Source organism: Pseudomonas sp. C 49-2, from assembly GCF_003970195.1.
Classification (GTDB): Bacteria; Pseudomonadota; Gammaproteobacteria; order Pseudomonadales; family Pseudomonadaceae; genus Aquipseudomonas; species Aquipseudomonas canadensis.
Map to the genome: position 1 here is coordinate 114845 of NZ_RXYG01000003.1, position 57010 is coordinate 171854.

The 57010-nt window shown below is 60.9% G+C and carries 51 protein-coding genes and 1 pseudogene (2 of these 52 cut by a window edge); 31 read left to right on the top strand and 21 right to left on the bottom strand.

Features of this window, described 5'->3' with window-relative positions:
* The 4 genes from EJ576_RS06825 to rimO form a co-directional block, all read right to left on the bottom strand.
* A protein-coding gene (locus EJ576_RS06825) for a DUF1456 family protein (RefSeq protein WP_016977930.1) crosses the window boundary here: on the bottom strand, positions 1–92 show its 5' end (the start). It extends 370 nt beyond the left edge of the window; the window shows 92 of its 462 coding nt (coding positions 1–92); it begins with the start codon at positions 90–92; its stop codon lies beyond the left edge, outside the window.
* A 70-nt stretch (positions 93–162) separates the two neighbouring features.
* Positions 163–873 carry an rRNA pseudouridine synthase gene (locus EJ576_RS06830; RefSeq protein ID WP_126569923.1) on the bottom strand — a complete coding sequence of 237 codons (711 nt, stop codon included), beginning with the start codon at positions 871–873 and terminating at the stop codon, positions 163–165.
* A 27-nt stretch (positions 874–900) separates the two neighbouring features.
* Positions 901–1434: a GNAT family N-acetyltransferase gene (locus EJ576_RS06835; protein ID WP_240037304.1), complete on the bottom strand. Its 534-nt coding sequence runs from the start codon at positions 1432–1434 to the stop codon at positions 901–903.
* Positions 1435–1531: 97 nt separating this feature from the next.
* Complete coding sequence (gene rimO, locus EJ576_RS06840) at positions 1532–2872, bottom strand: 30S ribosomal protein S12 methylthiotransferase RimO (protein WP_003231334.1); 1341 nt, start codon at positions 2870–2872, stop codon at positions 1532–1534.
* Between the two features lie 288 nt (positions 2873–3160).
* On the opposite strand from rimO, the gene EJ576_RS06845 reads away from it, so the two are divergent.
* The 4 genes and pseudogenes from EJ576_RS06845 to EJ576_RS06860 all read left to right on the top strand — a co-directional run bounded on the left by EJ576_RS06845 (position 3161) and on the right by EJ576_RS06860 (position 7097).
* Positions 3161–5062, top strand: coding sequence for a potassium transporter Kup (locus EJ576_RS06845; RefSeq protein WP_028619099.1), 1902 nt, complete (start codon positions 3161–3163; stop codon positions 5060–5062).
* A 126-nt stretch (positions 5063–5188) separates the two neighbouring features.
* On the top strand, positions 5189–6295 hold the full coding sequence (locus EJ576_RS06850; protein WP_028619100.1) for an NADH:flavin oxidoreductase/NADH oxidase: 1107 nt from the start codon (positions 5189–5191) through the stop codon (positions 6293–6295).
* 125 nt (positions 6296–6420) lie between these two features.
* Positions 6421–6717: pseudogene (locus tag EJ576_RS06855) on the top strand (GNAT family N-acetyltransferase); the annotation flags it as partial.
* Between the two features lie 194 nt (positions 6718–6911).
* Positions 6912–7097: a hypothetical protein gene (locus EJ576_RS06860; RefSeq protein ID WP_028619101.1), complete on the top strand. Its 186-nt coding sequence runs from the start codon at positions 6912–6914 to the stop codon at positions 7095–7097.
* Positions 7098–7180: 83 nt separating this feature from the next.
* Here the strand turns inward: EJ576_RS06860 and EJ576_RS06865 are convergent, their stop codons facing one another.
* The 9 genes from EJ576_RS06865 to EJ576_RS06905 all read right to left on the bottom strand — a co-directional run bounded on the left by EJ576_RS06865 (position 7181) and on the right by EJ576_RS06905 (position 19208).
* Positions 7181–8806, bottom strand: a complete 1626-nt coding sequence (locus EJ576_RS06865; RefSeq protein ID WP_126569925.1) for a glucan biosynthesis protein D — start codon at positions 8804–8806, stop codon at positions 7181–7183.
* 348 nt (positions 8807–9154) lie between these two features.
* Positions 9155–11017 (bottom strand): FAD/NAD(P)-binding protein, encoded by a 1863-nt coding sequence (locus EJ576_RS06870; RefSeq protein WP_126569927.1) that lies wholly within the window; start codon positions 11015–11017, stop codon positions 9155–9157.
* A 63-nt stretch (positions 11018–11080) separates the two neighbouring features.
* Entirely contained in the window at positions 11081–12505 is a 1425-nt protein-coding gene (locus EJ576_RS06875) for a gamma-aminobutyraldehyde dehydrogenase (RefSeq protein WP_123474737.1), read from the bottom strand.
* Between the two features lie 21 nt (positions 12506–12526).
* Positions 12527–13351 carry an ABC transporter permease gene (locus EJ576_RS06880; RefSeq protein ID WP_122724084.1) on the bottom strand — a complete coding sequence of 275 codons (825 nt, stop codon included), beginning with the start codon at positions 13349–13351 and terminating at the stop codon, positions 12527–12529.
* Positions 13341–14270 carry an ABC transporter permease gene (locus EJ576_RS06885; RefSeq protein ID WP_028619105.1) on the bottom strand — a complete coding sequence of 310 codons (930 nt, stop codon included), beginning with the start codon at positions 14268–14270 and terminating at the stop codon, positions 13341–13343. The genes EJ576_RS06880 and EJ576_RS06885 overlap by 11 nt, the downstream gene beginning before the upstream one ends.
* 1 nt (position 14271) lies before the next feature.
* On the bottom strand, positions 14272–15306 hold the full coding sequence (locus EJ576_RS06890; RefSeq protein WP_126569929.1) for an ABC transporter ATP-binding protein: 1035 nt from the start codon (positions 15304–15306) through the stop codon (positions 14272–14274).
* A 175-nt stretch (positions 15307–15481) separates the two neighbouring features.
* Positions 15482–16633, bottom strand: coding sequence for a putative ABC transporter substrate-binding protein YdcS (ydcS, locus tag EJ576_RS06895; RefSeq protein WP_123474673.1), 1152 nt, complete (start codon positions 16631–16633; stop codon positions 15482–15484).
* Positions 16634–16705: 72 nt separating this feature from the next.
* Positions 16706–18163, bottom strand: a complete 1458-nt coding sequence (locus EJ576_RS06900; protein ID WP_028619108.1) for a gamma-aminobutyraldehyde dehydrogenase — start codon at positions 18161–18163, stop codon at positions 16706–16708.
* Positions 18164–18296: 133 nt separating this feature from the next.
* Positions 18297–19208: a LysR family transcriptional regulator gene (locus EJ576_RS06905; RefSeq protein ID WP_003209548.1), complete on the bottom strand. Its 912-nt coding sequence runs from the start codon at positions 19206–19208 to the stop codon at positions 18297–18299.
* Between the two features lie 168 nt (positions 19209–19376).
* Between EJ576_RS06905 and EJ576_RS06910 the strand changes: the two genes are divergently transcribed.
* The 17 genes from EJ576_RS06910 (at position 19377) to EJ576_RS06995 (ending at position 37100) form a co-directional block, all read left to right on the top strand.
* On the top strand, positions 19377–20087 hold the full coding sequence (locus EJ576_RS06910; protein ID WP_028619109.1) for a tellurite resistance TerB family protein: 711 nt from the start codon (positions 19377–19379) through the stop codon (positions 20085–20087).
* Positions 20088–20236: 149 nt separating this feature from the next.
* Positions 20237–21859: a methyl-accepting chemotaxis protein gene (locus EJ576_RS06915; RefSeq protein WP_028619110.1), complete on the top strand. Its 1623-nt coding sequence runs from the start codon at positions 20237–20239 to the stop codon at positions 21857–21859.
* Positions 21859–22371, top strand: a complete 513-nt coding sequence (locus EJ576_RS06920; protein WP_122724088.1) for a chemotaxis protein CheW — start codon at positions 21859–21861, stop codon at positions 22369–22371. Before EJ576_RS06915 ends, EJ576_RS06920 begins: the two co-directional genes overlap by 1 nt.
* Positions 22368–23627, top strand: a complete 1260-nt coding sequence (locus tag EJ576_RS06925; protein ID WP_123474671.1) for a protein-glutamate O-methyltransferase CheR — start codon at positions 22368–22370, stop codon at positions 23625–23627. Before EJ576_RS06920 ends, EJ576_RS06925 begins: the two co-directional genes overlap by 4 nt.
* Entirely contained in the window at positions 23624–24325 is a 702-nt protein-coding gene (locus tag EJ576_RS06930; protein WP_126569931.1) for a chemotaxis protein CheW, read from the top strand. Before EJ576_RS06925 ends, EJ576_RS06930 begins: the two co-directional genes overlap by 4 nt.
* Positions 24322–26589, top strand: coding sequence for a hybrid sensor histidine kinase/response regulator (locus EJ576_RS06935; RefSeq protein ID WP_126569934.1), 2268 nt, complete (start codon positions 24322–24324; stop codon positions 26587–26589). The genes EJ576_RS06930 and EJ576_RS06935 overlap by 4 nt, the downstream gene beginning before the upstream one ends.
* Complete coding sequence (locus tag EJ576_RS06940) at positions 26586–27596, top strand: chemotaxis response regulator protein-glutamate methylesterase (RefSeq protein ID WP_028619115.1); 1011 nt, start codon at positions 26586–26588, stop codon at positions 27594–27596. The genes EJ576_RS06935 and EJ576_RS06940 overlap by 4 nt, the downstream gene beginning before the upstream one ends.
* Before the next feature lie 51 nt (positions 27597–27647).
* On the top strand, positions 27648–28649 hold the full coding sequence (locus EJ576_RS06945; RefSeq protein WP_122724098.1) for a PleD family two-component system response regulator: 1002 nt from the start codon (positions 27648–27650) through the stop codon (positions 28647–28649).
* Between the two features lie 811 nt (positions 28650–29460).
* Positions 29461–30556, top strand: a protein-coding gene (gene prfB / locus EJ576_RS06955; protein WP_100215725.1) for a peptide chain release factor 2 whose coding sequence is annotated in 2 segments (ribosomal slippage) — positions 29461–29532 and positions 29534–30556 — 1095 coding nt in all. Because the reading frame shifts where the segments join, the coding sequence is not laid out codon by codon here.
* Positions 30557–30649: 93 nt separating this feature from the next.
* Positions 30650–32149: a lysine--tRNA ligase gene (gene lysS / locus EJ576_RS06960; protein ID WP_126569936.1), complete on the top strand. Its 1500-nt coding sequence runs from the start codon at positions 30650–30652 to the stop codon at positions 32147–32149.
* A gap of 106 nt (positions 32150–32255) precedes the next feature.
* On the top strand, positions 32256–32972 hold the full coding sequence (locus EJ576_RS06965) for a TetR/AcrR family transcriptional regulator (RefSeq protein WP_016979842.1): 717 nt from the start codon (positions 32256–32258) through the stop codon (positions 32970–32972).
* Positions 32973–32988: 16 nt separating this feature from the next.
* The gene (locus EJ576_RS06970; RefSeq protein ID WP_126569938.1) at positions 32989–33537 is read left to right on the top strand and encodes a hypothetical protein; all 549 of its coding nucleotides are present in this window, start codon (positions 32989–32991) and stop codon (positions 33535–33537) included.
* 21 nt (positions 33538–33558) lie between these two features.
* Positions 33559–34836 carry a flavohemoglobin expression-modulating QEGLA motif protein gene (locus EJ576_RS06975; protein ID WP_028619119.1) on the top strand — a complete coding sequence of 426 codons (1278 nt, stop codon included), beginning with the start codon at positions 33559–33561 and terminating at the stop codon, positions 34834–34836.
* Between the two features lie 156 nt (positions 34837–34992).
* The gene (locus tag EJ576_RS06980) at positions 34993–35898 is read left to right on the top strand and encodes an alpha/beta hydrolase (RefSeq protein ID WP_126569940.1); all 906 of its coding nucleotides are present in this window, start codon (positions 34993–34995) and stop codon (positions 35896–35898) included.
* A complete protein-coding gene (locus EJ576_RS06985; protein ID WP_122724603.1) occupies positions 35895–36221 on the top strand; it encodes a hypothetical protein in 327 nt (108 codons plus the stop codon). The genes EJ576_RS06980 and EJ576_RS06985 overlap by 4 nt, the downstream gene beginning before the upstream one ends.
* A gap of 167 nt (positions 36222–36388) precedes the next feature.
* Complete coding sequence (locus EJ576_RS06990) at positions 36389–36718, top strand: type III secretion protein (protein ID WP_126569941.1); 330 nt, start codon at positions 36389–36391, stop codon at positions 36716–36718.
* A 187-nt stretch (positions 36719–36905) separates the two neighbouring features.
* Positions 36906–37100 (top strand): hypothetical protein, encoded by a 195-nt coding sequence (locus EJ576_RS06995; RefSeq protein ID WP_123476586.1) that lies wholly within the window; start codon positions 36906–36908, stop codon positions 37098–37100.
* Positions 37101–37129: 29 nt separating this feature from the next.
* Here the strand turns inward: EJ576_RS06995 and EJ576_RS07000 are convergent, their stop codons facing one another.
* The 3 genes from EJ576_RS07000 to EJ576_RS07010 form a co-directional block, all read right to left on the bottom strand.
* Positions 37130–37915, bottom strand: a complete 786-nt coding sequence (locus EJ576_RS07000) for an OmpA family protein (protein WP_012722563.1) — start codon at positions 37913–37915, stop codon at positions 37130–37132.
* Between the two features lie 55 nt (positions 37916–37970).
* Complete coding sequence (locus EJ576_RS07005; protein ID WP_028619124.1) at positions 37971–38396, bottom strand: DUF4398 domain-containing protein; 426 nt, start codon at positions 38394–38396, stop codon at positions 37971–37973.
* A 273-nt stretch (positions 38397–38669) separates the two neighbouring features.
* Positions 38670–39014, bottom strand: coding sequence for a pilin assembly protein (locus EJ576_RS07010; protein ID WP_126569942.1), 345 nt, complete (start codon positions 39012–39014; stop codon positions 38670–38672).
* Between the two features lie 185 nt (positions 39015–39199).
* Here EJ576_RS07010 and ppc point away from each other — a divergent pair, with 185 nt between their 5' ends.
* The 7 genes from ppc (at position 39200) to EJ576_RS07045 (ending at position 46399) form a co-directional block, all read left to right on the top strand.
* Positions 39200–41827 (top strand): phosphoenolpyruvate carboxylase, encoded by a 2628-nt coding sequence (gene ppc, locus EJ576_RS07015; RefSeq protein WP_126569943.1) that lies wholly within the window; start codon positions 39200–39202, stop codon positions 41825–41827.
* 279 nt (positions 41828–42106) lie between these two features.
* A complete protein-coding gene (gene adk / locus EJ576_RS07020) occupies positions 42107–42754 on the top strand; it encodes an adenylate kinase (RefSeq protein WP_010212617.1) in 648 nt (215 codons plus the stop codon).
* Positions 42755–42844: 90 nt separating this feature from the next.
* Positions 42845–43531 carry a tRNA (adenosine(37)-N6)-threonylcarbamoyltransferase complex dimerization subunit type 1 TsaB gene (gene tsaB / locus EJ576_RS07025; RefSeq protein ID WP_126569944.1) on the top strand — a complete coding sequence of 229 codons (687 nt, stop codon included), beginning with the start codon at positions 42845–42847 and terminating at the stop codon, positions 43529–43531.
* 160 nt (positions 43532–43691) lie between these two features.
* A complete protein-coding gene (locus tag EJ576_RS07030; protein WP_047541343.1) occupies positions 43692–43982 on the top strand; it encodes a hypothetical protein in 291 nt (96 codons plus the stop codon).
* A complete protein-coding gene (locus EJ576_RS07035) occupies positions 43982–44842 on the top strand; it encodes a DUF72 domain-containing protein (protein WP_126569945.1) in 861 nt (286 codons plus the stop codon). Before EJ576_RS07030 ends, EJ576_RS07035 begins: the two co-directional genes overlap by 1 nt.
* 27 nt (positions 44843–44869) lie before the next feature.
* Positions 44870–45697 (top strand): oxaloacetate decarboxylase, encoded by an 828-nt coding sequence (locus EJ576_RS07040; RefSeq protein ID WP_122724610.1) that lies wholly within the window; start codon positions 44870–44872, stop codon positions 45695–45697.
* Positions 45698–45718: 21 nt separating this feature from the next.
* Positions 45719–46399 carry an extensin family protein gene (locus tag EJ576_RS07045; RefSeq protein WP_371923937.1) on the top strand — a complete coding sequence of 227 codons (681 nt, stop codon included), beginning with the start codon at positions 45719–45721 and terminating at the stop codon, positions 46397–46399.
* A gap of 3 nt (positions 46400–46402) precedes the next feature.
* Here the strand turns inward: EJ576_RS07045 and EJ576_RS07050 are convergent, their stop codons facing one another.
* The gene (locus EJ576_RS07050; RefSeq protein ID WP_126569947.1) at positions 46403–47026 is read right to left on the bottom strand and encodes an energy transducer TonB; all 624 of its coding nucleotides are present in this window, start codon (positions 47024–47026) and stop codon (positions 46403–46405) included.
* 96 nt (positions 47027–47122) lie between these two features.
* Between EJ576_RS07050 and EJ576_RS07055 the strand changes: the two genes are divergently transcribed.
* Complete coding sequence (locus EJ576_RS07055; RefSeq protein ID WP_123476554.1) at positions 47123–47905, top strand: class I SAM-dependent methyltransferase; 783 nt, start codon at positions 47123–47125, stop codon at positions 47903–47905.
* 3 nt (positions 47906–47908) lie between these two features.
* Here EJ576_RS07055 and EJ576_RS07060 read toward each other — a convergent pair whose 3' ends face one another.
* Entirely contained in the window at positions 47909–48544 is a 636-nt protein-coding gene (locus EJ576_RS07060; protein ID WP_126569948.1) for a TetR/AcrR family transcriptional regulator, read from the bottom strand.
* 93 nt (positions 48545–48637) lie between these two features.
* Here EJ576_RS07060 and EJ576_RS07065 point away from each other — a divergent pair, with 93 nt between their 5' ends.
* Both EJ576_RS07065 and EJ576_RS07070 read left to right on the top strand, forming a co-directional pair.
* The gene (locus tag EJ576_RS07065) at positions 48638–49738 is read left to right on the top strand and encodes an efflux RND transporter periplasmic adaptor subunit (RefSeq protein ID WP_126569949.1); all 1101 of its coding nucleotides are present in this window, start codon (positions 48638–48640) and stop codon (positions 49736–49738) included.
* Positions 49739–49744: 6 nt separating this feature from the next.
* On the top strand, positions 49745–52810 hold the full coding sequence (locus EJ576_RS07070) for an efflux RND transporter permease subunit (RefSeq protein ID WP_126569950.1): 3066 nt from the start codon (positions 49745–49747) through the stop codon (positions 52808–52810).
* A 566-nt stretch (positions 52811–53376) separates the two neighbouring features.
* On the opposite strand, the gene EJ576_RS07075 is transcribed toward EJ576_RS07070, so the two are convergent.
* The 3 genes in view from EJ576_RS07075 to plsB are tightly spaced (at most 51 nt apart) and all read right to left on the bottom strand, a layout consistent with a single transcriptional unit that may run on beyond the window.
* Entirely contained in the window at positions 53377–54066 is a 690-nt protein-coding gene (locus EJ576_RS07075; protein ID WP_028619137.1) for a DUF4197 domain-containing protein, read from the bottom strand.
* A gap of 40 nt (positions 54067–54106) precedes the next feature.
* Complete coding sequence (locus tag EJ576_RS07080; RefSeq protein WP_122724624.1) at positions 54107–54508, bottom strand: YbaY family lipoprotein; 402 nt, start codon at positions 54506–54508, stop codon at positions 54107–54109.
* 51 nt (positions 54509–54559) lie between these two features.
* Positions 54560–57010 carry the 3' portion of a glycerol-3-phosphate 1-O-acyltransferase PlsB gene (gene plsB / locus EJ576_RS07085; protein WP_122724626.1) on the bottom strand. Its footprint extends 69 nt past the window's final position, so the window shows 2451 of its 2520 coding nt (coding positions 70–2520); its start codon lies beyond the right edge, outside the window; its stop codon occupies positions 54560–54562.

A 57010-nucleotide genomic window follows, 5' to 3' on the forward strand; every position in this document is an offset into this window, starting at 1 on the left:
TCCATGCCGCCGAGCTTGATGATCTCGACCATCTTGTTGTCACTGATGTCGAGCATGTAGCGCACGCTGCGCAGTACGTCATTGTGAATCATGGTGGGCAATCCTGGTATTCAACTGAGGACACCGCGCAAAAGAGGCGGTGTCGGGAAAAAGGGCGGCGGCTTAGAACTTTTCTTTGCCGGACAGGTAACGCCATTGGCCAACCGGCACCTTGCCGATGGACACGCCGCCGATGCGGATACGACGAATGGCAATGACTTTGAGGCCAACCGCTTCACAGAACAGCGCGATCACGCCTGGCTGCGGGTTTTTCATCGCAAAACGCAGGCGGTTTTCGTTCTGCCAGCTGGCTTTGACCGCCGGCAGCTCTTTGCCTTTGTAGGTCAGGCCGTGGTTAAGGCGATTGAGGCCGTGGGCAACCATGTCGCCTTCGACTTCCACCACGTATTCCTGCTCGATCTTGGCAGCATCGGCGGTCAACTTGCGCAGAATCTTCCAGTCCTGGGTAAACACCAGCAGGCCGCTGGCCTTGGCTTGCAGGTCGGCGCTGGCGGTCAGGCGCAGGAAGTGGCCCTTGAGCGGGCGCTTGCCGAAGCGGTGTTCTTCCGAGAGGGTATCGGCGCTGATCGACACCATGGCCGTTTCGGCATCCACGCCGGCGGGGGCGTGCAGCAGGATGGTCACCGGCTCGGGCGCGGTGGCCTTGGCGTCCGGGTCGAGTTCGACCTTCTGGGTGGTGACCTTGAACTGCGGTTCGTCGATCACTTCACCGTCCACCGAGACCCAGCCGCCTTCGATAAACAGCTCAGCCTCCCGACGGGAGCAACCGACCAGTTCGATTAGGCGTTTGGAGAGGCGTATGGGGTCAGTCATGACAAGGGCCGTAGCAAAAGGGGGCGGCTATTGTACCTGTGTGGGCGCGGTTAATCCCGGCCCCATTTCAGTGCTGTGGCTTTTTGTGGGATCCGACAAGCCAGCTCCCACAGAAGAGCGCAAACGCATGTGCAGCAACGGATACGGTTGGCCCAGCCCATCGTGCTCCGTACGTCCGATCACCTCGAAGCCTTGCTTGAGGTAAAAGCCGAGTGCCTGGGGATTCTGCTCGTTCACTTCCAGCTCGTCGGCGTGCAAATGCTCGACCGCATAACGCAGCAGTTGCCGGCCAAGGCCCTGGCCCCGGTGCTGCGGGTCGATAAACAGCATCTCGACCTTGCCAGCGGCGACACCGGCAAACCCGGTGATGCGTTGGTGCGGGTCTTTGGTGCAAATCAGCATCACCGTGTCCAGGTAATGAGTCAGCACCAGGTTGCGCAGCCGTTCGATATAGCTGTCCGGCAAAAAATCGTGGGTGGCCCGCACCGAGGACTCCCAGATTTCAGTCAGTTTTTGATAATCGCTGGTTTTAGGTGTGTGGATAACCGAATGCCGACGCATGCCCGCTGCCCCTGCCGATGATTGGCGATGAGCAAACGATAGACCTAAAAAAGCCCCACATCTTGATCAAATGCAGGGCTTTTTGGTGTGTTGCCGATCAGTCGCGCTTTTCAGCCCACAGGTCGTATTCGTCGGCATCGGTCACGGTGCACCAGACCTTGTCGCCTGGCTTCAAACCGCTGGCATCGTCGATAAACACGTTACCGTCGATTTCCGGCGCATCGAAGAAGCAACGGCCGACCGCGCCTTGCTCGTCGACTTCGTCGATCAGCACTTCGATTTCCTTGCCGATGCGCAGTTGCAGGCGCGCCGAGCTGATGGCCTGCTGGTGCGCCATGAAACGCTCCCAGCGGTCTTGCTTGACGTCGTCCGGCACCACGGCCAGGTCCAGCAGGTTGGCTGGGGCACCTTCCACCGGCGAATACTGGAAGCAGCCGACGCGGTCCAGTTGGGCTTCGGTCAACCAGTCCAGCAGGTACTGGAAGTCTTCTTCGGTTTCGCCGGGGAAGCCGACGATGAAGGTCGAACGGATGATCAGCTCCGGGCAGATTTCACGCCAGTTCTTGATACGCGCCAGGGTCTTGTCTTCGAAGGCCGGGCGTTTCATGGCCTTGAGCACTTTCGGGCTGGCGTGCTGGAACGGGATGTCCAAGTACGGCAGGATCTTGCCGGCGGCCATCAGCGGGATCAGCTCGTCCACGTGCGGGTACGGGTAGACGTAGTGCAGGCGTACCCACACACCCAGGCTGCTCAAGGCTTCGCAGAGTTCGGTCATGCGGGTTTTCACCGGCGCGCCGTTCCAGAAACCCGTGCGGTATTTCACGTCGACGCCGTAGGCGCTGGTGTCCTGGGAGATCACCAGCAACTCTTTGACGCCGGACTTGACCAGGCGCTGGGCCTCGTCGAGTACGTCACCGACCGGGCGGCTGACCAACTTGCCGCGCATCGACGGGATGATGCAAAAGCTGCAGCTGTGGTTGCAGCCTTCGGAAATCTTCAGGTACGCGTAGTGGCGCGGGGTCAGCTTGATGCCTTGCGGTGGCACCAGGTCGATCAGCGGGTTGTGGTCCTGGCGCGGCGGTACCACTTCGTGCACGGCGTTGACCACCTGCTCGTATTGCTGCGGACCGGTCACCGCCAGCACGCTCGGGTGCACGTTGCGGATATTGCCTTCTTCCACGCCCATGCAGCCGGTCACGATGACCTTGCCGTTTTCCTTGATCGCTTCGCCGATCACTTCCAGGGATTCCGCCTTGGCCGAATCGATGAAGCCGCAGGTGTTGACCACCACCACGTCGGCGTCCTGATACGTGGACACAACGTCATAGCCTTCCATACGCAGTTGCGTGAGGATGCGCTCGGAGTCGACCAGAGCCTTCGGGCAACCCAGGGAAACAAAGCCAACCTTGGGGTTGGCTTTTGCGATGGTGGTGGACATGTCTAACCTCGGTATTGAATGACGCCGCCAGTCGGGCACGACAAGGCTGCGGACGGGCGCTTGGTGCGCCTCTGATCAAAAAGTGCGCAATTCTAGCGACGGGCAGCGCACTTGACCAGCTTTATGCAGGGAAATGCGACGAGTGCTGCGCTATGCTTCGCGCCGTTGCGCGAAGGTAAAGTCCTAAGGTCAACAAAACGTCTGTTACGAGAAGTAAAACAGCGCATGCTAGGGTCAGCTTAGACGCGTTGTTAATAAAGACCGCAGGTCAAAGGGCAGGAGTGGTTGATGGGTCACGCGAGTAGTCAGGCAGCAGGTGCCGAGCATTCAAACGCCAAGCCGATCGGCATGCTGGTGGCAGCGGTCGGGGTGGTTTACGGCGATATCGGGACCAGCCCGCTCTACACCCTTAAAGAGGTGTTCAACGGCGGTTATGGGGTTCAGGTCAATCATGACGGCGTGCTGGGGATCCTGGCGCTGATCTTCTGGTCGCTGATCTGGGTGGTGTCGATCAAGTACATGTTGTTCGTGCTGCGTGCCGACAACCAGGGCGAGGGCGGCATCATGGCGCTCACGGCACTGGCACGACGGGCGGCGGGGGAGCGCAAGAAGTTGCGTAGCTTCCTGGTGGTGTGTGGCCTTTGCGGCGCGGCGCTGTTCTACGGCGACAGCATGATCACCCCGGCGATTTCCGTGTTGTCTGCGGTCGAAGGCCTGGAACTGGCCTTCGACGGCCTTGAAAAATGGGTCGTGCCCATCGCCTTGGTGGTGCTGGTGGCGCTGTTCCTGATCCAGAAACATGGCACCGACCACATCGGCAAGCTTTTCGGGCCGGTGATGGTGACCTGGTTCCTGGTACTGGGCGGCCTGGGTGTGTATGGCATCACCCTGCACCCTGAAGTGCTCAGTGCGATGAACCCGATGTGGGCGGTGCGCTTCTTTGAGGCGCATCCCGGCATTGGCGTGGCCATCCTCGGCGCGGTGGTGCTGGCACTGACCGGCGCCGAAGCACTGTATGCCGACATGGGTCACTTCGGCCGCAAACCCATCGCCCGCGCCTGGTTCATGCTGGTGCTGCCGGCGCTGGTGCTCAATTATTTCGGCCAGGGCGCCATGCTGCTCGGTGACCCGGAAGCCGCGCGCAACCCGTTTTACCTGCTGGCGCCGAGCTGGGCGCTGATCCCGCTTGTGGTGTTGTCTACCCTGGCCACGGTGATTGCCTCCCAGGCAGTGATTTCCGGTGCGTTCTCGTTGACACGCCAGGCGATCCAGCTGGGCTACATCCCGCGCATGCACATTCAGCACACTTCAAGCGCCGAGCAGGGCCAGATCTACATCGGCGCGGTGAACTGGTCGCTGATGGTTGGCGTAATCCTGCTGGTGCTGGGCTTTGAGTCGTCCAACGCACTGGCATCGGCCTACGGCGTGGCGGTGACGGGCACCATGTTGATGACCACCATCCTGGTGTCGGCGGTGATGCTGCTGCTATGGAAATGGCCGCCGATTCTGGCTGTTCCTGTCCTGGTTTGCTGCCTGTTGGTGGACGGTCTTTACTTCGCCGCCAACGTGCCGAAGATCATCCAGGGCGGTGCCTTCCCGGTACTGGCGGGGATCGTGCTGTTCGTGCTGATGACCACGTGGAAGCGCGGCAAGCAATTGCTGGTGGAACGCCTCGACGAAGGTGGCCTGCCGCTGCCGATCTTCATCAGCAGTATCCGCGTTCAGCCGCCTCATCGCGTGCAGGGCACCGCCGTGTTCCTCACCGCGCGCCCGGACGCCGTGCCCCACGCGCTGTTGCACAACCTGCTACACAACCAGGTATTGCATGAGCAAGTGGTGTTGCTGACGGTGGTCTACGAGGACATTCCCCGCGTACCGGCCGCACGGCGGTTCGAGGTGGATGCCTACGGCGAAGGCTTTTTCCGAGTGATCCTGCACTTCGGTTTCACCGATGAGCCGGATGTGCCGGAGGCGCTGAAGTTGTGCCATCTGGATGACCTGGACTTCAGCCCGATGCGCACCACCTACTTCCTCAGCCGCGAAACGGTCATCGCCTCGCGGATCAAGGGCATGGCCCGTTGGCGCGAAGCTTTGTTCGCCTTTATGTTGAAGAACGCCAACGGCAACCTGCGCTTCTTCAAACTCCCGGTAAACCGGGTGATCGAACTGGGCACTCAGGTCGAAATGTAAGCTGTTGCAATACGGGGGCCGGCAATCGGTCCCCGCTTTTCCTTCTGAACCCTGTGCAATCCAGCGTTGTCGACTAGGCTCTAAGCACTGTTTGAATAGTGCCCACAGAACCAGAAGAGGTGCGCCATGAGTCAGCTGCTCGAACCCTATACCCTCCGTCAATTGACCCTGCTCAACCGCATCGCCGTGTCGCCCATGTGCCAATACTCAAGCGACGACGGCTTGGCCAATGACTGGCACCTGGTGCACCTTGGCAGCCGTGCCGTCGGTGGCGCCGGGCTGATTTTCACCGAAGCCACCGCTGTGACTGCCGATGGCCGCATCACCGCCCAGGACCTGGGCCTGTGGAACGACGCACAAATCGAACCGCTGCAACGTATTACTCGTTTTATCGCGGCCCAAGGCGCGGTGGCCGGCATTCAACTGGCCCACGCCGGGCGCAAGGCCAGCACTCACCGGCCTTGGATCGGCAAGCACGGCAGCGTCAAACCGGAGGATGGCGGCTGGACGCCGGTAGGGCCATCGCCGATTGCCTTCGACCCTCAGCACACCCAGCCCAAGCCGTTGGACGAAGGGCAGATCCAACAAGTGATCGCCGACTTCGTGGCCGCCGCCAAGCGTGCGTTGACCGCAGGCTTCGAAGTAGTGGAAATCCACGCGGCCCATGGTTACCTGTTGCATCAATTTCTCTCACCGATCAGCAACCAGCGTCAGGACCAGTACGGTGGCTCGTTCGAAAACCGCATCCGTCTGGTGCTGCAAGTGACCCAGGCCGTGCGTGATGTCTGGCCCCAGGAGTTGCCGCTGTTTGTGCGGGTGTCGGCCACCGATTGGGTGGAAGACGGCTGGAACCCCGATGAAACCGTGGAGCTGGCGCGTCGCCTGAAGGACCTGGGGGTGGACCTGATCGACGTTTCCTCCGGTGGCACCGCCGCCAACGCCGAGATCCCCACCGGCCCCGGTTACCAGACGCGCTTCGCCGAGCGCGTGCGCAAAGAGTCGGGCATGGCCACCGGCACCGTTGGCATGATCACCGAGCCGGCCCAGGCTGAGCACATCTTGCGCACCTGCCAGGCCGATATCATCTTCCTGGCCCGTGAGCTGTTGCGTGATCCGTATTGGCCGCTGCATGCCGACGATGACCTGGGCGGACGCAAGGCCATCTGGCCAGCTCAGTATCAGCGCGCCACGCACCGGGACCAGCCGATTCATGAGTCGGACCTGCGTGACTGAGCCTGGCTGAGCGGCCGACGAAACCCACCCTGACCCGGTGGGTTTTTTCTTGCTCGCGTTTGACGCAAGCCTGATCCTGGGTCGCCTAAAAGCAGGAGGCCATCATGCTGGTGGAACGTGCGTTAACTGACAATCGCACGCTCCATAACCAAACGCTGCGGATGCGCCAACTGACGTTCCTGCACGTCAGCCATGCGGCGCGCGGCTTGGGGCTGGGAGGGCGCTTGTTCGCGCTGGCCCGTGAGCACGGCCGCCAAACCGGAGCGGATGCGTTGTACATCTCGGCCACGGAATCGCGCAATACCGTGGACTTTTACCTACGCCAAGGCTGCCGGTTGCTGCAGCAACCTGATCCAGAACTGTTTGCACAAGAGCCCCATGACATTCATCTCTACCGACCGTTAGGTGAGAAAGGACTGTAGGTCTTTGTTACCGGAGCAAATATTTAAGTGATTACTCTAAAAAAGTCCCACGCTGAGCAATAAGGTTTCTACGCTTAGGGTAAGCCTGATTTCTGGCCCAGGAAGTCAGTTGGTTTGCCCACTGAGGCATTGCGCTTCGTGGTAGGCGGTTCGGGGCAACGGGAGTATTTGATGGATATCAGGAGAAGCAGTCCATGGCCAAGTCCTATGGTGTAGCGGGGGTGGTGGTGTCGTTTCTGGCCCGCAGGGTGTTTTTGCGTGGCCGAAGGCTGAGTTCGGATGAACTGGAATTACTGGCGCAGTACCGCGCCCTGACCGAGAACGATCAGGTGGCGATGCGCTATTTGATTGGGGCGATGAAGAGTGTGTCGCGGTTCTGAGCACCTGTAGGCGCTGGCTTGCCAGCGATGCAGGCACTGCGGTGTGCCTGCATCGCTGGTAATCCAGCTCCTACAGGGGGCGATCAGGTGTACTTACGCTGGTCCGGAGCCGGCGGGAAGTACTGGTACAACCAGGTTTCACTCAAGGTGCGGTCCTGGGTGCGGATGAACAGGCGCAGCTCCACCGGCTCCACGCTGTCGCTGGTCGGGTACCAGTCAAACAGGATGCGGTAGCCCTTGATGTTATCCAGTACCAGCACGCTGAAATCCTTGACCTGGCCGTGGGAGCAAGTCACCACTGGCTCGATCCCGGTGCCCTGTGGAAGGCGATCCAGGCCGCCGCCCTTGAAGTCCACGGCAAAACGGCGCGCCCACACGGGTGGGTAGTGCTCGCCCGGTGCCCAGCCCTCGGTAAAGCCACCCATGCCTGAACGGGTCGCGTCCACTTGGGCTAGCGGTGTGCTCACCGGTGGCAGGGCGCTCCAGTACAGCTTGTAGCCGTAGTTGAGCGAGTCGCCGGCCGCCACGGGTTTTTTCGGGGTCCAGAAGGCCACGATGTTATCCAGGGTCTCACCGGTTGTAGGAATTTCCAGCAAGTCGATAGAGCCCTCGCCCCACGCAGTGGTTGGTTCCACCCACAGGCTCGGGCGCTTGCTGTACCAGTCCACGGTGTCCTGATAGCTGGCGAACTCATGGTCGGTCTGCACCAAGCCGAAGCCTTTCGGGTCTTTATCGGCGAACGCGTTGAATTGCAGCTTGGCCGGGTTGTTCAGCGGGCGGCAGATCCACTCGCCGTTGCCGCGCCACATGGCCAGGCGGTCCGAATCATGGATCTGTGGGTGGATGGTGTCGCACATACGGCGTTCGTGGGTGCCGCAGCTGAACATGCTGGTCATCGGTGCGATGCCCAGTTGTTCGATAGTGGTACGCGCGTTGATGTGTGCGTCGATCGCCATCACCACCTGGTTGGCCTGGCAGTCGATATCGAAGCGGTAGGCACCGGTGGCGCTCGGGGAGTCGAGCAGGGCGTAGACCACGAAGCGGGTGGCGTTCTTGTCCGGGGTTTCAAACCAGAACTGCGTGAAGTCGGGGAACTCCTCGCGCTTTTTCGCGTAGGTGTCGATGGCCAGGCCACGGGCCGAGAGGCCGTACTGCCCGGTGCTGTCCACTGCGCGGAAGTAGCTGGCGCCGAGGAATGACAGTACGTCATGGCGGTCCAGCTCCGGCGCCTTGAACAGCTTGAAGCCGGAAAAACCCAGGTCACCGGTCAATTGCTTGGTATCGACCGTGGTCTTTTCATAGTTGAACAGCGATGGGCGGAAATGCACTTCGCGCGCTTCGCGGGTCTTGGGGTCGACACTATGCATGCGCACCGGCGTCTTGAAGCCCATGCCGACGTGGAAGAACTGCACGTCCAATTGACCATTCAATTCCTTCCACAGCGAATGGTTACCGTCGTAGCCGATGGCGTTGAAATTCTGCGGGGTCATGGTCCCCAGTGTCGGCGGCAGCACCTGTTTGGTGTCCTTGTAAGCGGTCCCGGCGAGTTGTTTGGCCTGGGCCTTGAGCGATTCGAAATCGAACGCCACGGCCTTGCCATCAGCGGCACGGTTCCCGGCCCAGGCCTGGGCGGCGAGCAGGCCGCTGGCCGACAAACCGGTGTAAGCCGCAATGGCCATGGACGCTTTGAGCAAATTCCTGCGGTGCATAGAGACAACCTGTCGTGAGCAAATCCCGCGCCGTTCCTGGCACGTAGCGGATCAGAAATTACGGTTCGGACATGCCTTCGGCCAAACGCAACGGACATTAAACAGACGCCGGATAGCTTAAGCGGTTCGATGACGTAGGAAAATTGATTGATAGCGGGATGATGGCGTTGCAAGTGCGACAAGACATTTCAAGGTCCGCCAGCCTGTAGTGAGCGGGCTTGCCCCGCGCTGGGCTGCGAAGCAGCCCTAACCGGACCGCCGCATGCCTTCAGGTATTTCGCGGCGCCGGGTTTTGGGGCCGCTTTGCAGCCCAGCGCGGGGCAAGCCCGCTCACTACAAGTCCTCAGTTCAGCTCACTTCAGCGACTGCGCGATACGCCTCATCAATCGCCGCATGCGCATACGCACTCCACGCCGCGTCCGAGTTGGCGATGCTCACATGCCCCACCGGCTTTTTCGCCAGGTTCATCCACGCCTCGCTCTGGTCCGCATCGTCGAACAAGCTGTTGGAGAAGCTCGCATAACCGTGTGACCAGCGGTTGACAGTGATCGCCAGAATGTCGGTCTCATGGTTAAACCCGCCCGGCCCGAGCATGCGTTGCAACTGGTCACGCAACTGCGCTTCCAGTTGCTCGAACGTCTGCCCATAGAGCTTGCCCCGCCCGGCGCGGGCCTGGTCGCGGGCGTTCATGCCGCTGTTGGGGCTGGTGGGTACATAGACCATGTGCAAGCCGATCGGCTGCGCCGGGTCGCGCGGGTGGTCGTAGCCGCCCATGCTTACCGGATAGTCCAGTTTGATGCGGCTGTAAGGTTGGGTCGCCGCGTAGATTTCATGCACGCCCAACTTCTGGAACGACTGCCAATTGCGGATCACCACCTTGGTGTACACCAGCGGGTACTTCACGTTCTGGCTGAGCGCTTGGGCCTGGGGCGCCGGCAAATCCTTCAACAGGTACGGGATCATCATGTTGTAGCAGGCCAGGATGCAGCGTTTGCCGCGCACCTGTGCGAGTTGTCCGCCACGGCTATAGCCGATATGCACGCTGTTGCCAACGTTACGCACGCTGACCGCCGTGCTGTTCAAGCGCAGCCGTACGGCTGCCTTGGGCTGGTCGAGCTTGGCGTAGTCGAACGCCGCCAGCACGATATCGTCCATGGTGTGCCCTGGTGCCACGCCCGGGATCAGGCTGCGCACCAGCAACCGCGCGACCGAGGCATTGCCATCCGGGAAGTGGTAGATGTAGGGCTCTTCCATTTCGGCTGCCGCTTCTTCGCTGATCGGCGCCAGGTTCATCCCGGCAAAGCCTGGGAAACCCACGCTATAAGCGTCAGCAGCAGCTACGGCATCAATGCTCAACGCCATGAAGTCATTGGTGCGGCTCTGGAAGTATTTCACCGCGCCTTCCGATAATCCTACGTTCTTGAGCAGGAAATCGCGGTAGCTGGTAGCCGCCAGGTAGTCGGCCTTTTCTTCGGCCGTCTTGCCCGGCAGGTAATCCTTGGGCGCGGTGTGCAGTTCGATCAGGGCCAGGCGGTCTGCCGCTGGCAAGGGGAAGTCATTGATGAAGTCGCGGATGGCGCGGGCATTCAACTGGTCCGGTGCAATATCGTCGGCCACCATCGGTGTCGGGTCACCGGTCACCAGTTTGTCTTCGCCGAAGTTTTCCTTGTCGAAGAACACCCCGCGCGACAGCCCAAGGCCTGGGTAGAACTGGCGGTCGAAGGCGGTTTCGAAGCGCTTGATGTTCACCCCGAGCTTTTTCAACAGCCCGTTCACTTCCTTGCTGTACAGGTGATTGGGCGACTGGAATGCTTCGCTACCGCCGTAGCCGATGATCATGCGGCCACCGGCCTGGAATTCATTGCGCTTGGCGTGGCCGCCGAAGTCGTCGTGGTTTTCCAGGATCAGGATCTTCGCCTTGGGGTGCTTCTCGCGGTAGAACCACGCCGCCGACAAACCACTCAAGCCGCCGCCCACGACCACCAAGTCGTAGTCCTCAGTGATTGGCAGTGTGTCGGTGTCGAACACCTTCTTTTCCCAGCCCATCTGGTGCGCCACTTCGAACGAGCCGGCATGGCTGCCGCGCAGGCCGGTGAGGGCGGGTGGGTAGTAACGGCCATCGGGGGCGGCTTGCAGGATTTGCAGTGGGGTCATGCCGGCGGCGATGGTGACAGCGACGCCGTTGAGGAAGTCGCGGCGGGTGATATCCATGGGGGATCCTGAAAATTATTGTTATAGGTTCCCGGCATCCAGTGAGGATGCCGGGTTAAATCGTCAGTGCTTGAACATCACATGGCGCACGGTGGTGTAGTCCTCCAGCCCGTACATGGACATATCCTTGCCATAGCCGGACAATTTCTGACCGCCGTGGGGCATTTCGCTGACGAGCATGAAGTGGGTGTTCACCCAGGTGCAGCCGTATTGCAAGCGTGCGGCCAAGCGGTGGGCGCGTCCTACATCGGCGGTCCACACGGATGACGCCAAGCCGTAGTCCGAATCATTGGCCCAGCCCAGCACCTGCGCTTCATCGGTGAATTGGGTCACTGATACCACCGGCCCGAACACTTCGCGGCGCACGATCTCATCGTCCTGCTGCGCGTCAGCCAGCACGGTCGGTTCAAAGAAGAAGCCATTGCCTTCCACTGCCTTGCCGCCGGTGACCAGGCGAATGTGCGGCTGCGCCACGGCGCGCTCGACGAAGCCCGCGACACGGTCGCGATGCTGCGCGGTAATCAATGGGCCCAGCTCGGTGGCCGGGTCATCCTGCAAGCCGTACTTGATACTGGCGACCGCCGCGCCGAGCTTCTCGACAAACTTGTCGTAGATCTGCGCTTGCGCATAAATCCGGCAGGCCGCCGTGCAATCCTGACCGGCGTTGTAGAAACCAAAGGTACGAATGCCTTCCACGGCGGCGTCGATGTCTGCATCGTTGAAGATGATCACCGGCGCCTTGCCACCCAACTCCATGTGCATGCGCTTCACGCTGTCGGCGGTGCTGGAGATGATGTTTGCGCCCGTGGCGATGGAACCGGTCAACGACACCATGCGCACTTTCGGGTGGTTCACCAGCGGGCTGCCGACGGTTGGCCCACGGCCGAACACCAGGTTGAGCACACCGGCCGGGAAGATTTCAGCGGCCAGTTCGACCATGCGTAGCGCGGTCAACGGGGTTTGCTCCGACGGCTTGAGCACCACGGTATTACCGGCGGCGAGGGCCGGAGCGATTTTCCAGGCGACCATCATCAGCGGATAGTTCCACGGTGCGATGGAAGCAATCACACCCACCGGATCGCGGCGGATCATCGAGGTATGGCCGGGCAGGTATTCGCCGCCGGCCGAGCCGCTCATGCAACGGCTGGCGCCGGCAAAGAAGCGGAATACGTCGGCAATCGCCGGAATTTCATCGTTCAGGGCGGCGCTGTAGGGCTTGCCGCAATTGTCCGATTCCAGCTTGGCCAGCTCTTCGCCGTGGGCTTCGATCACGTCCGCCAGTTTCAACAGCAGCAGCGAGCGGTCCTTGGGCGCGGTTTGCGACCAGCTTTCGAAGGCCGCATCGGCTGCGCGCACGGCGGCGTCGACCTGGGCTTCGCTGGCTTCGTTGATTTCCACCAACACGCGCCCGAGCGCCGGGTTGAATACCGCCTGGGCCGGGCCTTCGCCCTCGACCAGTTGGCCATTGATCAGCAGTTTGGTTTGCATCGCCATGTCCTCTTCAAACAATTATTTACCGCCACTCCCGGCCACGCTTTCACCGCCGCGCGTCAGGTAATAGGCACCGAGAATCGGGAACATCGTTACCAGCATCACCAGCATCGCGACCACGTTGGTCACCGGCACATCCCGTGGGCGGCTCAGTTGGTTGAGCAGCCACAACGGCAAGGTGCGTTCGTGGCCGGCGGTGAAGGTGGTGACGATGATTTCGTCGAACGACAGCGCAAAGGCGAGCATGCCGCCGGCCAGCAGCGCCGAGCCCAGGTTGGGCATGATGATGTAGCGGAAGGTCTGCCAGCCGTCGGCGCCCAGGTCCATCGAGGCTTCGATCAAACTGTGGGAGGTACGGCGCAGGCGGGCGATGACGTTGTTGTAGACGATCACCACGCAGAAGGTCGCGTGGCCGACGATGATGGTGAACATCCCCGGCTCGATCCCGAGCGTCTTGAAAGTCGCCAGCAACGCGATACCGGTGATGATCCCCGGCAGCGCAATCGGCAGGATCAACATCAACGACACGCCTTGCTTGCCAAAGAACTCACGGCGATACAGCGCCGCCGAGGCCAGCGTGCCGAGCACCATGGCGATCAGCGTGGCGATGGCCGCGATCTGCAATGACAGCTTGATCGCTTCCAACACATCCGGCCGGGCGAAGGCCACGCTGAACCACTTCAACGTGAAGCCCTGGGGCGGAAAGCTGAACGCGGCTTCTTCGGTGTTGAAGGCGTAGAGGAAGATGATCAGGATCGGGAAGTGCAAAAACACCAGCCCACCCCAGGCGGCGATCTTCAAGCCTATTGATGACTGCATTTGAGGTGAAGAGTCAGAGTGCATCGAAGGCCCCCAGGCGTTTGACGATGGACAGGTAAACCGCGATCAGCACGATCGGCACCAAGGTGAACGCCGCCGCCATGGGCATGTTGCCGATGGCGCCTTGCTGGGCGTAGACCATGCCGCCGACGAAGTAACCCGGTGGCCCTACAAGCTGCGGCACGATGAAGTCGCCCAGCGTCAGCGAGAAGGTGAAGATGGAGCCGGCGGCAATCCCCGGAATCGACAGTGGCAATATCACCTGCATGAACGTCTGGCGCGGCTTGGCGCCAAGATCCGCCGAGGCTTGCAGCAACGACGGCGGCAAACGCTCCAGGGACGCCTGGATCGGCAGGATCATGAACGGCAGCCAGATGTAGACGAACACCATGAAGCGCCCCAGGTGCGAGGTGCTCAAGGTGCTGCCGCCCACGCCGGGAATGCCCAGCACGAACTGCAACACCGGCTCCAAACCCAGGTGCTGCACGAACCACTGCGCCACGCCGCCTTTGGCCAGCAGCAAGGTCCAGGCGTAGGCCTTGACGATGTAACTGGCCCACATCGGCATCATCACCGCGATGTAGAAGAACGCCTTGGTTTTGCCCGTGGTGTAGCGCGCCATGTAGTAGGCAATCGGGAAGGCCACGACGGCGCTGGCGATCGACACCACAATCGCCATGCTCAGGGTGCGCACAATGATGTCGAAGTTCGACGGCTGGAACAGCGCGGCGAAGTTGGCCAGGGTCAGGTCCGGCGTGACCGCCATGGTGAAGTCGTCGAAGGTATAGAACCCTTGCCACAGCAGGGTCAGCAACGAACCGAGGTAGATCGCGCCGAACCAGATCAGCGGCGGCACCAGCAGCATCGCCAGGTAGAGGTTGGGCTTGCGGTACAGCAGGTTGGAGAACCTGCGCATCGGCGGATGGGAAAGGGCCAGGCTCATGTCACACCTCGCCTGCGCTGTCGGTCAGCGGGGTCATGGCTTCCCGTGCCCAGCGAGCGGTGATGGACTGGCCGACCTGATGGCCGCTGCTGATGTCCAGCCATTGGTTGTTGGCCTGGCTGATGTTCAGCGCCTGGCCGTTTTCCAGTTTCAGTTCATAGCGGGTGGCGCTGCCCTGGTATTGGATATCGTGGAGCAGACCGCTGATTTCCACTTCGCCAGCGCCCAACGGGCCCTCGGCAAAGCGCACGTGTTCCGGGCGGATCGAGAACGGCTGCGCGTTGCCGCTGAGGCGCTGGGCCAGCTCGCCGCGAATCACGTTGGAAGTGCCGACGAACTCGGCGACGAACGACGTGGCGGGTTTCATATAGAGGTTGCGCGGGGTGTCGACCTGCTCGATGCGGCCTTTGTTGAACACGGCTACGCGGTCGGACATCGACAGCGCTTCGGTCTGGTCGTGGGTCACGAAGATAAAGGTGATACCCAGCTGGCGTTGCAGCTTTTTCAGCTCGCTTTGCATCTGCTCGCGCAGCTTGAGGTCGAGGGCGCCCAGGGGTTCATCCAGCAGCAATACCCGTGGACGATTGACCAAGGCGCGGGCCAGGGCGACCCGTTGACGTTGGCCGCCGGACAGTTGCACCGGTTTGCGGTCGCCGTAGCCGCCGAGGGCGACCATGGCCAGCGCCTCTTCTGCACGGTTCAGGCGTTCGGCCTTGCCCACACCCTTGACCTTGAGGCCGTAGGCCACGTTGTCGCGCACATTCATATGGGGGAACAGCGCGTAATCCTGGAACACAGTGTTCACATCACGCTGATACGGCGGCAAGCCGGCGGCTTCCTCGCCATGGATGCGGATCGAGCCTGCGCTCGGCTGCTCGAACCCGGCGATCAGGCGCAGGCAGGTGGTCTTGCCCGAGCCGGAAGGGCCGAGCATGGAAAAGAACTCGCCGTCCTGGATATCGATGGAAACCCGGTCAACGGCTTTCACTTCGCCGAACTGACGGGAAACGTGGGTGAATTGGACTGCAAGCGTCATGGTGCGGTGCTCCAAAAAGGCGCGGGTCGTCGCAGCGGCCCGGCCTGGACTTCTGAAAAAACGAGGATGCATGTGTGCTGCGCTGAAACGGTGAAAATCGGGCTTTTGTGGTGAGCGGGCTTGCCCCGCGCAGGGCAAGCCTGCTCACCACAAGAAGCAGTCTCTGCAGGGACCCTTAGCGGCCGCCCATGATCGCAATGTAATCCTGGGTCCAGCGGCTGTACGGCACGAACTTACCGCCTTCAGCCTGCGGGGTTTTCCAGAAAGCGATCTTTTCGAACTGGTCGAAACCATTGGTCTTGCAACCCTCGGCGCCGAGCAGTTCGCTTTCCTTGCAGGCCGCAGGCACGGCAGGCAGCGAACCGAACCAGGCGGCAACGTCGCCCTGGACCTTCGGCTGCAGCGACCAGTCCATCCACTTGTAGGCGCAGTTCGGGTGCTTGGCCTCGGTGTGCAACATGGTGGTGTCGGCCCAGCCGGTGGCGCCTTCCTTCGGAATGGTCGAGGCAATCGGCTGTTTCTCGTTCTGCAGGCCGTTGACCTGATACGGCCAGGCGCTGGAGGCCACCACACCTTCATTCTTGAAGTCACTCATTTGCACGGTGGTGTCGTGCCAGTAGCGGTGGATCAGCGGCTGTTGCGCACGCAGCAGTTCGAGCACGGCCTTGTACTGGGTTTCGGTCAGTTCATAGGGGTTCTGGATGCCCAGTTCCGGCTTGGTCGACTTGAGGTACAGCGCCGCATCGGCAATGTAGATCGGGCCGTCATACGCCTGCACACGGCCTTTGTTCGGCTTGCCGTCCGGCAGGTTCTGCGCGTCGAACAGCACGTTCCAGCTGGTGGGCGCGGTCTTGAACACGTTGGTGTTGTACATCAACACGTTCGGGCCCCACTGGTACGGGGTGCCGTAGGTTTGCTGGCCGACCACATACCATGGCGCATCTTTCAGGCGCGGGTCGATGTTCTTCCAATTGGGGATCAGTGCGGTGTTGATTGGCTGCACCCGCTTGCCCACGATCAACCGCAGCGACGCATCGCCCGATGCGGTGACCAGGTCATACCCGCCCTTGGCCATCAGGCTGACCATTTCGTCAGAGGTGGCGGCGGTTTTCACGTTGACCTTGCAGCCGGTTTCCTTCTCGAAACCGGTGACCCAGTCGTAGGCCTTGTCGCTTTCGCCACGTTCGATATAACCAGGCCAGGCGACGATATCCAACTGGCCTTCACCGGCACCCACCGCCTTGAGCGGTTCGGCGGCCTGGAGGCTGGCGCTGGCCAGCAGCGCGGTGGTCAGGGCACTGAGCAGTGCGGTCTTGTGCGCAGACATGGGGGTTCCCTCTTCTTTAATTATGGTCGGGGCAGTTGTTCAAACCGGTGACGCATGAGCTTAGTTGTTGTTTTAAAGATGCTGGCCGTGTCGCGCCATGATGTGGCGCACCACGCTGTAGTCCTGCAGCGAATCGCTGGACAGATCCTTCCCATACCCCGAACGCTTCAAGCCGCCATGGGGCATTTCGCTGACCAGCATGAAATGACTGTTGATCCAGGTGCAGCCGTATTGCAGGCGCGCCGCGACCTGCATGGCCTTGTCCAGGTTCTGGGTCCACACCGAGGAGGCCAGGCCGTATTCGGAGTCGTTGGCCCAGTCCACTGCCTGTTCCAGCTCGTCGAAGCGGGTCACGGTGACCACCGGGCCGAATACTTCGCGCTGCACGATTTCATCGTTTTGCTTACAGCCGGCGAGCAAGGTGGGTTGGTAATAGAAGCCCGCGCCGGAATGCACGGCGGCGCCGGTGATGCGTTCGATATGCGGCTGGCCGAGGGCGCGCTCTACAAAACTGGCGACGCGGTCGCGCTGGCGCGTGCTGATCAGCGGGCCGAGTTCATTGTCGGCATCGCGTTTACCGGCAAAACGCAGGCTGCTGACCGCCGCGCCCAGTTCGGCGACGAGTTTGTCGTGGATACCGGCCTGGGCATAGATGCGGCACGCGGCGGTGCAATCCTGGCCAGCGTTGTAATAGCCGTAGGCGCGCACGCCTTCGACCACAGCTTGCAGGTCGGCGTCGTTGCACACGATCACCGGGGCCTTGCCGCCCAGTTCCAGATGCGTGCGTTTTAGGGTTTTGGAGGCGGCTTGCAGAATCTTCTGCCCGGTGACGATATCGCCGGTCAACGAGACCATGCGCACCTTGGGATGGCTGACCAAGTGACTGCCGACGCCTTCGCCGCCGCCACACAGAATGTTGATCACACCACGTGGCAGCAGCTCTTTAAGCACGGGGGCCAGGGCCAGGATCGACAGCGGCGTATGTTCCGACGGCTTGAACACCAAGGTATTACCGGCAGCCAGGGCGGGGGCGATCTTCCACGCGGCCATCATCAGCGGGTAGTTCCACGGCGCAATCGAAGCGACTACGCCGATCGGATCGCGACGCACCATGCTGGTGTAGCCCGGCAGGTATTCACCGCTCAACTGCCCGGTCTGGCAACGCACAGCCCCGGCGAAGAAGCGGAACACATCCACGGTGGCACTCAAATCATCCTGACGCGCCAGATGCAAGGGCTTACCGCAGTTCAGGGATTCCAGACGGGCCAGGTAGTCGGCTTGTTTTTCGATGGCGTCGGCAATGCCCAACAGGATGTTCGAGCGCTGCTGCGGCGTGGTGCGTGACCAGCCGGCAAAGGCGCGGTGGGCGGCGAGGATCGCGGTTTCGACCTGCTCGGTACTGGCTTCGGCGATTTGGGTGAGCACTTCACCGGTGGCCGGGTTGAGGATCGGCTCGGCAAAACCCTGGCCCTGGACCAGTTCGCCGTCGATCAGCAACGCAGTGAGCAGCGGGGTGGGCGCGCCGGACATTTTTCGCGATCTCTTTTCTTGTGTGGCCATGGGCGTTCTCTTACAAGGCGCCTGACCTTCTCTTAGGGGATGAACAGAGACTAGAGGTCAGGCGCGAGGTCAACAAATACTAAATACTGAATGCAGCATTCGATTAAATAGATGGCTTGCGCGGGTGGGGCTGTTCACGGGCGACGGTGAGGAACGGGTCGACCAGCGCAGGCCGTGCGGTGCCTCGGCGCCAGGCCAGGCCCACGTCGAGGGTCTGGCTGAGGTCGGCAATCGGGCGCGCTTCAATGATGTCGCCTTCAAGTGACCAGGGCCGGTAGGTCATGTCCGGCTGGATCGACACGCCGAGGCCCGCCGCCACCAGGCTTCGCACGGCTTCGGTGGACGCGGTGCGCAAGGTCACACGGGGTTGCAGGCCTGCGCCGGTCCACATGCGCTGGGCGTTGTGGCCCATTTCGTCGACGTTCAGCTGGATCAGCGGCTCACGTGCCACATCGGCCAAGTTAATGCTGTCGTGTTCCAGCAGTGGATGTTGTGCCGGTAGCCACAAGCGGTGCGGGGAGTGGGTGAGGACTTCGGTCTGCAAGGCGTGGCGGTCTTCGAGGTTGGAGAGGATCAGCACGCCCACATCGATTTCACCGCTGACCAGCAAATGTTCGATATACGGGCGTTCATCCTCCATCACGCGGATTTCCACATTGGGGTAGGCGCGCTGGAATCGCGTCAACAAATCCGCGAGGTAATAGCCAGCCACCAGGCTGGTCACGCCGATGATCAACTGCCCGGCGACTTGGTCGGTGCTCTGTTGCAGGCTGCGCTTGGCGTTGTCGACGGTGGCCAGGATCAGATGCGCCTGGCGCAGAAATTGATGGCCCTGATGGGTCAGGGTCATGCCCTTGGCGTGACGGTTGAACAGGTTGACGCCGATTTCCTGCTCCAGTTGCTGGATCGCCAGGGTCAGGGTGGACTGGGAAATGAACGCTGTCTGCGCGGCAGCGGAGATCGAACCGGTTTCGGCCACGGCGATAAAATGCCGGATTTGACGCAAGGTCATCATGCTGGAATTACCAGTGGGGTGTTTTTATAGATTTGTTCGAGTGTATATCGATTTAAGTGAAGGGCGACCGCGTTACATCTGGAAGCACTCTAGATCGAGGCTTTTTGGCACTTAGTTTTACGCTGGGAGCCTATTGGTCCTATGAACCCTAGTGTCTGGAGGCTACGAATGAATACCCGTGGATTGCTCGATCAGTTGCTCAAGTCTGGCCAGGACATGTTGCAAAACAAGGCTGGCGGCCAGCGTAAACAGGACGACAAGGGCGCATTGGGCGGTTTGCTCGGCGGTGGTGGCCTTGGCAGCCTGCTCGGTGGCGCAGGCGGCGGCGCCCTGGCGGCCGGCGCCATGGGGCTGCTGCTGGGCAACAAAAAAGCCCGCAAGTTCGGCGGCAAGGCCCTGACCTATGGCGGTTTGGCGGCGTTGGGCGTCATTGCCTACAAAGCCTATGGCAACTGGCAGGCGCAACAGGCCAATGCCCCGAAAGGAGAGCCGCAGACCATTGACCGCCTGCCACCGGCCCAGGTTGAGCTACACAGCCAAGGCATCCTCAAGGCGCTGGTCGCTGCCGCCAAGGCCGACGGCCATGTGGATGAGCGCGAGCGCGAATTGATCGAAGGCGAATTCACCAAGCTGGACAACGACCGCGAACTGCAAAGCTGGCTGCACGCTGAGCTCAACAAACCCCTCGATCCAGCCGACGTGGCGCGAGCTGCCGGCACGCCGGAAATGGCCGCCGAGATGTACATCGCCAGCGTGATGCTGGTGGACGAGGAAAACTTCATGGAGAAGGCTTACCTCGACGAACTGGCGCGGCAACTGAAACTGGAGCCGGGGTTGAAGCTGGAACTGGAAAAACAGGTACGCCAAGCCTCGCTCTGACCCCATGGCTTTATTGAGAGCACCCCGGATGCCGTAAAGGCCCGGGGTGTTTTTGCATTCTGTGAGTGCTACATCAAAACCCGTTGATAAATGAGGGCTTCTGCTCAGCTATACTCCCTCGCATTTGATCGGCCCTTCGAGGAATTACTGTGAAGAACTGGACCTTGCGCCAACGGATCTTGGCAAGCTTTGCGGTCATTATCGCCATCATGCTGTTAATGGTTGTGGTCTCCTATTCACGGTTGCTGAAGATCGAAACCAGCGAAGTTGCGGTGCGCGATGATGCGGTGCCGGGTGTCTACCTCAGCTCCATGATTCGTAGCGCGTGGGTCGACAGCTACCTGCAGACCCTCGAATTGCTGGGCCTGCGTGAAAACAAGCAGTTGAGCGACGCCGACCGTGCGGAGTTCAAGTCCTTTGAAGCACGCATCTTGCAGCAGATGGATAACTACGAAAAAACCATCGCCGGCGGTGACGATCGGTCCGAGTTCGACAAGTTCGAAACCCTGCACCAGGCCTACAACAAGAGCCTGTCCACGGTGCTCGACAGCCTGCAACGCGGTGACCTGGCTGCCGCACGCAAAGAGTTCGACACCCAGTTGACGCCGACCTGGACCGCAGGCCGCATGAAGCTCAACGACATCATCACCGAGAACAAAAACGTCGCCGACCGTGCGACCAACGCGATCGATGATGCGGTATCCGCAGCGAAAATCAGCATGTTTGTGTCGTTGGTCGTCGCCATCCTCGCCGCCGGCCTGTGTGGCCTGCTGCTGATGCGCGCGATCATGGCGCCGATGCAGCGCATCGTCGACATCCTCGAAACCATGCGCGACGGCGACCTGAGCAAGCGCTTGAACCTGGAGCGCAAGGACGAGTTCGGCGCCGTCGAAACCGGCTTCAACGACATGATGACCGAGCTGACCGCCCTGGTGTCCCAGGCCCAGCGTTCGTCGGTGCAGGTCACTACATCGGTGACTGAGATTGCCGCCACGTCCAAGCAGCAGCAAGCCACCGCCACTGAAACGGCTGCGACTACCACCGAAATCGGTGCCACCTCCCGCGAAATCGCGGCCACGTCCAAGGATCTGGTGCGCACCATGACCGAAGTGTCCACCGCCGCCGACCAGGCTTCGGTTGCCGCCGGTTCCGGCCAGCAAGGCCTGGCGCGCATGGAAGAAACCATGCACTCGGTGATGGGCGCGGCCGATCTGGTCAACGCCAAGCTGGCGATCCTCAATGAGAAGGCCGGCAACATCAACCAAGTGGTGGTGACCATCGTCAAGGTCGCTGACCAGACCAACCTGTTGTCGCTTAACGCGGCGATCGAGGCCGAGAAAGCCGGGGAATACGGGCGCGGTTTTGCTGTTGTTGCCACCGAAGTGCGTCGCTTGGCCGACCAGACTGCCGTGGCCACCTACGACATCGAGCAGATGGTGCGCGAGATCCAGTCGGCGGTGTCCGCTGGCGTGATGGGCATGGACAAGTTCTCCGAAGAAGTGCGTCGCGGCATGTTTGAAGTGCAGCAAGTGGGCGAGCAGTTGTCGCAGATCATCCATCAGGTACAGGCCCTGGCGCCGCGGGTGTTGATGGTCAACGAAGGCATGCAGGCCCAGGCCACCGGTGCCGAGCAGATCAACCACGCCTTGGTGCAACTGGGCGATGCCAGCAGCCAGACCGTCGAGTCCCTGCGCCAGGCCAGCTTTGCCATTGATGAGCTGAGCCAGGTGGCGGTCGGTCTGCGCAGCGGCGTGTCGCGTTTCAAAGTCTGATGAGCGACCTCGCGGCTAAACGCGGTGCCGTCCCGGCAGCGAAAAAGGCGTTGTTCCTGGTGTTCCACATCGGCAACGAACGTTACGCCCTCAAGGCCACGGAAGTGGCCGAGGTGCTGCCGCGCCTGCCTTTGAAACCCATCGCCCATGCACCGCTGTGGGTGGCGGGCATCTTTGCCCACCGTGGCACGCTGGTGCCGGTGATCGACCTTAGCGCCTTGACCTTTGGCACCGCCGCCCAGGCGCGCACCAGCACGCGGCTGGTGCTGGTCAATTACCAGCCTGAGCCCTGGACCGAGGCACGCTGGCTCGGACTGATCCTGGAGCAGGCCACCGACACGTTGCGTTGCGATCCGGCGGAGTTTCAGCCCTACGGCCTCGACAACCGCCAGGCGCCGTACCTGGGGCCGGTGCGCGAAGACGCGTTGGGCTTGATGCAATGGATCGGCGTGAATGACCTGCTCACCGATGAGGTGCGCACCGTACTGTTTTCTGCCGAGCTGAGCCTATGAGCAGCGATCCGCGTTTCTTTGCCTTCCTTAAAGAGCGCATCGGCCTGGATGTCGCCTCGGTGGGTGAAGCCATCATCGAACGCGCGGTGCGCCAGCGCAGCCAGGCCGTCAATGCGCAAACGGCCGGCGAGTACTGGCAGCACCTGCAAAGTTCCGAGGATGAGCAGCAGGCGCTGATCGAAGCGGTGATCGTCCCGGAAACCTGGTTCTTCCGTTACCCCGAATCGTTCGCGACCCTGGCCCGCTTGGCCAAGGCGCGGCTGATCGAAATCAAGCAGATGCGCGCACTGCGCATCCTCAGCCTGCCGTGCTCCACCGGTGAAGAACCTTATTCGATTGCCATGGCCTTACTGGATGCCGGCTTGGCGCCGCATCAGTTCAAGGTGCTGGGCCTGGATGTCAGCCCGCTGTCGGTGGAGCGTGCGCGGCGCGGGGTGTATGGCAAGAACTCGTTTCGCGGTGGCGATATCGCCTTTCGCGATCGCCATTTCACCGAATACGGCGATGGTTACCACATTGCCGACCGTGTGCGCGAACAGGTGCGCCTGCAAGTGGGCAACCTGCTCGATCCGGGCTTGCTGGCCAATGAAGCGAGCTACGACTTTGTGTTCTGCCGCAACCTGCTGATCTACTTCGACCAGCCTACGCAGAAGCAAGTGTTCGACGTGCTCAAGGGCCTGACCCACGTGGACGGCGTGCTGTTTATCGGCCCGGCCGAGGGCAGCCTGTTGGGGCGCCATGGCATGCGTTCAATTGGGGTGCCGCAGTCGTTTGCGTACAGTCGGCATGCCGAGCCGGTCAAGCCTGAGCCCGTGTTTGTGCCGATCGCCGCGCCGATCCCGCAACGCAGTGCGGCGCCGATTCCGAGTAAGCCACGGCCGTTCAGCACGGCCAGCGCCCAGGTGGTGCCGATCAAGGCGCCGCACACCGATGCGGGCGACTTGCTCAGTCGCATCGCCACCCTGGCCAATGAAGGCAAGAGTGCCGAAGCCCGCGCCGCGTGCGAACAGTATTTGAGCAACCACCCGCCGGCCGCCCAGGTGTTCTACTGGCTCGGGCTGTTGAGTGATGTGGCCGGCAGCGCCCTGGAAGCCCAGGGTTATTATCGAAAAGCCTTGTACCTGGAACCCCAGCACCCGCAGGCCTTGATGCACCTGGCCGCGTTGCTCGAATCCCAGGGCGACAGTGCGGGAGCGCGCCGCTTGCAGGCGCGGGCTGCCCGTAGCGAGCGAGCTGACAGTGAGTCCAAACGATGAGTAACACCGAGGCGCTCGACACCGCAGGCCTGGACTTGACCCTGGCCGACACCCAAGCCATCGACGACTGCTGGAACCGCATCGGCATTCATGGCGACAAATCCTGCCCGCTGCTGGCGGACCATATCCATTGCCGCAACTGCTCGGTGTACTCGGCAGCGGCCACGCGGTTGCTGGACCGCTACGCCTTGCAGCAGGATGTGCATCGCCCGCATGCCACTGTCGAGCTGGGCGAAGATGTGGTCACCCGTTCTTTGCTGATGTTCCGTCTCGGTGAAGAATGGTTGGGCATTGCCACCCGTTGCCTGGTGGAAGTCGCGCCGTTGCAACCGATCCATTCCCTGCCGCACCAACGCTCGCGCGCCTTGCTCGGCGTGGCCAATGTGCGGGGTGCGCTAGTGGCGTGCCTTTCGCTGGTGGAACTGCTCGGCCTGGATGTCACCAGCACCGGCGCCAGCGGCGGCCGCATCATGCCGCGCATGTTGATCATCGCCGCACAGGATGGCCCGGTGGTGGTGCCGGTGGATGAAGTCGACGGGATCCACGCCATCGATGAGCGCACCTTGAAGGCGGCTTCGGCCTCCGGCACCCAGGCCAGCGCGCGCTACACCCAAGGCGTGTTGCAGTGGAAAGGCCGCAGCTTGCGGTGGCTGGACGAGACGCAATTGTTGTCCGCCGTGACCCGGAGCCTCACATGACCCCCGACCAGATGCGCGATGCCTCGCTGCTGGAACTGTTCAGCCTGGAAGCCGATGCGCAGACCCAGGTCCTCAGCGCGGGCCTGCTGGCCCTGGAACGCAACCCGACCCAGGCCGATCAGCTTGAAGCCTGTATGCGCGCCGCTCACTCGCTCAAGGGCGCGGCACGTATCGTCGGGGTAGACGCCGGGGTCAGCGTCTCCCATGTGATGGAAGATTGCCTGGTCAGCGCCCAGGAAAGCCGCCTGTACCTGCAACCCGAACATATTGATGCGTTGCTGCAAGGCACCGACCTGCTGATGCGCATCGCTACGCCCGGCAATAACGTGGGGCCGGCGGATATCGAAGCCTATGTGGCGTTGATGGAACGCCTGCTGGATCCGTCCCAGGCGCCGGTCAAGCCTGCGTCGCCGCCAGAACCGGCGGCTGTCGTTGAAGAGCTGCCGCCGGAGCCCGAGCCCGCGCCGCCAGTGGCTGCTGAGCCGCTGCGTCAGAACAAACGCATGACCGAAGGCGGCGAACGTGTGCTGCGGGTAACCGCGGAGCGTCTGAACAGCCTGCTCGACCTGTCGAGCAAATCCCTGGTGGAAACCCAGCGGCTCAAACCCTACTTGGCCAGCTTGCAGCGCCTCAAGCGCATTCAAAGCCAGAGCGTGCGTGCCCTGGATACGCTGGACGGACAACTCAAGACCCAAAGTCTGAACCTGGAAGCCCAGGAAGCACTGGCAGACACCCGCCGCCTGCTCAGCGAAGCCCAGGCCCTGCTGGCGGAAAAAACCGCCGAGCTGGACGAGTTCGGCTGGCAGGCCGGGCAGCGCGCCCAGGTGCTGTATGACACGGCGCTGGCTTGTCGCATGCGCCCGTTTGCCGATGTTCTGGCCGGGCAGGTGCGCATGGTGCGCGACCTTGGCCGCAGCCTCGGCAAGCAGGTGCGCCTGGAGATTGAGGGCGAAAAGACCCAGGTCGACCGCGACGTGCTGGAAAAACTTGAAGCGCCGCTCACCCATTTGTTGCGCAATGCCGTCGACCACGGCATCGAAATGCCCGAGCAACGCCTGCTCGCCGGCAAGCCGGCTGAAGGCCTGATCCGCCTGCGCGCGTCCCACCAGGCCGGTTTGTTGGTGCTGGAATTGAGCGATGACGGTAATGGCGTCGACCTGGAACGCCTGCGCGGCACCATCGTCGACCGGCATCTGTCGCCGCTGGAAACCGCTCTGCGCCTGAGCGAAGAGGAGTTGCTGACGTTCCTGTTCCTGCCAGGGTTCAGCCTGCGCGACAAGGTCACCGAAGTGTCCGGGCGTGGTGTCGGCCTGGATGCGGTGCAGCATATGGTGCGCCAACTGCGCGGCGCGGTGGTGCTGGAGCAGGCGGCGGGGCAGGGCAGTCGTTTCCACCTGGAAGTGCCATTGACCTTGTCGGTGGTGCGCAGCCTGGTGGTGGAGGTTGGCGAGGAAGCCTATGCGTTCCCGCTGGCTCATATCGAACGCATGTGCGACCTGGCGCCGGATGACATTGTGCAGCTGGAAGGTCGCCAGCATTTCTGGCACGAGGGCCGGCATGTCGGCCTGGTCGCCGCCAGCCAGTTGTTGCAGCGCCCGGCGGGGCAGGCCCCGTCCGAAACCTTGAAAGTGGTGGTGATCCGCGAGCGCGATGCGGTGTACGGGATTGCCGTGGAGCGCTTTATCGGCGAGCGTACGCTGGTGGTGTTGCCGCTGGATGATCGCCTGGGCAAGGTCCAGGATATTTCCGCCGGTGCCTTGCTGGATGACGGCTCGGTGGTGTTGATCGTCGACGTGGAAGACATGCTGCGTTCGGTGGACAAACTGCTCAACACCGGTCGCCTGGAACGTATCGCGCGGCGCAGCCAGCAGGCCACCGAAGCGCCGCGTAAACGGGTGCTGGTGGTGGATGACTCGCTGACCGTGCGTGAGCTGCAACGCAAATTGTTACTCAATCGTGGTTATGAAGTGGCGGTGGCGGTCGATGGCATGGACGGCTGGAACGCCTTGCGCTCCGAAGACTTTGACCTGTTGATCACTGATATTGATATGCCTCGTATGGACGGTATTGAATTGGTCACACTCTTGCGCCGTGACAGTCGCCTGCAATCGTTGCCGGTGATGGTGGTGTCCTACAAGGATCGCGAAGAAGACCGTCGTCGTGGACTGGACGCCGGCGCCGACTATTATTTAGCCAAAGCCAGTTTTCATGATGACGCCCTGCTGGACGCCGTGGTGGAACTGATCGGAGGCGCGCGGGCATGAGGATTGCGATCGTCAATGACATGCCCCTGGCGGTGGAGGCCTTGCGCCGCGCCTTGAGCTTCGAGCCCGCGCATCAAGTTGTCTGGGTGGCCGCCAATGGGCTGGAAGCAGTACAGCGCTGCGCTGAGCTGACGCCGGACCTGATCCTGATGGACCTGATCATGCCGGTGATGGACGGCGTGGAAGCCACCCGCCAGATCATGGCCGAGACCCCATGCGCCATCGTTATCGTCACGGTCGACCGCCAGGCCAACGTCAGTCGGGTATTTGAAGCCATGGGCCATGGTGCCCTGGACGTGGTGGACACTCCGACCCTGGGCGTGGGCAATCCCAAGGATGCGGCGGCGCCGCTGCTGCGCAAGATCCTCAATATCGGCTGGCTGATCGGCCAGCGCGGCAGCCGCGTACGCGCTGAAACCGTTGCGCCGCGAATTACCGGGAAACGCCAGAGCCTGGTGGCAATCGGTTCATCGGCGGGTGGCCCGGCTGCCCTGGAAATCCTGCTCAAAGGCTTGCCCCGGGACTTTCCCGCCGCCATTGTGCTGGTGCAGCATGTGGACCAAGTGTTCGCTGCCGGCATGGCCGAATGGCTGAGCAGCGCCTCCGGCCTGCCGGTGCGCCTGGCCCGTGAAGGCGAACCCCCGCAAAGTGGCGTGGTGCTGCTGGCTGGCACCAACCACCACATTCGATTGCTGAAAAATGGCACGCTAGCCTATACCGCAGAACCGGTAAACGAGATCTACCGACCTTCGATCGACGTGTTTTTCGAAAGCGTGGCCAGCCACTGGAATGGCGATGCCGTCGGCGTACTGCTGACCGGTATGGGGCGCGATGGGGCCCAGGGCCTCAAGTTACTGCGTGAACAAGGTTATTTGACCATCGCCCAGGATCAGCAAAGCTCGGCGGTGTATGGCATGCCCAAAGCGGCGGCGGCGATTGATGCTGCTGTTGAAATTCGCCCACTGGATAGAATTGCGCCCCGATTGCTGGAGGTCTTTGCAAAATGAACAGGACTTCCCGCGGTGCTGGCTAGCAGGTAGTAATTCAGGTGACTGCACATGAATGATTTACAGATCGACGACATCAAGACCGACGAAAATGCTGCCATGGTGTTGCTGGTCGACGACCAGGCCATGATCGGTGAAGCCGTGCGGCGTGGCCTGGCTCATGAAGAAAACATCGATTTTCACTTCTGCGCCGATCCGCACCAGGCGATTGCCCAGGCGATCCGCATCAAGCCGACCGTGATCCTGCAGGATCTGGTGATGCCGGGCCTCGACGGCCTGACGCTGGTGCGCGAATACCGCAATCACCCGGCCACCGCGAATATCCCGATTATCGTGCTGTCCACCAAGGAAGATCCGCTGATCAAGAGCGCGGCTTTTTCTGCCGGGGCCAATGATTATCTGGTCAAGCTGCCGGACAACATCGAGTTGGTGGCGCGCATTCGCTATCACTCGCGGTCCTACATGACCCTGTTGCAGCGGGATGCGGCTTACCGTGCGTTGCGGGTCAGCCAGCAGCAGTTGCTGGACACCAATCTGGTATTGCAGCGGCTGATGAACTCCGATGGCCTGACCGGGCTGTCTAATCGTCGTCACTTTGATGAATACCTGGAGCTGGAGTGGCGTAGGGCCATGCGTGATCAGACTCAGTTGTCGTTATTGATGATTGATGTGGATTTCTTCAAGACCTATAACGATAGTTTTGGGCACGTTGAAGGGGATGAGGCGTTGCGCAAGGTGGCGGCGACCATTCGTGAGGCGAGCAGTCGGCCTTCGGATTTGCCGGCGCGCTATGGGGGGGAGGAGTTTGCCCTGGTGCTGCCTAATACCTCGCCGGGCGGGGCGCGGTTGGTGGCTGAGAAGCTGCGCATGGCGGTGGCTGCTCTGAAGATTCCGCATAACGCGCCGACTGAGGGGGCGAGCCTGACTATCAGTATCGGGCTGTCGACCATGACGCCGCAGCAGGGGACGGATTGTCGTCAATTGATCATGGCGGCGGATAAGGGGTTGTATACGGCTAAGCATAATGGGCGGAATCAGGTGGGGATTGAGTAGGGATTAGCGCTGCTGAGTACATATCCATTATTTAGGTTATGGCGGCTTATGGTTCCGCCCTTACGGCGGCTCACTTTTGGAAGGACCCAAAAGTAAGCAAAAGGTCCTCGCCCCAACACTCGGCACCTCGCCTAGGCTCGGTGTGCCCTCACTCCGGCTTGAATCCGTGGGCCGCCGCGATGGGCCATCCTTGGCCCAGCGCGGCTAACCCGGCGTCCTGCCGGGTTACCCACGGATTCAAGCCTGCGTTCGGCCAGCGTGTTTGACGGGGCGCCTAAGATCAAGATCAAGAGCGACTCGCTTCGCATCGTAGATACGCGGTCCTTGTAGGAGCCGGCTTGCCGGCGAAAAACGTGAGACCGCCGCGTTTGCTTTCGCCTTTGCTTTACACCACTCAAGCCGGCTGTCAGGCCGCTGTGCTCTTGCTTTTGATTTTGATCTTAGGCGCCCCGTCAAACACGCTGGCCGGAATTCGGCAGGGATTTGGGGGGTAAACCGGCAGGGATGCCGGTTTAGCCGCCCCGCGCCATGGATGGCGCGTGGCGGCGGCCCCCCAAATCACTGTCGGATTACGGGCACACCGAGCCTAGGCGAGGTGCCGAGTGTTGGGGCAAGAGCGTTTTGCTTACTTTTGCGCTCTATCAAAAGTGAGCCGCTGTAAGAGCGGAACCAATAGCAGCCGTGACCGCAGGAATGGATATGTACTCCGATGATCCAGCCCCACGCCTTTTCGCCCAGCGGACTGCCGCTCCCCCCCATTTCCCGTTATACTCGCCGGCTTTCAAAAGTTCGCCAACGAGTGCTGCCCGCCATGGAAATCAACCCGATCCTTAACACCATCAAGGACCTGTCCGAGCGCTCCGAAACTATTCGGGGGTATCTTTGACTACGATCAAAAGCATGAGCGTCTGACCGAAGTCAATCGCGAGCTTGAAGATCCTGCTGTCTGGAACAAACCTGAATACGCCCAGGAACTGGGCCGCGAGCGCGCTGCGCTGGCGCAGATCGTCGATACCCTCGACGAACTGAACACCGGTCTGGCCGATTGCCGCGACCTGCTGGACATGGCCGTCGAAGAAAACGACGAAGGCGCAGTGGGCGATGTCGTCGCCGAGCTGGCCCGTCTCGAGGAAAACCTCGCCAAACTCGAATTCCGTCGCATGTTCAGCCACGAGATGGACCCGAACAACGCCTACCTGGATATCCAGGCCGGTTCCGGCGGCACCGAGGCCCAGGACTGGGCAAACATCCTGCTGCGCATGTACCTGCGCTGGGCCGACAAGCGCGGTTTCGAAGCGACCATCATGGAGCTGTCCGCCGGTGAAGTCGCCGGTATCAAGGGCGCGACCGTGCACATCAAGGGCGAATACGCTTTTGGCTGGCTGCGCACCGAGATCGGCGTACACCGCCTGGTACGCAAGAGCCCGTTTGACTCCGGCAACCGTCGCCACACCTCGTTCTCCGCCGTTTTCGTCTCGCCAGAGATCGACGACAAGGTGGAAATCGAGATCAACCCGGCCGACCTGCGCATCGACACCTACCGCTCCTCCGGTGCCGGTGGTCAGCACGTAAACACCACCGACTCGGCCGTACGTATCACCCACGTACCGACCAACACCGTGGTCAGCTGCCAGAACGAACGTTCCCAGCACGCCAACAAGGACACCGCCATGAAAATGCTGCGGGCCAAGTTGTACGAGCAGGAAATGCAGAAACGCAACGCCGCGTCCCAAGCGCTGGAAGACACCAAGTCGGATATCGGCTGGGGTCACCAGATCCGCTCTTATGTGCTCGATGCGTCGCGGATCAAGGATCTGCGCACTAACATCGAACGCAGTGACTGTGACAAGGTACTCGACGGCGATATCGACGAATACCTGGAAGCCAGCCTGAAATCCGGCCTGTAATACGCTGACAAACCGCGATCCCTGTAGGAGCCGGCTTGCCGGCGATCCCCGGCCTGAGCCTGGGACAACGAACCCGATGGAATATTTAAAGACATGAGCGACCAACAACTCGACCAGGCCCTGCAACAGGAAGAAAACTCCCTGATCGCCCTGCGCAAGGAAAAGCTTGCTGCCGAGCGCGCCAAGGGCAATGCCTTCCCCAACGACTTCCGCCGCGAAAACTACTGCGATGCCTTGCAGAAGCAGTACGCGGACAAGACCAAGGAAGAGCTGGCAGAGGCTGCGATCCCGGTCAAGGTGGCAGGTCGCATCATGCTCAACCGTGGCTCGTTCATGGTGATCCAGGACATGACCGGTCGCATCCAGGTCTACGTCAACCGCAAGACCTTGCCGGAAGAAACCCTGGCCTCGGTGAAAACCTGGGATATGGGCGACATCATCGCCGCCGAAGGCACCCTGGCCCGTTCCGGCAAGGGCGACCTGTATGTGGAAATGACCAACGTGCGCCTGCTGACCAAGTCGCTGCGCCCGCTGCCGGACAAGCACCACGGCCTGACCGACACCGAACAACGCTACCGCCAGCGCTACGTTGACCTGATCGTCAACGAAGAAGTGCGCCACACCTTCCGTGTGCGCTCGCAAGTGATCGCGCACATCCGTACCTTCCTGATGCAGCGTGACTTCCTGGAAGTGGAAACCCCGATGCTGCAGACCATCCCCGGTGGTGCCGCAGCCAAGCCGTTCGAAACCCACCACAACGCGCTGGACATGGAAATGTTCCTGCGTATCGCGCCGGAGCTGTACCTCAAGCGTCTTGTTGTTGGCGGCTTCGAAAAAGTGTTCGAGATCAACCGCAACTTCCGTAACGAAGGCGTTTCGACCCGTCACAACCCAGAATTCACCATGTTGGAGTTCTATCAGGCCTACGCCGACTACGAAGACAACATGGACCTGACCGAAGAACTGTTCCGCGAACTGGCGCAGTTGGTCCTGGGCAGCACCGACGTGCCGTACGGCGACAAGGTGTTCCACTTCGGCGAGCCGTTCGTGCGTCTGTCGGTGTTCGACTCGATCCTCAAGTACAACCCTGAGCTGACCGCCGACGACCTGAACGATATCGACAAGGCCCGTGCCATCGCCAAGAAAGCCGGCGCGAAGGTGCTGGGCTTCGAAGGCCTGGGCAAATTGCAGGTGATGATTTTCGAAGAGCTGGTCGAGCACAAGCTGGAACAGCCGCACTTCATTACCCAGTACCCGTTCGAAGTGTCGCCGCTGGCCCGTCGCAACGATGACAACCCGAACGTCACCGACCGTTTCGAGCTGTTCATCGGTGGCCGCGAAATCGCCAATGCCTACTCCGAGCTTAACGACGCGGAAGACCAGGCCGAGCGCTTCATGGCCCAGGTGGCCGACAAGGACGCCGGTGACGACGAAGCCATGCACTACGACGCTGACTTCGTCCGCGCCCTGGAGTACGGCATGCCGCCGACGGCCGGTGAAGGGATCGGCATTGACCGTCTGGTGATGCTGTTGACCAACTCGCCGTCGATCCGCGACGTGATCTTGTTCCCGCACATGCGGCCACAATCGTAACCGAAGCGAAATCCGAAGCCGCCTTTTATAAGGCGGCTTTTTTATGGGGCGTTATTAAGCGTCAAGCAAACAGCGCCAGGTTTTGATCTATTCAAGGATGTGAGTCGTGAACCGCGTAACCGCTCAAGAAGGCGCCGCCGGCATTGCCGCTGCCGTGGCTGAAAGCGTCCAGTATCAGGGCCGCAAGGCCAGTCGTCGGGGTAGCGAGCAACGCAGACAAGACATTCTCGATGCAGCCATGCGCATTGTGGTGCGTGATGGCGTGCGTGCTGTGCGCCATCGGGCGGTGGCCGCGGAGGCAGGGGTGCCGTTGTCGGCCACCACCTACTATTTCAAGGACATTGATGACCTGCTCACCGACACCTTCGCCCAATACGTCGAGCGCAGCGCTGCGTTTATGGGCAAGCTGTGGGTGCGCAACGAAGGCCTGCTGCGCGAGATGGTCGCCTATGGCGATGGCAGCCCGCAGTCACGTTCGCAACTGGCCGATGACATTGCGCGGCTGACCGCCGATTACGTCTTGCGCCAGTTGACCAACCGTCGTGAGCACCTGATGGCCGAGCAGGCGTTCCGCCAGGAAGCCTTGCTCAACCCGCGTCTGGCCGAGTTGGTACGTTCCCACCAGCAGATTCTGTTGCAGGGCACCGGGCAGTTTTTCCAGGTGCTGGGCTCCCGCGAGCCGCAACAGGATGCCAAAGTGTTGACGGCGATAATCAGTCGGATGGAATATCAGGGCCTGCTGGGCGGCGCAGAGCCTCTGACCGGTGAAGAGATGCTTGAGATCCTCAAGCGTTACATGCATTTGGTGTTGGCCTCGGTCTGACACCGGGGGATGTCCAATGAAAACCTGGCGTGTGGTTGTAATCGCCTTGTCGCTCCTGCTGCTGAGTGGTTGCCTGGTGACCTTCAAGGACCCGCTGCCGGCCCATGACGCCGCGCCGCAGGCACTGCTGGGCCAATGGTCGAGCAAAAACGCCTGGGGCGAGCCGCTCAACCTGCACATCACCGCCGTTGGTGAGCACCGGTACAAAGCCGTGAGCTACCCTACAGCCAAGCCCGGCCAGCGTGACGAGTATCTGTTCAGCGTTTCGCGCCATGGCAGCCGCTGGTACTTGTCGGCGCCGCTGCCGGCCAAACTAGGCGGGAACTTCATCCTGGCGGGTTTCGAAATCAACGAAAAGCATGAATTGGTGGTCTACAACCTCGACCTGGAGCAGATCCATCAAGCCATGGACCAAAAGGCGTTGCACGGCAGTACCGTGGAAACCGTCGAAGGTGCTGGCGTGTTGGTGGACAGCCCCTTGGACCAGGTGTTTGCCTACCTGGATGACCCGGCCAACGCCGATGTATTCGTGGAAGCCGTGCGCTACCAGCGTGCGGGCAAATAACGTTTAAAGAGGAAGCACCGGGTGGACGATTACCAGCAGACGATACGCACCTTGTCTGATCGCATTGTGCTGGCGCAAACACCGATTCGCGTCCTCGACGCCGTGAAGTGGGACGAGAACATTCGTCAGGGATTTCTCAAGGCAAAGGGCAAGGAAATGCCGGCGGTGAGCCGCGACTACTACCTCAACCGGCCGCTGGCGTTCGATTCCAGCGCGGTGAAGCTGGAGTTCCAGAACATTGAGCGCGACATCACCCGTCGCCTCGGCCAGTTCAGCCCGGTGGGGCAGATCATGCGCCGCATGTGCAAGGAATACCGCATGGTGGTGCGCATGCTCGAAGCGCGCGGCACCGAGGATTTCGGCCTGATTTCCCAGGAGCTCTACGGCGCTGCGTCCGATGCGTTCCACGCCGGCGACCCGACCCTGGCTGACTTGGGGCTGATGCTTTCGGACTACCTGAATAACATCGATGGCCGTGGCGACTTGAAGGATGAGGCCAAGACCCTTACCGCCAAGGACGCCGTTGCCCTGCTGCAAACTCGCCTGAACAAGGTGTTCGGCGAGGCCGAAGAAACCATCCGCGTGTTCGAGTCCGACGGTATCGTCGCAGACGCTGCGGCGGGTGCCGACTACATCAAGATCCGCGCCGACGCGATGTTCAACGACCGCGACGTGCGCGCCCTGGAAGTGCATGAAGGCCTGGTGCATGTCGGCACCACTCTCAATGGCCAGAACCAGCCGATCTGCACCTTCCTGTCCAAAGGCCCGCCCTCGTCCACCGTGACCCAGGAAGGCCTGGCGATCCTGATGGAAATCATCACCTTCGCCTCCTACCCGAGCCGCCTGCGCAAGCTGACCAACCGCACCCGCGCCATCCATATGGTGGAAGAGGGCGCCGACTTCCTGCAGGTGTTCGAGTTCTTCCGCGAACAAGGCTTTGAGATGGCCGAAAGCTACGGCAATGCCAGTCGCGTATTCCGTGGCTCGGTGCCGACCGGTCTGCCGTTTACCAAGGACCTGTCCTACCTCAAGGGCTTTATCATGGTCTACAACTACATCCAACTCGCTGTGCGCAAAGGCAAGCTGGAACAAGTGCCGCTGCTGTTCTGCGGCAAGACCACCCTGGAAGACATGCGTACCCTGCGCCAACTGGTCGACGAAGGCCTGGTGGTGCCGCCCAAGTACCTGCCCGAGCAGTTCCGCGACATGAACGCACTGGCGGCGTGGATGTGTTTCTCCAACTTCCTCAACCACTTAAGCCTGGATCGGATCGAGGCGGATTACTCGAATATCCTTTGACGAAACCGGATCGACCTGTGGGAGCGGGCTTGCTCGCGAAAGCGGTACATCAGATATACATAAGTTGACTGATACACGGCTTTCGCGAGCAAGCCCGCTCCCACATTTGAATCTCTGAAAGATTTAAAATTTCGAATAATAGCGAGGCTTCAACGGATGAGAATCCTCGGCATTCTGTGCCTGCTACTCACATTGAACGGCTGCAGCTCACTGCTGTTCTACCCCGAGCCCGGCCTGCCATTCACGCCGGAAAAAGCCCACCTGCAATATCGCGACGTCACCTTGACCACCGCCGATGGCGTGAAGCTCCACGCCTGGTGGTTGCCGGCCAAGCCTGGTGTGCCGCTCAAGGGCACGGTGCTGCATTTGCACGGTAACGGCGGCAACCTGGCCTGGCACCTGGGCGGCAGTTGGTGGTTGCCCGAGCAGGGCTACCAAGTGCTGCTGCTGGACTATCGCGGCTACGGCTTATCGGAAGGCAAACCCTCGCTGCCCGCGATCTATCAGGATGTGGACGCGGCGTTCAGTTGGATCGACAAGGCGCCTGAAACCCAGGGCCAGCCGCTGATAGTCCTCGGTCAAAGCCTGGGCGGGGCGTTGGCGGTGCATTACCTGGCTGCCCATCCGGAGCGCCAATCCCAGCTCAAGGCCCTGGTGCTGGACGGTGTGCCCGCCAGTTATCGTGACGTAGGACAATTTGCCTTGAGCACTTCCTGGTTAACATGGCCGTTTCAGGTGCCTCTGTCCTGGCTGGTGCCGGACGGCGACAGCGCAATATATGCCATGCCGAAACTGATTGGCGTGCCGAAGCTGTTGTTCCACAGCCTGGACGACCCGATCGTGCCAATGGCCAATGGTATCCGCCTGTACCAGGCCGCACCGCCACCACGGGTGTTGCAGTTGACCCGGGGCGGGCATGTGCAGACCTTTGCCGACAAGACCTGGCAAACCGTAATGCTGCGCTATCTGGACGACCCGCAACACTTCAACGGCTTGCGCCGCCTGGGCGAGATTCCGAACTACCCCATTCCTAAAGTTGATTCATCAGAGAGCCCGCAATGAGCGAAGAACGCAACATGATCCCGCTGATCCTCACCGGCATCGGCACCATCATCGGCACCGTCGGTTGCCTGTGGTTCTACGGTTACCTGCACTTCGCCAAGCCGGAAGATGCTCTGTTGCTCAGCGATTTCACTATGCTCAAGACGGTGCCAGGCGAGGAGTACAAGATCTCCCTGACGCCGGCCGCGCAAGTGGCGCAATGCGTGGATGGCGTGCTGGTGATGTTCGATACCGAGCAGAAAGGCCTCAGCGGTGTGCTGGTGAACAACAAGAAGCAGGCCGTGCGTTGCATGGGGCAGGAAACCCCGCAATTGCAGCAGTGAATGCTGTTGTTGCCGGTGTGGGAAAATACCCTTTTTCGTACCGATTCATGATTTAGCGTGTGTCAGGCGCTCGGCCGGCCGGAACCAGCCTCGCGTGCTCACCACAGACCATGGACTGATTGGCAATGCTGATCAGTCCATTTTTCATTAGTCTGGAGTGAGCCTATATGGCAGGTATAAACGGAGTATCGGGTGTAGGCAACATGGGCAGTGGCGGAAATGTCGGCGGGGGTGCCCCATCGAACCAAGGCCTCGATCAGCAGATCCAAGACCTCCAACGTAAAATCAAAGATATGCAGTCACAAGGTGCTAAAGGTGGTCAGGGCAGCCAGGGCGGAGGTGAGCTAGACGAACTGATGAAACTACTGGAAAAGCTGCTTAAACAAAAAAATGATCAAGGTGTGCAGGGCGATCAAGGCGCACAGCATGGCCAAGGTGGCGCCCAGGGCCAGATCCAAATGCCGGAGACACAGGGCTCCGGCAAGGTCGGCGGTTGAGCGGCACCTCTCAAAAATCGCCCTTTTCAGGGCGTTTTTTTCGTGCTGAATCAGCTAGTCAGCCTGTAACGACGTGGAGGGCGTAATACCGGGGGCCGCATGTCATGCAACTGAAATGGAAATATCTGGAACCGGTTCGACTTAAATGCCACATAAAATGTGGAAACCTACAAAGATTGGGTCGAGGATGAAAATACATATTCCTGTATTGGAAAACATGTTGGCCATGGCAAGGCAGCATGTAGCGCTGGAACAGGATGCTGCTCGCAGGTACAAGCGCGATCAACAAATGGATGAAAAGGCGGGCGCGAAAATTGAAATGCCCGCCGTAGACACGAATCGCACCATTCAGTTTGATGAGCCGAAAAAAAACCCACCGTGAGGTGGGTTTTCTTATCCAGTGCCAATCAATCAGTTAGCAACGGAAGACCGTGGCTTGACAGGCTGGTTGTCGTTGGAAATGGTCACTTCCACGCGGCGGTTCATGGCACGACCCGAGACGCTGCCGTTGTCGGCAACCGGGTATTCCTTGCCGTAACCCTGGGTCACGATGCGCGAGATGTCCACGCCTTGTTGAGCCAGTGCGCGTTGTACCGAAGCGGCACGACGCTCGGACAGGCTCTGGTTGTACGAGTCGGAACCGGTGCTGTCGGTGTAGCCTTCGACGATCACTTTACGGTCCGGGTTGTCGCGCAGGAACTGAGCCAGTTTGGTGATGTTCACCAGACCGCTGGATTTCAGGTCGGACTTGTTAGTGGCGAACAGCACGTCACCGAACGTTACCAGGGTACCGCGATCGGTCTGCTTGGCATTCAGGCTGTCTTGCAGTTGCTTGATTTGTGCATCACGGGCGTCCAGCAGGGCGCGGGCACGTTCGTCGCCGGCATTTTTCAGCTTGGCTTCGGATTCGCGCAGCACGATGGTGTCTTTGGCCACTTCAACGCGCTGGTTGGTCAGGTAAGCCAACTGGTCGACTTTCTTCTCGTCTTCCTTGTCGCGGTAGGCCTTGTCAGCCTTGTCCAGCCATTCGCTGGCGTCCTTGGTTTCCAGTGCCGCCAGCTTGGTGGCTTGCGGGTTGGTCTGCAGGGCCGAGAAGTTGGTCCGTGCGTTTTCCAGGTTCGCGTTAGGCGGGGTGGAACAGGCCGCCAGGGCAACGCTCATCGCCAGCAGGGCAGGGATCATCAATTGTTTACGCATAGTCGTGTCGTCCTTTCAATTCGATATCAGGTGCGTTGCAGTCACAGGAAGCGTCTTACTTCTGCTGGATAGCAGCAGGACGCATGCCTTCCTTACGCAGCTCTTCAACGGCTTTCTGGGAGTCCTTCACAGCCTGTTGGGCCTTGGCGGCCTGAGCCTTGCGTTCCGCGACGCGAGCGTCCCACTCGGCTTGTTCAGCCAACTGGCGAGCTTTGTCGTAGTTCTTGTCGTGCATGGCAATTTCGGCTTCTTTTAGCTTGTCCTGGGCCGACTTCATTTCCACAGCCGCGTACTCAGTACCGCCGGCGCTGACAGCGCTGTTCACGGCGGACTGGGTGACCGCGTACTGCTCGGTCGGAGGGTTGCCGGCACAGCCCGCCAGAACGAAGCTGGTGCCGATTGCCAGCGCGGCCAATTTGAGCCCGCGCAGGTGGTTAAACGAGGATTTGGCAGTGCTGGTCTTCATCGTCTTCAACTCCATTGGATAACTCCTGAAATACATCAAAATCCATCTCACTGGTCTGCGGCGGCGGGCCTGGCACTGATGCACAAATTGCCCTTTAAAACGACCGTTCCAAGTGATGGCTTACTGGCTGTGACCGGAGGCTTTTTTCAAAAGTTCAGAGAAGATGGCGATTTGCCTAAAAAAATATCTGACTGAACGGTCAGCGTAAAAACGTTGGAACTTCTGCGTTGCGCAGTGGTACTCCGGGCCCTTAAGGAGCCCGGAATAAAGGGGGGTGGTGGGGTTTTGTCAGTGTTTCTGTTCGTCGCCGCTGGCGGACAGATCATGCAGGTAGCGGCGCGACAGCGTCAGAAAGCGTGGGGTGGGGCCGACGTCCTCGTACAGCGGATCGCCTTCTTCATCGGTGGCAATCACCTGCTGGCCCTTGATGTAGGGGAAGCTGGCTTCCAGCTCTTCCAGGGCGGCGCCGATCAACTCACCGAGCAATTCTTCGGGGTGGCGTTTGGGGTACATCTCGGTGATGGCCGCCAGCCGCGCGGCGGATTCCATATCCAGGTGGATGGCGTACTCGGTCTTGGTCAAGCGACCCTTGGCGTTCTCTTCCCAATGCTGGGCCAGTTCTCGAATTTTCATGGCAACCTCAATGAAGCCCGCTTTTAGCAGGCGGTGATGAGTGTCCAGTCGCCTGCGCGGATAAACGCGACGACTTAACCTTGAGACTAGCTGCAACTCACAAGGTTTAAAGTCTTGTCATAAATCGATGCTGGCGGCACTCTGGCAAACCTGCGCGTCCCGGATTTCTGGCTGGAGATTGGCTGATGAGTGATATCGATGCACGCTTGCGTGAGGATGTTCACCTGCTGGGTGAGCTGTTGGGCAACACCATTCGAGAGCAGTACGGCGATGATTTCCTCGACAAGATCGAGCAGATCCGCAAAGGCGCCAAGGCTGACCGGCGCGGAGCCGGCGATGAACTGAGCACCAGCCTGAACCAGTTGCAGGAAAACGAACTATTGCCGGTGGCCCGCGCCTTCAATCAGTTCCTGAATCTGGCCAACATTGCCGAGCAGTACCAACTGATCCACCGGCGTGATGAGTCGCAGCCGGCACCGTTCGAATCCCGCGTATTGCCCGAGTTGCTGGCGCGCCTGCAAAGCGAAGGCCACAGCAACGAATCCCTGGCCCGCCAGTTGGGGCGCCTGGAGATCGAACTGGTCCTCACCGCCCACCCCACCGAAGTGGCGCGCCGTACCCTGATCCAGAAATACGATGCCATCGCCGCCCAACTGGCGGCCCAGGATCACCGCGACCTCACCAGCGCAGAGCGCGAGCAGATCCGCCAACGCTTGCAACGCTTGATCGCCGAAGCCTGGCACACCGAAGAAATCCGCCGCACTCGACCTACGCCCGTGGACGAAGCCAAATGGGGCTTTGCGGTGATCGAGCATTCGCTGTGGCACGCGATCCCCAACTATCTGCGCAAGGCTGACCAGGCGCTGCACGCCGCCACCGGTTTGCGCTTGCCCCTGGAGGCCGCACCGATCCGCTTTGCGTCGTGGATGGGCGGCGACCGTGACGGCAACCCGAACGTCACGGCACCGGTCACCCGCGAAGTGCTGCTGTTGGCGCGCTGGATGGCCGCCGATTTGTACCTGCGCGATATCGATCACCTGGCCTCTGAGCTGTCGATGCAACAAGCCAGCCCGGCGTTGCAGGCCAAGGTCGGTGATAGCGTCGAGCCTTATCGCGCTTTGCTCAAGCAACTGCGCGAACGCCTGCGCGCCACGCGCCAATGGGCGCACACCGCGTTGAGCAGCAGCACCCCGGCGCCGGCCGAGGTGTTGCAGAACAACCGCGACCTGCTGGAGCCGCTGGAGTTGTGCTACCAGTCACTGCACGAATGCGGCATGGGCGTGATCGCGGATGGGCCTTTGCTCGATTGCCTGCGTCGGGCGGTGACCTTCGGGCTGTTCCTGGTGCGGTTGGACGTGCGTCAGGATTCCAGTCGCCATTCGGCCGCCATGACCGAAATCACCGACTACCTCGGCCTGGGCCGTTACGAGGACTGGAACGAAGAGATGCGTATCAGCTTCCTGATGAAGGAGCTGGCCAACCGTCGACCGCTGTTGCCGGGCTATTTCAAACCGTCGGCGGACACTGCCGAGGTACTCAACACCTGTAAGGAAGTCGCCGCCGCACCGGCTGCATCGTTGGGCTCGTATGTCATCTCCATGGCCGGCGCTGCCTCGGACGTTTTGGCCGTGCAATTGCTGCTTAAAGAATCGGGCGTGCAACGGCCGATGCGCGTGGTGCCATTATTCGAAACACTGGCTGACCTGGATAACGCCGGCCCGGTGATCGAGCAATTGTTGTTGCTGCCGGGCTATCGCGCGCGTTTGCAGGGGCCGCAGGAAGTGATGATCGGCTACTCGGACTCGGCCAAGGACGCCGGCACCACCGCCGCCGCCTGGGCGCAGTACCGGGCGCAGGAGCGCCTGGTGGATATCTGCTGTGAGCAACAAGTGGAACTGCTGTTGTTCCACGGTCGCGGTGGCACCGTGGGCCGTGGCGGTGGCCCGGCTCACGCGGCGATCCTGTCGCAACCGCCGGGCTCGGTGGCGGGGCGGTTTCGCACCACCGAACAGGGCGAGATGATCCGCTTCAAGTTCGGCCTGCCGGATATCGCCGAGCAGAACCTCAACCTTTACCTGGCTGCCGTGTTGGAGGCGACGCTGTTGCCACCGCCGCCGCCGGAGCCAGCCTGGCGCCATTTGATGGATGAATTGGCGGCAGACGGTGTCAGCGCTTACCGCGCTGTGGTGCGGGAAAATCCGCAGTTCGTCGAGTATTTCCGTCAGTCCACGCCGGAACAGGAGCTGGGTCGCTTGCCCCTGGGCAGTCGCCCGGCCAAACGCCGTGCGGGCGGGATTGAAAGCCTGCGCGCGATCCCGTGGATCTTCGGCTGGACCCAGACCCGCCTGATGCTGCCGGCCTGGCTGGGTTGGGAAGCAGCGTTGAGCAAGGCCCTGGAGCGCGGCGAAGGCGAGTTGCTGGGGCAGATGCGTGAACAGTGGCCATTTTTCCGCACCCGTATCGATATGCTGGAAATGGTGCTGGCCAAGGCGGATGCCGATATCGCCCGCCTGTATGACGAGCGGCTGGTGCAGCCGGACCTGCTGCCATTGGGTGCGCATCTGCGCGACCTATTGTCGCAGGCGTGCAACGTGGTGCTTGGCCTGACCGGGCAGTCGCAACTGCTGGCCCATAGCCCGGACACCCTGGAGTTCATCCGCCTGCGCAACACCTACCTTGACCCCTTGCACCTGCTACAGGCCGAGTTGCTGGCGCGCTCCCGTCAGCAGGAAGCGGCGCAGGACAGCCCTCTGGAACAGGCGCTGCTGGTCTCCGTGGCCGGTATTGCCGCCGGTTTGCGTAACACTGGCTAGGGTTTTTTGCGTGTTCTCAATAGCTTGCAGGTAAACCACGGCGGCCGCCCTGAAACGGGCGGCCGGTGTTTATGGGGCCGGGTTGCACTCAGGCACACCCTACCTATGACGCATGCCCTGTGCGGGTTCCTGCGACTTTTGGCGGCTTGTGTGGTTAAGGCCTGCTGTGTATCTTGATCAGCCTTTGGCCGTTTGGGCGGCCCGAATTCTATTTTTACGCGATTGGCCCCCTGCGGCGAATCCGAGCGTCATCTCTATAAAAAATTGAGGAGCACATCAATGCGCGTCATTCTGCTGGGAGCTCCCGGGGCCGGTAAAGGTACTCAGGCAAAGTTCATCACTGAAAAATTCGGCATTCCACAAATCTCCACCGGCGATATGCTGCGTGCGGCCGTCAAGGCTGGCACCGAGCTGGGCCTGATCGCCAAGAGCGTGATGGACAGCGGTGGCCTGGTGTCCGATGACTTGATCATCAACCTGGTCAAGGAACGCATCAGCCAGGAAGACTGCAAGAACGGTTTCCTGTTCGACGGCTTCCCACGCACCATTCCCCAGGCTGAAGCCCTGGTGAAGGCCGGCGTTGAGCTGGATGCGGTGGTTGAAATCGCGGTGGAAGATGAAGAGATCGTCCAGCGCATTGCCGGTCGTCGCGTTCACGAAGCCTCGGGCCGCGTGTACCACACTGTCTACAACCCGCCTAAAGTGGAAGGCAAGGACGATGTGACCGGCGAAGACCTGGTGCAGCGTAAAGACGACACCGAAGAAACCGTGCGTCATCGCCTGTCGGTCTACCATTCCCAGACCAAGCCGCTGGTGGACTTCTACCAGAAGCTGTCCGCTGCCCAGGGCAAGCCGAAGTACAGCCACATTCCTGGCGTCGGCTCGGTTGAAGCGATCACTGCCAAAGTGCTGCAAGCACTGAGCTGATCCCTCGACTGGCTTCACGGATAACGGCCCGCTTGCGGGCCGTTGTTGTTTATACTGGCGCACTTTTTTTCGACTTGGACACCCACACCGATGAGCACCCTGCTGGCCCTGGACACCGCGACTGAAGCTTGCTCCGTTGCCCTGCTGCATGATGGCAAGGTAACGAGCCACTACGAGGTGATCCCGCGTCTGCATGCGCAGAAGCTGTTGCCGATGATCAAGCAACTGTTGGAAGACGCCGGCACTACGCTGGCTGCGGTGGATGCCATCGCCTTCGGCCGTGGTCCGGGTGCGTTTACCGGTGTGCGTATTGCCATCGGTGTGGTGCAGGGCCTGGCATTTGCGCTGGAACGCCCGGTATTGCCGGTGTCCAACCTGGCCGTTCTGGCCCAGCGTGCCTTGCGTGAACATGGCGTTCATCAGGTTGCGGCGGCTATCGATGCGCGCATGGATGAAGTGTATTGGGGCTGCTACCGCGAAACGGCAGGCGAGATGCGCCTAGTAGGTGTGGAAACTGTGCAGCCGCCTGAATCATCCGTATTGCCGGGTGATGCCAGCGGTGACTGGTTCGGTGCCGGCACCGGTTGGGGTTATGGTGAGCGCATCGCTGTGCCATTGGTTGGGAGAGACGCGGCGATGTTGCCCCACGCTGAAGATCTATTGGCCTTGGCGCGGTTTGCTTTTGAACGTGGGGAAGCGATCCCTGCGGATCAGTCAGCACCTGTTTACCTGCGCGATAAAGTGGCGCAAACCAAGGCCGAGCGCGGGATTATTTGACGTCAAAAATGATGGCAATATGGGGCTAAATTCACCAATCGTCAGAATTTGCCCCCCGTTTTAAACCTTTTTCAAATTATGTGTTCTAGTTATCACCAGAGCATTTGCGCACTACGGACAGTGCTGCCAAAATGCCATTACCGATAGCGAGTTCGCGCCCATGCGTATTGATGGCTTTTCCTCACAGTCCTACCCAATCAAGCGCAAGCCACGTAAGGCAAACGTTACGGTAGACGAGTCCGTCGAGGATTCGCCAGACTTCATCGAGGTCCAGTCCGACGCACAGTCCAACGCTCAAGCCCGTATCAGTGGTCTTCCCGCCCGTCAGCAAGACATGGTCTTCCCGCGCTCCATGAGCAAAAGCGTCGCCACCGCCCTGGCCAGCTACCTGACCACCGCCGGTTTTGTCGAATGGGATATGGAAGTGCTGGGCCTCGATATCCACATCTGATGCGCCTCCCTTACTACGTCGGTTGCCCGTCCTGGAGTGAAAACGCCTGGCGCGAGTACCTGTACCCCGCCGATGCCCGTTCCAGCGACTATCTCGCGCTCTACTCCCAGGTCTTCAACGCCGTTGAGGGCAACACCACGTTCTATGCACGACCCTCGGCCGCCACGGTGCAACGCTGGGCTGAAATCATGCCCGACGATTTTCGTTTCACGGCCAAGTTTCCCGGTGATATCAGCCACAGTGGCAACCTGATTGAGCAACTGCCGGCTGCGGAAAGCTTTGTGGGCTTGATGAGTCCCCTGGGAGCGCGCGTATCCCCGCTATGGTTGCAACTGCCCGCGACGTTCACACCGCAGCGTCTGGGGGAGTTGGCAGGCTTCATTGATGGCCTTGAGCGGCCCATGGCGGTGGAAGTGCGTCATTCGGAATTCTTCGCCAAAGGCGACGCCGAGCGCTTGCTTAACCGCTTGTTACGGGACCGGGGCGTGGAGCGCATCTGCCTGGACCCGCGCGCGTTGTTCAGTTGCACGTCCACGTCAGCCGCCGTGCTGCACGCCCAATCGAAAAAGCCCAAGGTGCCAACCCGGCCGGCGGCCCTGACGCAGTTTCCCCAAGTGCGTTTTATCGGTCATCCCGAACTGGAAGCCAACGACCCATTCCTGGTGCCGTGGGTGGAAAAAGTTGCCGGGTGGATCGAAGAAGGCCGCACCCCCTACCTGTTCCTGCACACCTCGGATAATCGCCTCGCGGCACAACTGGCCCTGCGTTTCCACGACCAGTTGATGGCGCGCCTGCCGGGTCTGCCGCCGCTGCCGACCTTGGATCGTGCTCCCGCCGTGGAGCAACTGGGGTTACTCTAGGGCTCCTTTTCCCGCCAGGAGCCCGACATGGATGCCCAAACCCTTCGCGCCGAAACCTTCAAGGCCTTGCACGAACGTGACCGCGCGTTCGTGATGCCCAACCCTTGGGATGCAGGCTCTGCCGTGATGCTGGCCAGCCTGGGGTTTGAAGCCCTCGCAACCACCAGTGCGGGCTACGCGTTCAGCCTGGCGCGCCCGGATGCGGAAGGGGCGTTGTCCCTGGAAGACACCTTGATCAACGCCGGCATGATTGCCAATGCCACGGCGTTGCCGGTGGCGGCGGACCTGGAAAACGGCTTCAGCGACACTCCCGAAGGCTGCGCCCAGACCATCCTGCGTGCCGCCGCCACCGGCATTGTCGGCGGCTCCATTGAAGACGCCACAGGCATTGCCGCTGACCCTATCTATCCTTTCGACCTGTCCGTCGAGCGTGTAGAGGCCGCGGTGGCTGCCGCGCGCAGCCTGCCATTCCCGTTCACCCTGACGGCCCGTGCGGAAAACCTCCTGCATGGTCGCCTGGATTTGCCCGACACCATCCGCCGCCTGCAAGCCTACGCCGAAGCCGGTGCCGACGTGCTGTATGCGCCGGCCCTGCGCAGTGCCGAGGAAGTGCTGGCGGTGGTCAAGGCGGTGGCGCCCAAGCCGGTGAACGTGTTGATGTCCGGCGGCTTGAACCTCAGCGTCGCGCAACTCAGCGCGATGGGTGTGCGGCGGATCAGCGTCGGCTCGGCTCTGGCGTTGGCTGCCTATGGCGAGTTCTATCGTGCGGCCCAGGAAGTGTACGAACTGGGCACGTTCACCTTTACCGAACGCAAGATGCCATTTAGCCAGGCCAACCAGTTCTTCAAGGGCTAAGGGGTGCGTTTTTTCAAGTTGATGGGTGTGCTGCTGATCCTGGCCGGCGCCTTTGCCGTTGGCGTCTGGCGTGGTTGGGTGCCGCTGCCGGCCGATTGGAACCCGTGGGCCCCGCTGGATGTGCGCGCCAGCCCGAACCTATTGACCCGCTACAAGCTGGGTCGCCTGCAGGATGACCCGGCGTTGTGCGACCAAGTGCTGGAAACCTCGGGCCTGCGCGTCAGCCATCAAGCCGATACGCGCGCTGATGCGGCGTGTCCGCTGCGCAACACCTTGCGCGTTCAGGGTGCCGCGGTTGGCCTGAGCAGCAGTTTTCTCGCCAGTTGCCCGCTGGCGGTGGCGTTCGCCCTGTTCGAGCGCCACAGCCTGCAGCCGGCGGCCCAAGCGGTGTTCGGCCAGGCGGTGACGCGGGTCGATCATCTGGGCAGCTTTGCCTGCCGCAATATGTACAACCGCGCCGAAGGGCGACTCAGCCAGCATGCGTCGGCCAATGCATTGGACATCGCCGGTTTTCGCCTGGCGGACGGGCGCAGTATCAGCGTGCTCAAGGATTGGCCGGGGGAGGACGATAAGGCGTGGTTCCTGCGTCAGGTCCGCGACAGTGCCTGCGATGATTTCAACGTGGTGCTGAGCCCGGATTACAACGCCGCGCACCGCAACCATTTCCATCTGGATATGGGGCGTTGGTGGGTGTGTCGCTGAGCATCAGGCGGCCAGGCGCAGGTTCTGGGTGACCAGCGGGCGCGCCCAGTAGTAGTCGAAGTCGAGCGCTTTTTGCTGCGCGACCAGCTCTTCGGTCGGGTACGGCGTGGCGGCTGGCGGCAGCAGGTCCAGTTCGAATTCGGCGATGGGCAGGTGCAGTGGGCGTGGCTCCGGCGCCGGGCCTGGCTCTGGCAATGGTTCGCCGGCGGTGAGCACAATCGGGCGGACCCAACCGCTTTCGAAGTTCTGCTGGCGCTGCTGGGCGACGATTTCTTCTTGCGGGAACGGCGTGGCGGCCGGTGGCAACAGCTCGGTTTCGAACTCGGCAATTGGCAGGAACAGCGGTTCTGGTGGGACGATTTCGGTGTCTTTCACGTCGCACTCACGCTGGGTGAGTATCTGCGATAACAGGTCGGCGCCGGCGCTGGGCTCTACCGCGGGGTCCGCCGACGCCTGCACTGCCTGCACTGCCAGCGCGTCCGGCGTATCGCCGAGCTGTTCGGCCAACGCACGGGCGAAGAAGTCCTGCCACACATGACTCACCCCAGCCAGCGCTTGAGTGTTGCGCAGGCCGTAGTGGTTGTGGGTCGGCAGTACACCGATGGTTAGGGGAAGAATGTCTGACATTTTTCTCGGTCGACGCTCAGCTCTGGCAAAATACCTGACTGTTGTTTTTATCGGCCGCTGTTTGCCGATCCTTAATATTTTTGAGCGTAGTAATTGATGAGCGAACAACCAGCGGCCAGCCGCATCCAGGTCGAGGCCTTGGGCGAGGGTTTCCAGGGCCGCGCCGAGCAGTGGGCGTCACTGCTCGATTTGCCGATGCATGTAGCCGATGCAGACTTTTCCCTGCAAGTGGGGGCGCACGGCCTACAGCTGCAACAGCTCGGGCCTGATGCGCCAGGGCCGGTGCGGGTGGATTTTGTCGAAGGCGGTGCGGCACATCGTCGACTGTACGGTGGTGGCAGCGGGCAGATGATCGCCAAGGCCGTGGGCATCGCCCAAGGCGTGCGCCCCAGGGTGCTGGATGCCACGGCCGGCCTGGGCAAGGACGCCTTCGTGCTGGCCAGCCTGGGCTGCGAGATGAGCCTGATCGAGCGCCAGCCGCTGATCGGCGCCTTGCTCGAAGACGGTCTGGCACGTGGCGCGGATGATTTTGAGGTGGCCCCCATCGTGGCGCGCATGCAGTTGCTCAAGGGCAACTCCATCGACGTGATGCGCAACTGGGAAGGTGAACCGCCCCAAGTGATCTACCTCGACCCGATGTTCCCGCACCGTGAGAAAACCGCCTTGGTGAAGAAGGAAATGCGCCTGTTCCGGCCACTGGTGGGGGATGATCCAGACGCACCGGCGCTGTTGGCCGCCGCCCTGGCCCTGGCCAGTCACCGTGTGGTAGTCAAGCGCCCGCGCAAGGCGCCGTGCATCGAAGGGCCCAAGCCGAGTCATGCGCTGGATGGCAAATCCAGTCGCTATGACATCTACCCAAAGAAGGCGCTCAAGCCTTGATCATCAAGGCCTGTAGGCCCGCATAAACAACCCCACCACCTCCTGCACATGTTCTTCGGCGGCTCCTTCACTCAGTTGACCGCCGCAGCCATACAGCAAGCAGAAATTCGCCGTGCCCTTGAGCAGGCAGAAGAAATGCTCGGCCGCCGTAAAGGGCTTGTCGATGCTCAGCGCGCCGCTCTGGTCGATCTTGCCGAGCAGACGCTCCATGCCCTGCAGCATGCGCATGGGACCGGCCTCGAAGAAGATCTGCGAGAGTTTCACGTCCTGATTGCCGGTGGTCATCATCAGGCGATGCAGGTTGACCGACTCCTCACTGTTGATCAGGCGATGGAACCCCCGCGCGATATTCAGCAACACAGTCTCCACGGGCATGCCCGCAGGCAACTCGAAGTACATCACCGGCAGTTGTTCTTCGCACTTGGCCACCACCGCGGCGGTGAACAAGGTCTCTTTATCGTTGAAGTGGCTGTACACGGTCAGTTTCGACACGCCGGCCTCAAGGGCCACGGCATCCATGCTGGTACTGGCGTAGCCATTGCTCAAAAACAGGATTTTCGCTGCTTCGAGGATCGCCTGGCGTTTTGCCATGTCCTTGGGGCGCCCGGGGCTATTGGTGTTTACGGGATTGTCGGACATTTTCACCTTTAATACTGGACTGGTGAGTTTGGTATTAATAACATACCCGCCAGTATAATTATTCTTAGCTCCATTTGCGAAAGGTCCTACAGCATGCGCAGTTCTTTCCTGCCCTTTGCGTTGCCTGTCAGTCTGGTCTTCCTGTTGGCCGGATGCGGCCATGAAGAAGCGGCCCAGACCACCATCCGTCCGGCCATGGTGGTGCAGCCACAGCCTTCTGCACAGTCGATGGACAGCTACCCCGGTGAAGTGCGCGCCCGTTATGAACCGGACCTGGCCTTTCGCATCGGTGGCAAAGTCAGCAAGCGGTTGGTGGAAGAGGGCGAGCGGGTCAAGGCCAACCAAGCGCTGGCCGAACTCGACCCGCAAGATGTGCGCCTGCAACTGGAAGCCACCCGTGCCCAAGTCGCCGCCGCCGAGGCCAATCTGAGCCTGGTGCGCGCCGAGCGTGACCGCTACAAGACCCTGATGGACCGTCAGATGGTCAGCCGCTCCCAGTATGACAATTCCGAAAATCTCTATCGATCCGGTGAGGCCCGTCTCAAGCAGATCAAGGCCGAGTTCGATGTGGCCAGCAACCAGGCCGGCTATGCGGTGCTGCGTGCGCCACAGGATGGCGTGGTGGCCAAGCGTGCGGTGGAAGTCGGGCAGGTGGTGTCCGCCGGCCAGACCGTGTTCACCCTGGCTACCGATGGCGAGCGCGAAGTGCTGATCAGCCTGCCGGAACAGGGTTTTGGCCGTTTCAAGATCGGCCAGCCCGTATCGGTCGAACTGTGGAGCCAGCCCGACCAGCGCTTCAGTGGTCGCATTCGTGAACTGTCGCCGGCCGCCGATCCAAAGTCGCGTACGTTTGCTGCCCGCGTGGCATTCACTGGGGGCAAGGTCCCAGCCGAACTGGGCCAGAGCGCACGTGTATTCATACAGGTCGACGGCGATATTCCGCTCTCGGTCCCACTGTCGGCTCTAAGCGCAGAGAACGGAGCGTCTTACGTCTGGCGTGTACAGCCCGACAACACCCTCAAGCGCACACCGGTACGCATCGGTGCCTTCGGTGAAAAAAACGTTCCGGTACTGGAAGGTTTGAGCCCTACGGATTGGGTCATTGCTGCCGGTGTACATGTGCTCCACGAGGGCCAGCAGGTGCGCCCGGTGGATCGCTCCAACCGTGTGGTGAATCTGGCGATCAAGGAGTAGTCCCCGATGGGTTTCAATCTTTCCGAATGGGCGTTGCGTAATCGTCAGATCGTCCTGTTCCTGATGATTCTGCTGGCAGTGGTTGGCACTTTGTCCTACTCCAAACTGGGACAAAGTGAAGACCCGCCGTTCACCTTCAAGGCCATGGTGATCAAGACCAACTGGCCTGGCGCCACGGCCCAGGAAGTCTCGCGGCAAGTCACCGAGCGCATCGAGAAAAAACTCATGGAAACCGGTGAGTACGAGCGCATCGTCTCGTTCTCGCGTCCCGGTGAATCCCAGGTCACCTTTATCGCCCGTGACTCCATGCATTCGGCGCAGATTCCTGAGCTGTGGTATCAGGTGCGCAAGAAGATCAGCGATATCCGCCAGACTTTGCCACCGGATATCCAGGGTCCGTTCTTCAACGATGAATTCGGCACCACCTTCGGCAATATCTACGCCTTGACCGGTGATGGTTTTGACTACGCGGTGCTCAAGGACTACGCCGACCGCATCCAGATTCAACTGCAGCGCGTGGCGGATGTGGGCAAAGTCGAGTTGCTGGGCCTGCAGGACGAGAAGATCTGGATCGAACTGTCCAACCTCAAGCTGGCGACCCTCGGTTTGCCTCTGGCAGCGGTACAGCAGGCGTTGCAGGAGCAGAACGCAGTCTCCACTGCCGGGTTCTTCGAAACCCCGAGCGAACGCGTGCAACTGCGCGTATCGGGTAACTTCAAGACCGTGGAAGAGATCCGCAACTTTCCGATTCGCGTGGGCGACCGTACCTTCCGTATCGGCGACGTAGCCGACATACACCGTGGCTTCAACGACCCGCCGGCACCGCGTATGCGTTACATGGGTGAAGACGCGATCGGCCTGGCCGTGGCCATGCGTGACGGTGGCGACATCCTGGTACTGGGCAAAGCCCTGGAAGGAGAATTCGCACGCCTGCAGAAGAACCTTCCAGCCGGTATGGAACTGCGCAAGGTGTCAGACCAACCGGCGGCGGTGAAAACCAGTGTCGGCGAATTCGTGCAGGTACTGGCCGAAGCCTTGGCCATCGTGTTACTGGTGAGTTTCTTCTCCCTTGGCGTGCGTACCGGCATGGTGGTGGCCCTGGCGATTCCGCTGGTGCTGGCGATGACCTTTGCCGCCATGTATTACCTCGGTATTGGTCTGCACAAGATTTCCCTCGGCGCCTTGGTGCTGGCGCTGGGTTTGCTGGTGGACGACGCAATCATCGCTGTGGAAATGATGGCGATCAAAATGGAGCAGGGTTACGACCGGCTCAAGGCCGCCAGCTTTGCCTGGACCAGCACCGCATTCCCGATGCTCACCGGTACGCTGATCACCGCAGCAGGCTTCCTGCCGATTGCCACCGCGCAATCGAGTACCGGCGAATACACCCGTTCGATTTTCCAGGTAGTGACCATTGCGTTGCTCGCCTCCTGGGTGGCTGCAGTGGTGTTCGTGCCCTACCTGGGGGAAAAACTCCTGCCGGACCTGGCGAAGATTCATGCAGCCAAGCACGGCACCGATGGTCCGGATCCCTACGGCACACCTTTCTATCAGCGCGTAAGACGCTTGGTGGAGTGGTGCGTGCGTCGGCGCAAAACCGTGATTGTCCTGACCCTGCTGCTGTTTATCGGCTCGGTGGCGCTGTTCCGTTTTGTGCCGCAACAGTTCTTCCCGGCTTCCGGCCGCCTGGAGCTGATGGTCGACCTGAAGCTGGCCGAAGGGGCGTCCTTGAGCAACACCGCTGACCAGGTTAAACGCCTGGAAGCCTTGCTCAAGCAGCACGCGGGCATCGACAACTACGTGGCCTATGTCGGTACCGGTTCGCCGCGTTTCTACCTGCCGCTGGACCAACAACTGCCGGCCGCCAGCTTTGCCCAGTTTGTCGTGCTGGCCAAAACCATCGAGGAGCGCGAAAGCCTGCGCACCTGGCTGATCGAAACGCTCAACGAACAATTCCCTGACCTGCGCTCACGGGTTACGCGCCTGGAGAACGGCCCGCCTGTGGGCTATCCGGTGCAGTTTCGCGTGACCGGCGAACATATCGAAGAAGTCCGCGCCCTGGCTCGGAAAGTCGCTGCAAAGGTTCGCGAAAATACCCACGTGGTCAACGTGCACCTGGACTGGGAAGAACCGAGCAAGATCGTCTACCTCAATATCGATCAGGACCGCGCCCGTGCCCTCGGCGTGAGCACGGCCAACCTGTCGAAATTCCTGCAGAGCTCGTTGACCGGTTCCAGCGTCAGCCAGTACCGCGAGGACAATGAGTTGATCGAAATCCTCCTGCGCGGCACCGTGCATGAACGCACCGAGCTGTCGTTGCTGCCAAGCCTGGCGGTGCCTACCGACAACGGCAAAAGCGTGGCGCTGTCGCAGATCGCCACCCTGGAGTACGGCTTCGAAGAAGGCATCATCTGGCACCGCAACCGCCTGCCAACGGTGACCGTGCGCGCCGATATCTACGGCAAGGAACAACCGGCGACCCTGGTCCAGCAAATCCTGCCGACCCTGGAAGGCGTACGCGCCGAGCTGCCGGATGGTTACTTGCTGGACGTCGGCGGCACGGTCGAAGATTCCGCCCGTGGGCAGAACTCGGTAAAAGCCGGCGTGCCGTTGTTCATCGTGGTGGTGCTGACGTTGCTGATGCTGCAACTGCGCAGCTTCTCACGCACGGCGATGGTGTTTCTGACGGCGCCGCTGGGCCTGATCGGCGTGACGCTGTTCCTGCTGGTATTCCGCCAGCCCTTCGGGTTTGTGGCCATGCTCGGCACCATCGCCTTGTCGGGGATGATCATGCGCAACTCGGTGATCCTGGTGGACCAGATCGAACAGGACATCAAGGCGGGCCTGGCGCCGTGGCAGGCGATTATCGAAGCCACCGTCCGACGCTTCCGCCCGATTGTGCTGACAGCCCTCGCGGCGGTGCTGGCGATGATCCCGCTGTCGCGCAGTGTGTTCTTCGGGCCGATGGCGGTGGCGATCATGGGCGGGTTGATTGTGGCGACGGCGTTGACGTTGTTGTTCCTGCCGGCACTTTATGCTGCGTGGTTCCGGGTGAAGAAGGACGTTGTCTGATCACGCTGGCTGCCCGGCCAGGCAGCGCCCCGCGTTGAACTGGCCGGCTATGTCGGTCATGTACTGGTTCCGCCGGCGTCGGATTTACATACCGATGCAATCTCCATCGATGCCGGCGGAACGCTCCTGACTTTCACCCCACTCAGAAATGCCTGATGGACAGGCACACACGTTCGTACTCTGCCCGTGGGCAAACGAGCGTTTTCTATGAGTTAAGGGAGTGTCCTATGTCGATTCTTACTGCTTTGGTTAATTTCAAATTGTCGCTATTGGAAGCGTTGGTGGGTACCCAGTCATCTCGACCAGGTATTGAGTCCGCGAAGCCGCAAAAGCCGGCTTGTGGCAACTGGGGTCAGCACCACCGTCCCCATACAAACCGCTACCCGGGATACAACCATTCTCAACCCGCCAAATCGGTTCGCAGAAAGCCACACCCGCACGACGTCGCTGAGCATCAATTGCCCAGCAGGCCTGTGTTTTCGTTGTTTTCATTGAATCGTTGAGAACGTAAGACCGCTGCGCCCAGGCCAATGACCGGCGACCTGGGCGCAGTGCAATGGGAGGCGTTACAGCGCGCCAAATACCTTTTTCGCCAAACTGGTGGCTGCCGCCGCCGGGTTCTCACGAATGGTTTCTTCCTGCTTCGCAATCATCTTGAACAACCCGTCCAGCGCCTGCTCGGTCACGTAGTTCTCGACGTTGGCGCTCTTGGCGTCCACAGCGCCAAAGGCCGCGGCCTTGCCGGCCAGGGCGTTGTATTGCTGGGCGACGCCGACCTTGTCGGTCGCGGCTTTGACGATTGGCAAGAACTTGGCGCGGATCTGTTCGCGGCTGCTTTTGTTCAGGTACTGGGTGGCCGAGTCCTGGCCACCACTGAGGATGCCCTTGGCGTCAGTCACGCTCATGTTCTTCACGGCGTTGACCAGGATCGGCTGGGCCTGGGTCACGGCGGTTTCGGCGGCCTTGTTCATGCTGGTTTCCAACTGGGTCACCTGGTCACCCATGCCGAACATTTTCAGTTTGTCGGCGACTTTGCCCAACTTGCCAGGCAGACCGATCTTCACTTCCGGGTTGTTGCTGAAACCACCCGGTACGCCCAGTTGCTTCACGGCGATCTGCGCGCCTTGGGTCAGGGCGTCCTTGAGGCCGCCACTGGCGTCGCCCTGCGACAGGCTGCTCAAGTCCAGGGCCATGGCGTTGGCACCGAACAGCAGGCCGGCACACAGGGCAGTAAAACGAAGGGAGTTACGGAGCATGGGCGCTTCCTTTTTAATCTGGCTTAAGTTCTGGAGACTATCAGTGGGTAACAGCATCAACCCGCAGGCGCAGGGGTTGCGTGTCTTGGCCATTGAGCTGCACAGCGTGCCGTTCGGTGGTGATAAACAGTAGCTTGCCATCCACTTCGATGCGAGCGCTCACCGAATAAGTGTGGCCAGGTTTGATTTGCGCCGGGTCATAGCTCAGGTGAAACGGCAGCGGCACCTGGCCTTTGACCGGACCTTTCTGCTCAGCCAGGGTCACGGCCGGAGCATCCATCAGCGACACGTCTTGCAGGCTGACGCTCAAGGTCGCGGTGGGCGGCAGGGCGATGCGTTGCAGGTAGAACACTTCGCCGTCGAGGCTGGCTTTGGGGGCAGGGCTCATGGATTGGCAAGCTCCGAGCAGAGCGGTCAGGCCCAGGAGGATGATCTTTTTCATGGTGTTGCTCCTTTTCAACGGCGCCGGAATCCATCCGGCGCCTCTTTAAATCTAGCGGGTTTGTTCAGGTGCAGTGGCGTCGGGTTCGACAGGTGCTTCGGCGGCGTCATCCACGCGATGCAACGCCACTTGGCGGATCGACAGGCGAATCTCCGCCGGCAGCACGCGTTTCGCCGCGCCTTCGGCCAGTTCCCCGAGCAGGTCGTGATAACTCAGTTTGCCGGCCTCGTCGCGACGCAGCACATCTTGCTCCAGCAAGGTCTGGATGAAATGTCGGAAAAGGCTCTTGTCGAAGAATTCCGGGGCGTTGAGGCCATGCAGGATCGACAGGCGCTGGGCCATGATCGTGCACAGGTCTTCCAGTTCTTCGGCGCTGATGCTGTTCTGGCCGCTGTTGAGCAGCAGCGAAATCGCCATGTAGAAGCGTTGCAGGGTCTGGGCAATGCTCTTGGACAGCAAGGTCAACAGCACAAAGTGCCGCGAACTCGGCGCCGGACGCAGGTAGACATTGTTTTCGAAACGCAGTAGGCCCTGTTCGACAAAGGCCTCCAGCCATTGGTCGATTACCGTGTCCAGCTCTTCCAGCGACCAACGAATGAACAGTTCCGATTGCAGGTACGGGTACAGCGCGTGGGTGTAACGCAGGATCTGGTCGCGGCTCATCCGTGAACTGCTCTGGAAGAAGCTCGCCAGCAGCGCCGGCAGGGCAAAGATATGCAAAACGTTGTTGCGGTAATAGGTCATCAGGACGGCATTCTGCTCGTCCAAGTACAGAATCTTGCCCAGGGCATCACTCTGCTCCGACAGCAGGTCCATGTCCTTCACATGCTTGATCAGCGCCAGGCCATCGCCTTCGGGCAAGGTGGTGTGAGGCGAGTAGGGCACGCGGCGCAGCAACGCCAGGTACAGGTCCAATTGGCGCGCCATGGCTTGTTCGTCCAAGGCCAGGCGGGTGGTGGACAGCAATGCCAGGGCCACGAGGTTTACCGGGTTGACCGCAGCGGCTTCGTTCAAGTGGCGTGCCACCTGTTCGCCGAGGCGGTTGGTGGTTTCGTTGAGCCAGGCCGGCTTGTAGTTCGGACCCAGTTCCTGGGCACGCCAGTCCGGTTGCTCGCTGTCGAGGAATTCGGCCAGTTTGATCGGCTCACCGAAGTTGACCGCGACCTGGCCAAAGCGCTGCTTGAGCGCGCCGACCACTTTGAAAATATCGAAGATCGACTCTTTTTTCTTGCTCGCGCCGCGCAACTCGCCCAGGTAGGTGCGGCCTTCGAGTACGCGCTCATAGCCGATATACACCGGCACAAACACAATCGGCATGCGTGAGGAGCGCAAGAAGCTGCGTAGGGTGATCGCCAGCATCCCGGTCTTCGGCTGCAACATGCGTCCGGTACGCGAACGTCCGCCTTCGACGAAGTACTCCACCGGAAAGCCCTTGGTGAACAAGGTGTGCAGGTACTCGTTGAACACTGAGGTGTACAGCGGGTTGCCCTTGAAGGTGCGGCGCATGAAAAACGCACCGCCACGGCGCAGCAGGCTGCCAATCACCGGCATGTTCAGGTTGATTCCGGCGGCGATGTGCGGCGGGGTCAGGCCATTCTTGAACAACAGGTAGGACAGCAACAGGTAGTCGATGTGGCTGCGGTGACAAGGCACGTAGATCACCTCGTAACCCTGGGCAACCTTTTGCACACCTTCGATGTTATTGACCTTGATGCCGTCGTAGATCTTGTTCCAGAACCAGCTCAGTACCACTTCGAGGAAGCGGATCGCCGTGTAGGTGTAGTCCGAGGCGATCTCGTTGCCGTAGCGCAGGGCCTGGGCCTTGGCTTTCTCCGGGCTGATCCTCTCCCGTTCGGCCTCATCGGCAATGGCCTGGCGCACCAGCGGCATGTTGACCAGGCCCTTCACCAGGTTGCGGCGGTGGGACAAATCGGGACCGATCACCGCCGTCTTCAGGTTACGAAAGTGCACGCGCAGGATGCGTTGAGCCATGCGCACGGTACGTTCGTGGCCTTTATTGTGCTCGATCAATTCACGCAGGTTGATAGGCGCAGAGAATTGCACACGCGTCTTGCGACCGAGGATCAGAATGCTCAACAGCCGGCGCAGACGCCCGGTGACTGCCCAACTGTCGGCAAACAACAGCTTCCACGGGCTGGATTCGCTCTCGGGGGATTGGCCCCAGAACACGCTGACCGGAATGATTTGTGCATTCTCTTCGGCGTGTTCGGTGAGGGTGTTGACCAGACGCGTCAGTGTGGGCGGCGCGCCGCGCTTGTCCTGGCGGCCGAGCCAGTCCGGTTCCGGTGTGAGGTAGAAGAACGCCGCCGGTTCCATCAAGGGGCCTACCGATACCGGCAGCACCGGGCGCGGCAGGCCAGCTTTGGTGCACTCGGCGTCGACCACGGCCAATTCGGTGAGGGAGGGCGATTGCAGGACGTAGAACACCGGCCGGCTGCGGTCCAGGTTAAGGGTCAGGGACGACTGGTTGATCGTCTCCGA

Bases quoted from the DNA above. Each gene is read 5' to 3' on its own strand.
- EJ576_RS06830 (WP_126569923.1), bottom strand. From the start codon at position 873: ATGACTGACCCCATACGCCTCTCCAAACGCCTAATCGAACTGGTCGGT.
- EJ576_RS06835 (WP_240037304.1), bottom strand. From the start codon at position 1,434: ATGCGTCGGCATTCGGTTATCCACACACCTAAAACCAGCGATTATCAA.
- rimO (WP_003231334.1), bottom strand. From the start codon at position 2,872: ATGTCCACCACCATCGCAAAAGCCAACCCCAAGGTTGGCTTTGTTTCC.
- EJ576_RS06845 (WP_028619099.1), top strand. From the start codon at position 3,161: ATGGGTCACGCGAGTAGTCAGGCAGCAGGTGCCGAGCATTCAAACGCC.
- EJ576_RS06850 (WP_028619100.1), top strand. From the start codon at position 5,189: ATGAGTCAGCTGCTCGAACCCTATACCCTCCGTCAATTGACCCTGCTC.
- EJ576_RS06860 (WP_028619101.1), top strand. From the start codon at position 6,912: ATGGCCAAGTCCTATGGTGTAGCGGGGGTGGTGGTGTCGTTTCTGGCC.
- EJ576_RS06865 (WP_126569925.1), bottom strand. From the start codon at position 8,806: ATGCACCGCAGGAATTTGCTCAAAGCGTCCATGGCCATTGCGGCTTAC.
- EJ576_RS06870 (WP_126569927.1), bottom strand. From the start codon at position 11,017: ATGGATATCACCCGCCGCGACTTCCTCAACGGCGTCGCTGTCACCATC.
- EJ576_RS06875 (WP_123474737.1), bottom strand. From the start codon at position 12,505: ATGCAAACCAAACTGCTGATCAATGGCCAACTGGTCGAGGGCGAAGGC.
- EJ576_RS06880 (WP_122724084.1), bottom strand. From the start codon at position 13,351: ATGCACTCTGACTCTTCACCTCAAATGCAGTCATCAATAGGCTTGAAG.
- EJ576_RS06885 (WP_028619105.1), bottom strand. From the start codon at position 14,270: ATGAGCCTGGCCCTTTCCCATCCGCCGATGCGCAGGTTCTCCAACCTG.
- EJ576_RS06890 (WP_126569929.1), bottom strand. From the start codon at position 15,306: ATGACGCTTGCAGTCCAATTCACCCACGTTTCCCGTCAGTTCGGCGAA.
- ydcS (WP_123474673.1), bottom strand. From the start codon at position 16,633: ATGTCTGCGCACAAGACCGCACTGCTCAGTGCCCTGACCACCGCGCTG.
- EJ576_RS06900 (WP_028619108.1), bottom strand. From the start codon at position 18,163: ATGTCCGGCGCGCCCACCCCGCTGCTCACTGCGTTGCTGATCGACGGC.
- EJ576_RS06905 (WP_003209548.1), bottom strand. From the start codon at position 19,208: ATGATGACCTTGCGTCAAATCCGGCATTTTATCGCCGTGGCCGAAACC.
- EJ576_RS06910 (WP_028619109.1), top strand. From the start codon at position 19,377: ATGAATACCCGTGGATTGCTCGATCAGTTGCTCAAGTCTGGCCAGGAC.
- EJ576_RS06920 (WP_122724088.1), top strand. From the start codon at position 21,859: ATGAGCGACCTCGCGGCTAAACGCGGTGCCGTCCCGGCAGCGAAAAAG.
- EJ576_RS06925 (WP_123474671.1), top strand. From the start codon at position 22,368: ATGAGCAGCGATCCGCGTTTCTTTGCCTTCCTTAAAGAGCGCATCGGC.
- EJ576_RS06930 (WP_126569931.1), top strand. From the start codon at position 23,624: ATGAGTAACACCGAGGCGCTCGACACCGCAGGCCTGGACTTGACCCTG.
- EJ576_RS06935 (WP_126569934.1), top strand. From the start codon at position 24,322: ATGACCCCCGACCAGATGCGCGATGCCTCGCTGCTGGAACTGTTCAGC.
- EJ576_RS06940 (WP_028619115.1), top strand. From the start codon at position 26,586: ATGAGGATTGCGATCGTCAATGACATGCCCCTGGCGGTGGAGGCCTTG.
- EJ576_RS06945 (WP_122724098.1), top strand. From the start codon at position 27,648: ATGAATGATTTACAGATCGACGACATCAAGACCGACGAAAATGCTGCC.
- lysS (WP_126569936.1), top strand. From the start codon at position 30,650: ATGAGCGACCAACAACTCGACCAGGCCCTGCAACAGGAAGAAAACTCC.
- EJ576_RS06970 (WP_126569938.1), top strand. From the start codon at position 32,989: ATGAAAACCTGGCGTGTGGTTGTAATCGCCTTGTCGCTCCTGCTGCTG.
- EJ576_RS06980 (WP_126569940.1), top strand. From the start codon at position 34,993: ATGAGAATCCTCGGCATTCTGTGCCTGCTACTCACATTGAACGGCTGC.
- EJ576_RS06985 (WP_122724603.1), top strand. From the start codon at position 35,895: ATGAGCGAAGAACGCAACATGATCCCGCTGATCCTCACCGGCATCGGC.
- EJ576_RS06990 (WP_126569941.1), top strand. From the start codon at position 36,389: ATGGCAGGTATAAACGGAGTATCGGGTGTAGGCAACATGGGCAGTGGC.
- EJ576_RS06995 (WP_123476586.1), top strand. From the start codon at position 36,906: ATGAAAATACATATTCCTGTATTGGAAAACATGTTGGCCATGGCAAGG.
- EJ576_RS07000 (WP_012722563.1), bottom strand. From the start codon at position 37,915: ATGCGTAAACAATTGATGATCCCTGCCCTGCTGGCGATGAGCGTTGCC.
- EJ576_RS07005 (WP_028619124.1), bottom strand. From the start codon at position 38,396: ATGGAGTTGAAGACGATGAAGACCAGCACTGCCAAATCCTCGTTTAAC.
- EJ576_RS07010 (WP_126569942.1), bottom strand. From the start codon at position 39,014: ATGAAAATTCGAGAACTGGCCCAGCATTGGGAAGAGAACGCCAAGGGT.
- ppc (WP_126569943.1), top strand. From the start codon at position 39,200: ATGAGTGATATCGATGCACGCTTGCGTGAGGATGTTCACCTGCTGGGT.
- adk (WP_010212617.1), top strand. From the start codon at position 42,107: ATGCGCGTCATTCTGCTGGGAGCTCCCGGGGCCGGTAAAGGTACTCAG.
- tsaB (WP_126569944.1), top strand. From the start codon at position 42,845: ATGAGCACCCTGCTGGCCCTGGACACCGCGACTGAAGCTTGCTCCGTT.
- EJ576_RS07030 (WP_047541343.1), top strand. From the start codon at position 43,692: ATGCGTATTGATGGCTTTTCCTCACAGTCCTACCCAATCAAGCGCAAG.
- EJ576_RS07035 (WP_126569945.1), top strand. From the start codon at position 43,982: ATGCGCCTCCCTTACTACGTCGGTTGCCCGTCCTGGAGTGAAAACGCC.
- EJ576_RS07040 (WP_122724610.1), top strand. From the start codon at position 44,870: ATGGATGCCCAAACCCTTCGCGCCGAAACCTTCAAGGCCTTGCACGAA.
- EJ576_RS07045 (WP_371923937.1), top strand. From the start codon at position 45,719: ATGGGTGTGCTGCTGATCCTGGCCGGCGCCTTTGCCGTTGGCGTCTGG.
- EJ576_RS07050 (WP_126569947.1), bottom strand. From the start codon at position 47,026: ATGTCAGACATTCTTCCCCTAACCATCGGTGTACTGCCGACCCACAAC.
- EJ576_RS07055 (WP_123476554.1), top strand. From the start codon at position 47,123: ATGAGCGAACAACCAGCGGCCAGCCGCATCCAGGTCGAGGCCTTGGGC.
- EJ576_RS07060 (WP_126569948.1), bottom strand. From the start codon at position 48,544: ATGTCCGACAATCCCGTAAACACCAATAGCCCCGGGCGCCCCAAGGAC.
- EJ576_RS07065 (WP_126569949.1), top strand. From the start codon at position 48,638: ATGCGCAGTTCTTTCCTGCCCTTTGCGTTGCCTGTCAGTCTGGTCTTC.
- EJ576_RS07070 (WP_126569950.1), top strand. From the start codon at position 49,745: ATGGGTTTCAATCTTTCCGAATGGGCGTTGCGTAATCGTCAGATCGTC.
- EJ576_RS07075 (WP_028619137.1), bottom strand. From the start codon at position 54,066: ATGCTCCGTAACTCCCTTCGTTTTACTGCCCTGTGTGCCGGCCTGCTG.
- EJ576_RS07080 (WP_122724624.1), bottom strand. From the start codon at position 54,508: ATGAAAAAGATCATCCTCCTGGGCCTGACCGCTCTGCTCGGAGCTTGC.